Origin of the sequence: uncultured Mailhella sp., from assembly GCF_963931295.1 — a bacterium.
Classification (GTDB): Bacteria; Desulfobacterota; Desulfovibrionia; order Desulfovibrionales; family Desulfovibrionaceae; genus Mailhella.
The window spans coordinates 688554-746224 of sequence record NZ_OZ007001.1; the positions used below are offsets into that span (position 1 = coordinate 688554).

49 protein-coding genes (2 of these 49 cut by a window edge) are annotated in these 57671 nt (G+C 59.8%); 33 read left to right on the plus strand and 16 right to left on the minus strand.

Annotated elements, in window-relative coordinates; all coding sequences use genetic code 11:
* The 4 genes from ABGT79_RS02685 to ABGT79_RS02700 form a co-directional block, all read left to right on the plus strand.
* A protein-coding gene (locus tag ABGT79_RS02685; protein ID WP_346664898.1) for an FAD-binding protein crosses the window boundary here: on the plus strand, nucleotides 1-1303 show its 3' portion. It extends 359 nt beyond the left edge of the window; 1303 of the gene's 1662 nt are visible here — the last part of the coding sequence; its start codon lies off the left edge, out of view; it ends in the stop codon at nucleotides 1301-1303.
* Between the two features lie 117 nt (nucleotides 1304-1420).
* Complete coding sequence (locus ABGT79_RS02690) at nucleotides 1421-1633, plus strand: 4Fe-4S binding protein (RefSeq protein WP_294488241.1); 213 nt, start codon at nucleotides 1421-1423, stop codon at nucleotides 1631-1633.
* Nucleotides 1634-1646: 13 nt separating this feature from the next.
* The gene (locus tag ABGT79_RS02695) at nucleotides 1647-2723 is read left to right on the plus strand and encodes a TRAP transporter substrate-binding protein (protein WP_346664899.1); all 1077 of its coding nucleotides are present in this window, start codon (nucleotides 1647-1649) and stop codon (nucleotides 2721-2723) included.
* Nucleotides 2724-2927: 204 nt separating this feature from the next.
* Nucleotides 2928-4853, plus strand: a complete 1926-nt coding sequence (locus ABGT79_RS02700) for a TRAP transporter large permease subunit (protein WP_346664900.1) — start codon at nucleotides 2928-2930, stop codon at nucleotides 4851-4853.
* Between the two features lie 898 nt (nucleotides 4854-5751).
* Here the strand turns inward: ABGT79_RS02700 and ABGT79_RS02705 are convergent.
* From ABGT79_RS02705 to ABGT79_RS02745, 9 genes are all read right to left on the minus strand, one after another.
* Entirely contained in the window at nucleotides 5752-7287 is a 1536-nt protein-coding gene (locus ABGT79_RS02705) for a Na+/H+ antiporter NhaC family protein (protein WP_346664901.1), read from the minus strand.
* 890 nt (nucleotides 7288-8177) lie between these two features.
* Nucleotides 8178-8948 (minus strand): creatininase family protein, encoded by a 771-nt coding sequence (locus tag ABGT79_RS02710; RefSeq protein ID WP_346664902.1) that lies wholly within the window; start codon nucleotides 8946-8948, stop codon nucleotides 8178-8180.
* Between the two features lie 583 nt (nucleotides 8949-9531).
* The gene (locus ABGT79_RS02715) at nucleotides 9532-10041 is read right to left on the minus strand and encodes a 3-isopropylmalate dehydratase small subunit (RefSeq protein WP_346664903.1); all 510 of its coding nucleotides are present in this window, start codon (nucleotides 10039-10041) and stop codon (nucleotides 9532-9534) included.
* A 118-nt stretch (nucleotides 10042-10159) separates the two neighbouring features.
* Nucleotides 10160-11419, minus strand: coding sequence for a 3-isopropylmalate dehydratase large subunit (leuC, locus tag ABGT79_RS02720; protein ID WP_346664904.1), 1260 nt, complete (start codon nucleotides 11417-11419; stop codon nucleotides 10160-10162).
* Between the two features lie 218 nt (nucleotides 11420-11637).
* A complete protein-coding gene (locus tag ABGT79_RS02725) occupies nucleotides 11638-13194 on the minus strand; it encodes a 2-isopropylmalate synthase (RefSeq protein ID WP_346664905.1) in 1557 nt (518 codons plus the stop codon).
* 126 nt (nucleotides 13195-13320) lie between these two features.
* On the minus strand, nucleotides 13321-13599 hold the full coding sequence (locus ABGT79_RS02730; RefSeq protein WP_346664906.1) for a hypothetical protein: 279 nt from the start codon (nucleotides 13597-13599) through the stop codon (nucleotides 13321-13323).
* On the minus strand, nucleotides 13587-14615 hold the full coding sequence (locus tag ABGT79_RS02735; RefSeq protein ID WP_346664907.1) for an SEL1-like repeat protein: 1029 nt from the start codon (nucleotides 14613-14615) through the stop codon (nucleotides 13587-13589). Before ABGT79_RS02735 ends, ABGT79_RS02730 begins: the two co-directional genes overlap by 13 nt.
* A 3-nt stretch (nucleotides 14616-14618) precedes the next feature.
* Complete coding sequence (locus ABGT79_RS02740) at nucleotides 14619-15053, minus strand: hypothetical protein (protein ID WP_346664908.1); 435 nt, start codon at nucleotides 15051-15053, stop codon at nucleotides 14619-14621.
* A gap of 218 nt (nucleotides 15054-15271) precedes the next feature.
* Nucleotides 15272-17452 carry an AMP-binding protein gene (locus ABGT79_RS02745; RefSeq protein WP_346664909.1) on the minus strand — a complete coding sequence of 727 codons (2181 nt, stop codon included), beginning with the start codon at nucleotides 17450-17452 and terminating at the stop codon, nucleotides 15272-15274.
* A 158-nt stretch (nucleotides 17453-17610) separates the two neighbouring features.
* Between ABGT79_RS02745 and ABGT79_RS02750 the strand changes: the two genes are divergently transcribed.
* The 6 genes from ABGT79_RS02750 (at nucleotide 17611) to ABGT79_RS02775 (ending at nucleotide 23670) form a co-directional block, all read left to right on the plus strand.
* Nucleotides 17611-18291 carry a site-2 protease family protein gene (locus tag ABGT79_RS02750; RefSeq protein ID WP_346664910.1) on the plus strand — a complete coding sequence of 227 codons (681 nt, stop codon included), beginning with the start codon at nucleotides 17611-17613 and terminating at the stop codon, nucleotides 18289-18291.
* Between the two features lie 46 nt (nucleotides 18292-18337).
* Nucleotides 18338-19330, plus strand: a complete 993-nt coding sequence (gene trpS / locus ABGT79_RS02755; protein WP_294488272.1) for a tryptophan--tRNA ligase — start codon at nucleotides 18338-18340, stop codon at nucleotides 19328-19330.
* A gap of 845 nt (nucleotides 19331-20175) precedes the next feature.
* A complete protein-coding gene (locus ABGT79_RS02760; RefSeq protein WP_346664911.1) occupies nucleotides 20176-21306 on the plus strand; it encodes an ABC transporter permease in 1131 nt (376 codons plus the stop codon).
* Complete coding sequence (locus tag ABGT79_RS02765; RefSeq protein ID WP_346664912.1) at nucleotides 21303-22085, plus strand: ATP-binding cassette domain-containing protein; 783 nt, start codon at nucleotides 21303-21305, stop codon at nucleotides 22083-22085. Before ABGT79_RS02760 ends, ABGT79_RS02765 begins: the two co-directional genes overlap by 4 nt.
* Entirely contained in the window at nucleotides 22082-23104 is a 1023-nt protein-coding gene (locus ABGT79_RS02770; protein ID WP_346664913.1) for an MlaD family protein, read from the plus strand. The genes ABGT79_RS02765 and ABGT79_RS02770 overlap by 4 nt, the downstream gene beginning before the upstream one ends.
* Entirely contained in the window at nucleotides 23104-23670 is a 567-nt protein-coding gene (locus ABGT79_RS02775) for a PqiC family protein (RefSeq protein WP_346664914.1), read from the plus strand. The genes ABGT79_RS02770 and ABGT79_RS02775 overlap by 1 nt, the downstream gene beginning before the upstream one ends.
* A gap of 548 nt (nucleotides 23671-24218) precedes the next feature.
* Here the strand turns inward: ABGT79_RS02775 and ABGT79_RS02780 are convergent.
* Nucleotides 24219-25007: an amidohydrolase family protein gene (locus tag ABGT79_RS02780; RefSeq protein ID WP_346664915.1), complete on the minus strand. Its 789-nt coding sequence runs from the start codon at nucleotides 25005-25007 to the stop codon at nucleotides 24219-24221.
* Nucleotides 25008-25009: 2 nt separating this feature from the next.
* On the opposite strand from ABGT79_RS02780, the gene ABGT79_RS02785 reads away from it, so the two are divergent.
* From ABGT79_RS02785 to ABGT79_RS02860, 16 genes are all read left to right on the plus strand, one after another.
* A complete protein-coding gene (locus ABGT79_RS02785) occupies nucleotides 25010-25399 on the plus strand; it encodes a hypothetical protein (RefSeq protein WP_346664916.1) in 390 nt (129 codons plus the stop codon).
* Nucleotides 25400-25417: 18 nt separating this feature from the next.
* A complete protein-coding gene (gene ftsH, locus ABGT79_RS02790; RefSeq protein WP_294488291.1) occupies nucleotides 25418-27412 on the plus strand; it encodes an ATP-dependent zinc metalloprotease FtsH in 1995 nt (664 codons plus the stop codon).
* A 2-nt stretch (nucleotides 27413-27414) separates the two neighbouring features.
* Nucleotides 27415-28317, plus strand: a complete 903-nt coding sequence (gene folP, locus ABGT79_RS02795) for a dihydropteroate synthase (RefSeq protein WP_346664917.1) — start codon at nucleotides 27415-27417, stop codon at nucleotides 28315-28317.
* 1 nt (nucleotide 28318) lies between these two features.
* Nucleotides 28319-29068 (plus strand): diadenylate cyclase CdaA, encoded by a 750-nt coding sequence (cdaA, locus tag ABGT79_RS02800; protein WP_346664918.1) that lies wholly within the window; start codon nucleotides 28319-28321, stop codon nucleotides 29066-29068.
* Complete coding sequence (locus tag ABGT79_RS02805) at nucleotides 29052-30404, plus strand: hypothetical protein (RefSeq protein ID WP_346664919.1); 1353 nt, start codon at nucleotides 29052-29054, stop codon at nucleotides 30402-30404. Before cdaA ends, ABGT79_RS02805 begins: the two co-directional genes overlap by 17 nt.
* Nucleotides 30405-30406: 2 nt before the next feature.
* Nucleotides 30407-31759 carry a phosphoglucosamine mutase gene (gene glmM, locus ABGT79_RS02810; RefSeq protein ID WP_346664920.1) on the plus strand — a complete coding sequence of 451 codons (1353 nt, stop codon included), beginning with the start codon at nucleotides 30407-30409 and terminating at the stop codon, nucleotides 31757-31759.
* Nucleotides 31760-31842: 83 nt separating this feature from the next.
* A complete protein-coding gene (rpoN, locus tag ABGT79_RS02815; RefSeq protein ID WP_346664921.1) occupies nucleotides 31843-33285 on the plus strand; it encodes an RNA polymerase factor sigma-54 in 1443 nt (480 codons plus the stop codon).
* A gap of 393 nt (nucleotides 33286-33678) precedes the next feature.
* On the plus strand, nucleotides 33679-34128 hold the full coding sequence (locus ABGT79_RS02820; RefSeq protein WP_346664922.1) for a DUF262 domain-containing protein: 450 nt from the start codon (nucleotides 33679-33681) through the stop codon (nucleotides 34126-34128).
* Nucleotides 34110-35528 (plus strand): hypothetical protein, encoded by a 1419-nt coding sequence (locus tag ABGT79_RS02825; protein ID WP_346664923.1) that lies wholly within the window; start codon nucleotides 34110-34112, stop codon nucleotides 35526-35528. The genes ABGT79_RS02820 and ABGT79_RS02825 overlap by 19 nt, the downstream gene beginning before the upstream one ends.
* The gene (locus ABGT79_RS02830; protein ID WP_346664924.1) at nucleotides 35525-37126 is read left to right on the plus strand and encodes a DUF262 domain-containing protein; all 1602 of its coding nucleotides are present in this window, start codon (nucleotides 35525-35527) and stop codon (nucleotides 37124-37126) included. Before ABGT79_RS02825 ends, ABGT79_RS02830 begins: the two co-directional genes overlap by 4 nt.
* Nucleotides 37105-37923, plus strand: coding sequence for a hypothetical protein (locus ABGT79_RS02835; protein ID WP_346664925.1), 819 nt, complete (start codon nucleotides 37105-37107; stop codon nucleotides 37921-37923). The genes ABGT79_RS02830 and ABGT79_RS02835 overlap by 22 nt, the downstream gene beginning before the upstream one ends.
* A 466-nt stretch (nucleotides 37924-38389) precedes the next feature.
* On the plus strand, nucleotides 38390-39529 hold the full coding sequence (locus ABGT79_RS02840; RefSeq protein ID WP_346664926.1) for an ABC transporter substrate-binding protein: 1140 nt from the start codon (nucleotides 38390-38392) through the stop codon (nucleotides 39527-39529).
* A gap of 182 nt (nucleotides 39530-39711) precedes the next feature.
* Entirely contained in the window at nucleotides 39712-40605 is an 894-nt protein-coding gene (locus tag ABGT79_RS02845; RefSeq protein WP_294488308.1) for a branched-chain amino acid ABC transporter permease, read from the plus strand.
* A complete protein-coding gene (locus tag ABGT79_RS02850) occupies nucleotides 40605-41720 on the plus strand; it encodes a branched-chain amino acid ABC transporter permease (RefSeq protein ID WP_346664927.1) in 1116 nt (371 codons plus the stop codon). The genes ABGT79_RS02845 and ABGT79_RS02850 overlap by 1 nt, the downstream gene beginning before the upstream one ends.
* Nucleotides 41717-42505 carry an ABC transporter ATP-binding protein gene (locus ABGT79_RS02855; protein WP_346664928.1) on the plus strand — a complete coding sequence of 263 codons (789 nt, stop codon included), beginning with the start codon at nucleotides 41717-41719 and terminating at the stop codon, nucleotides 42503-42505. Before ABGT79_RS02850 ends, ABGT79_RS02855 begins: the two co-directional genes overlap by 4 nt.
* On the plus strand, nucleotides 42492-43214 hold the full coding sequence (locus ABGT79_RS02860; RefSeq protein WP_294488317.1) for an ABC transporter ATP-binding protein: 723 nt from the start codon (nucleotides 42492-42494) through the stop codon (nucleotides 43212-43214). Before ABGT79_RS02855 ends, ABGT79_RS02860 begins: the two co-directional genes overlap by 14 nt.
* Before the next feature lie 341 nt (nucleotides 43215-43555).
* On the opposite strand, the gene ABGT79_RS02865 is transcribed toward ABGT79_RS02860, so the two are convergent.
* A complete protein-coding gene (locus tag ABGT79_RS02865; protein WP_346664929.1) occupies nucleotides 43556-44041 on the minus strand; it encodes a YfbM family protein in 486 nt (161 codons plus the stop codon).
* Nucleotides 44042-44852: 811 nt separating this feature from the next.
* On the opposite strand from ABGT79_RS02865, the gene ABGT79_RS02870 reads away from it, so the two are divergent.
* The 4 genes from ABGT79_RS02870 to ABGT79_RS02885 all read left to right on the plus strand — a co-directional run bounded on the left by ABGT79_RS02870 (nucleotide 44853) and on the right by ABGT79_RS02885 (nucleotide 49127).
* Nucleotides 44853-45755 (plus strand): metal ABC transporter substrate-binding protein, encoded by a 903-nt coding sequence (locus ABGT79_RS02870; protein WP_346664930.1) that lies wholly within the window; start codon nucleotides 44853-44855, stop codon nucleotides 45753-45755.
* Nucleotides 45742-46545, plus strand: coding sequence for a metal ABC transporter ATP-binding protein (locus ABGT79_RS02875; protein WP_346664931.1), 804 nt, complete (start codon nucleotides 45742-45744; stop codon nucleotides 46543-46545). Before ABGT79_RS02870 ends, ABGT79_RS02875 begins: the two co-directional genes overlap by 14 nt.
* Nucleotides 46538-47401 (plus strand): metal ABC transporter permease, encoded by an 864-nt coding sequence (locus ABGT79_RS02880; protein WP_346664932.1) that lies wholly within the window; start codon nucleotides 46538-46540, stop codon nucleotides 47399-47401. The genes ABGT79_RS02875 and ABGT79_RS02880 overlap by 8 nt, the downstream gene beginning before the upstream one ends.
* Before the next feature lie 457 nt (nucleotides 47402-47858).
* On the plus strand, nucleotides 47859-49127 hold the full coding sequence (locus ABGT79_RS02885; RefSeq protein ID WP_346664933.1) for a 4Fe-4S dicluster domain-containing protein: 1269 nt from the start codon (nucleotides 47859-47861) through the stop codon (nucleotides 49125-49127).
* Nucleotides 49128-49395: 268 nt separating this feature from the next.
* On the opposite strand, the gene ABGT79_RS02890 is transcribed toward ABGT79_RS02885, so the two are convergent.
* Together ABGT79_RS02890 and hxsC are read right to left on the minus strand one after the other, a co-directional pair.
* Complete coding sequence (locus tag ABGT79_RS02890) at nucleotides 49396-49830, minus strand: hypothetical protein (protein ID WP_346664934.1); 435 nt, start codon at nucleotides 49828-49830, stop codon at nucleotides 49396-49398.
* A gap of 1085 nt (nucleotides 49831-50915) precedes the next feature.
* On the minus strand, nucleotides 50916-52061 hold the full coding sequence (gene hxsC, locus ABGT79_RS02895) for a His-Xaa-Ser system radical SAM maturase HxsC (protein WP_346664935.1): 1146 nt from the start codon (nucleotides 52059-52061) through the stop codon (nucleotides 50916-50918).
* A gap of 178 nt (nucleotides 52062-52239) precedes the next feature.
* Here hxsC and ABGT79_RS02900 point away from each other — a divergent pair.
* Nucleotides 52240-52994 (plus strand): IS5 family transposase gene (locus ABGT79_RS02900; protein WP_239446686.1). Its coding sequence is split into 2 segments (ribosomal slippage): nucleotides 52240-52573 and nucleotides 52573-52994, totalling 756 coding nucleotides; the frame shifts between segments, so codons are not numbered across the junction.
* Here the strand turns inward: ABGT79_RS02900 and hxsB are convergent.
* The 3 genes from hxsB to ABGT79_RS02915 form a co-directional block, all read right to left on the minus strand.
* The gene (hxsB, locus tag ABGT79_RS02905) at nucleotides 52991-54337 is read right to left on the minus strand and encodes a His-Xaa-Ser system radical SAM maturase HxsB (RefSeq protein ID WP_346664936.1); all 1347 of its coding nucleotides are present in this window, start codon (nucleotides 54335-54337) and stop codon (nucleotides 52991-52993) included. The two genes, ABGT79_RS02900 and hxsB, sit on opposite strands and share 4 nt — an antisense overlap.
* A gap of 3 nt (nucleotides 54338-54340) precedes the next feature.
* Nucleotides 54341-54652, minus strand: coding sequence for a hypothetical protein (locus tag ABGT79_RS02910; RefSeq protein ID WP_346664937.1), 312 nt, complete (start codon nucleotides 54650-54652; stop codon nucleotides 54341-54343).
* Nucleotides 54653-55152: 500 nt separating this feature from the next.
* On the minus strand, nucleotides 55153-56409 hold the full coding sequence (locus ABGT79_RS02915) for a TolC family protein (protein WP_346664938.1): 1257 nt from the start codon (nucleotides 56407-56409) through the stop codon (nucleotides 55153-55155).
* Between the two features lie 271 nt (nucleotides 56410-56680).
* Here ABGT79_RS02915 and tolQ point away from each other — a divergent pair, with 271 nt between their 5' ends.
* The gene (gene tolQ / locus ABGT79_RS02920; RefSeq protein ID WP_346664939.1) at nucleotides 56681-57364 is read left to right on the plus strand and encodes a protein TolQ; all 684 of its coding nucleotides are present in this window, start codon (nucleotides 56681-56683) and stop codon (nucleotides 57362-57364) included.
* 9 nt (nucleotides 57365-57373) lie between these two features.
* A protein-coding gene (locus tag ABGT79_RS02925; protein WP_294484806.1) for an ExbD/TolR family protein crosses the window boundary here: on the plus strand, nucleotides 57374-57671 show its 5' portion. Its footprint extends 146 nt past the window's final position; only the first 298 of its 444 coding nucleotides appear in the window; it begins with the start codon at nucleotides 57374-57376; its stop codon lies off the right edge, out of view.

Genomic DNA, 57671 nt, shown 5'->3' on the forward strand with positions numbered 1-57671 from the left:
CTACTTCCGCTCCGTGGGCTTCGGTCAGCCCGGCGCCTGGTGGCTGCACATTCCCAACGGCAGAAAGATCAAGCGCGGACTCGCCAAGCGCGTGCGCTCCCTCGGCGTCACCGTGCTCGACAACTTCCAGATCACCAAGCTGTTCAAGAAAAACGGCAAAATCGCCGGCTGCATGGGCTTCAACGTGCTCACCGGCGAAGTTTCCGCCATCCGCTGCCGCGCCGCCGTCAACAGCCTCGGCTGGCACGCCCAGCGCTGCACCAACAACTCTTCCCACAACCCCTACAACTGCTGGTTCACCCCCTTCACCACCGGCAGCTACTTCACCCTCGCCTACGACATCGGCGCGCCCATCGTCAACGCCGACATCTCCTGCCGCGGCACCATTCTCCCCAAGGGCTGGGGCGCGCCCGGCATGAACGGCATCAACAACATGGGCGGCCACGAACTCAACGCCCTCGGCGAACGCTTCATGTTCAAGTATGATCCCATGGGCGAAAACGGCATACGCCGCAATCAGATGATGGGCACCAATCAGCAGCAGGTCGAAGGCTACGGCCCGCCCTTCTACATGGACATGCGTCACCTCAACGAACACGACGTGCATCATCTGCAGTACGTGCTCATGCCCGCCGACAAGGCCACCTATCTCGATTACTGCAAGGCCCGCGGCATTGAATTCAGCAAGTATCCGCTGGAAGTCGAAGTGGGCGAACTCAGCCTCTCCGGCATGCTGCTTGCCGACGACAATCTGGAAACCCCCGTGCGCGGCCTCTACGCCGGCTGCAACTTCACGAGCTTCTCCGGCGCCATGTGCGGCGGCTTCGTGGCCGGCGGTCACGCCGCCGAAAACGCTCCCTCCCTCGACATGGCCGGCCCCTCCGACGAGGAAATCCTCGCCGAACGCGACCGCATTCTCGCGCCCCTCAACAACACCTCCGGCACCATGACCCACAGCGATTTTGAAGATCCCATCCGCCAGGTCATGGACTATTACGCCAAGTTCCGCCGCAACATGCCCGGCATGGCCGTGGCCCTCGATCGCCTCAACTTCATCAACGGCTACAGAGACCGCGTGCGCGCCGACAACCTCCACGATCTCATGCGCATTCACGAAGCCTTTGAAATCCTCGAACTGTGCCGCATTCACCTCGACGCCTGCCTCCAGCGCAAGGAAAGCGGCCGAGGCATGTACGTGCTCACCGACTATCCCGAAAAGGATCCCGCCCTCGCCAAGGGGCTCGTGGTCGTCAAGGGAGACGAAGGCCCCGTCTTTTCCTGGCTTGAACCCGCCGGCAAATAATTCCTCTGCGCCCGGCTCCCCCTTCGCGCCGGAGCCGGGCCCGGACGCGCCGCTCATGCGCTTCCGCCTTTCCCGGGTTCCTTTTCCCCGCCAAACGTCAACATCAGGAGATCACTCATGCCTCCCGTATTCCATGAAGAGAAATGCATCCGCTGCGGCATGTGCGTCAGAGACTGCCCCGCCTATATCCTGGCCCTCGACAAGGAACACGACAAAACGCCCCACGTCATCGAAGAATACAAACACGAATGCTGGCACTGCGGCAACTGCCGCATAAGCTGCCCCAAGGACGCCATCAGTTTCGAGTTTCCGCTCTACACCCTTGTCTGACCGGAGGAAACGCATGAACAGACTCTCTTCCCTTCTGCTCGGCGCCGCCATGATTCTGGCCGCCGCCATCCCCGCGAAGGCCGCGGACTATGTGCTTTCCCTCAACCTTGCCGTTCCCCCGGTTCACAACCGCTGGACCATGGCCATCAAGCCCTGGGCCGACGAAATCACCAAGCGCAGCGGCGGCCGCATCGTCATTGAACCCTACTTCGCCCAGGCTCTCAGCAAGCAGGCCGAAGTGGTGGAATCCGTGCGCACCGGCGTGGCCGATCTCGGCGAAGCCACGTTCACCGTGGGCGGCCTCGGCCGCTATCCCTTCCATGAACAGCTCCTCAACCTCGTGCGCCCCAGCCTCTGCACCGTGGACGCCGCCAACCTCGTGCGCTCCCTGCACGAAGCCTTCCCCAAGGAAGCCATGGAAGACGTGAAGGGCACCCGCCTGCTCTTCGTGGAAGGTCACACCATGGGCATGCTCATCGGCACCCGCGACAAGCCCGTCAAGAGCCTTGAAGACCTCAAGGGCATGAAGATAGGCGTGTCGGGCGGCGGCATCCGTCTCGACCGCGTGCGCGCCCTCGGCGCCACCGTGGTGGGCGTCACCCTGCCCGACATGTACATGTCCCTGGAAAAGGGCGTCATCGACGGCGCCGTCGTGGACTGCGAAGTGCTCGTTTCCCGCAAGCTCGGCGACATCATCAAGAACCTCACCCTCGTGAACATCGGCGGCTCCGTGTTCTACTGCGTCATGAACCAGGACACCTACGACAGCATGCCCCCCGATCTGCAGAAGGTCATCGACGACGTGTCGCGCGAATACGCGCCCAAGATCTTCAGCGACTTCTGGAACGACATGCAGTACAACAGCCTTGAACGCTGGCAGAAGGAACAGGGCGGCAAGCTCCACATGCTCTCCGACGCCGACTACGCCAAGGCCGACGCCCTCGCCGAACCCACCTACGCCGAATGGATCCAGTTCACCAAGGACAAGGGTCTGCCCGCCGAAGCCATTCTTGCCAAGTTCCGCGAACTCGAAAAGCGCGACATGACCCCCTGGGCTCAGTCCCGCGCCGCCCAGTACGTGGAAAAGTAATCCTATCACCTCAGCCGGGGGAATTCTTCCCCCGGCCTTTTCCCTCTTTCCGGGCCGAAACATCCCGGCTCGTTCTCCCACAATACTCCCGCGTACTGCGGAAAAACGCGGTTTTTCCTTGTACCCGGATGCGGCCTCGCCGCATCCTCCAGAGCGTCATGCCGAAACACACCACGCTCATTGCATAACGTCCAGGAGTCTGTCATGGCATCATCAGCAACCAACCTCTCCCCCCGGCCCGCCGGTCTGGCGCCTCTGCGCGCATGCGTCGACATTCTGAAGCATCTGGAAACCGTGTGCCAGAAAGCCAGCGCCCTCGGCATGTTCTTCTTCCTGCTCATGGTGCTCATCACCACGCTGGACGTTCTTCTCCGCTATTTCCTTTCCAGTCCTCTCAGCGGCACCATGGAACTCACCGAGTTCTTCATGGTCATCGTTTTCTTCACTTCCGTGGCCTACGCCCAGTGGACCGGCGGTCACATCGTCATGGACGTGGTCACCGCCAAGCTCAGCGAAAAAACGCAGACCCTGCTCGCCGTGGTCACCACCTTCTGGTCCGTCACCACCGTGGCCGTGTGCCTCGCCGCCATGATGCGCTACGCGAGCACCTGCGAACTCTATTCCCCCACCCTCAACCTCCCCGTGGCTCCCTTCGTGTGGTTCGCCTCCGCAGGATGCCTGCTTCTGCTGCTCACCCTCGTTCACGACTTCCTCGCCGCCATCCTCAAGGCTCACGACAACTACGGCACCGCTTCCACCGTGCTCGCCGTCATCGTGGCCTTCGCCTCCACCGCCGCCTTCGTCTGGTTCGCCATGCACAGAATGCGCGGCGTCTCCAGCGTGGTGCTCGGCGTGTGGGGCTGCGCGTTCATGTTCTTCCTCTTCTTCTCCGGCATGCCCGTGGCCTACGCCCTCATGGCTTCGGCCGCCGTGTTCATCTCCAACATGCGCGGCACCATGGCCGCCTGGAACATGCTCGGGCAGTTCTGGTACAACACCGTGGCCAGCTACGACTGGTCGCCCCTCATGTTCTTCCTGCTCATGGGCTACGTCTGCTTTGAAGGGCAGTTCGGTCAGGATCTCTACCGCGCCGCACGCTCCTGGATGGGACACTGGCGCGGCGGCCTCGCCACCGGCAGCGTGTGCGCCTGCACCGCCTTCGGCGCCGTGGTCGGCGACTCCCTCGCCGGCAGCGTGGCCATGTCGGCCATAGCCCTGCCCGAAATGCGCAAGAGCCACTACGACGACGCCCTCGCCATCGGCTGCCTCGCCTGCTCCGGCACCATCGGCAGCCTCATTCCGCCTTCCACCACCTTCATCCTCTACGGCGTGCTCGCCGAACAGTCCATCGGCGAACTCTTCATCGCCGGCGTCATTCCCGGACTTCTGTGCATGTTCTGCTTCATCGGCGTCATCGTGGTGTGGGCCCGCATCAATCCTGCGGCCGCGCCCGCCTCGCCCCGCGTCTCCCGCCTCGAAGCCGTCACCTCCCTGCGCTCCGCCCTGCCCATCATGGCCATCTTCATTCTGGTCATCGGCGGCATCTACGGCGGCATCTTCACCGCCACCGAAGGCGGCGGCGTAGGCGTGTTCGGCATGCTGGCCCTGGCCTACGCCCTGCGCCGCATGACCACCAAGAAGCTCTCCTCCGCCCTCAACGACGCCGGAAAGTTCACCGCCATGTGCTTCGCCCTGCTCGCCGGCGCCAACCTGCTCGGCAACTTCATGACCCTGAGCCGCATCCCCATGGTGCTCGCCAACTCCATCGCCGCCCTCGACCTCGCTCCCATGCTCGTCATGGTGGCCATCATCCTCGTGCTCTGCTTCCTCGGATGCTTCATCCCCGCCATTCCGCTCGTGCTCATCTGCGTGCCCATCTTCGTGCCCATCGCCAAGGTGTTCGGCTGGAACCTCGTGTGGTTCGGCGTCATTTCCACGCTGATCAAGAACATGGCCTGCATCACCCCGCCTTTCGGCATCAACCTCTTCGTCATGAAGGGCATTGCCGACGTGCCCATCGGCCTCATGTACAAGGCTTCGCTGCCCTACGTGGTGGGCCTGTTCGTGTGCGTCGGCCTCATCGTGGCCTTCCCGCAGCTCAGTTTGTGGCTGCCTTCCATGATGCACTGATCGCCTCACAACGCTCCTTGAAGCAACCACTCCCCCGGTTCGCGCACGAAAAACCGCTGCGCGAACCGCCCCCAGGCCCTCCCTCACCGGAGGGCCTTCCTGCTTCCGGGCAATGGAAAAACGCCGCCGATTTTCCCCCGCGGAACGCCGTTCCGGTTCCGGGAAGGCTGCTCCAGAGGCGGGAACGCCGAGTCCTGTGCCAACGCGCGGAACCTGATGCCGGAAACGCCGCCCGGCGCCGATGAGGCCGGAGCCGACACGGGAGACTTCGCGCCTGAGTCCGGGAGATGCCCGACGCCGAAGACCCGGAGCCCGGTTCCCAAAGACGCTGAGACAGACGCAAAAAAACTGCGTCCACCTTCTCCGGGACATGCCACGCCTGATTCCACGGCTCCGCAACGCGCCGGGGCTCATGCGCTGCGCGCATTCTTTCCGCGGCGCACGAAAAACGACGGGCAAAATCGGGGAGTTGCCCGGAATCTTCGGCAACGCCCGACTGCGCCCGGCAAAACGCCGATCACTCCGCCGCGCTTCCGCCGCGTCTCCCCCCTCTTCCGCCGTCTTCCCCCCCTCTTCCGCACGCCTCATTTGCCGCTCCCCGGTCGCCGCTCTCCAGACCGCTGAGCCCCCTGCCGCCGCTCCCCGGGCCCCTATTTCCGGCAGACGATTCAGCGTGCCGCGCCCCCTTTTCCTGCCGACAGAGGGAAGGCGGACAGTCCCGCCCCCCGGACAGCGTTCTCCGCCCGGCAAAGAACCGCTGCCGGAAAACTCTTCCGGCCATTCCCCCGGACACGAAAAATCCCCGCGCGGAGTAGCCTCCGGCGGGGATGATTTCAGCGTTTATCGACGTTCGCACCGACCGCACGCACGGCCCGGCGCAAACGCCGTCGCGTCAGGATCAGGCAGAAGCCTCTCTTCTGTTGTGCAGCACGTTGAGCAGCAGAAGGAAGATCACCAGCAGCGCGCCGCTCACGAGCAGGCAGATCCAGGGGCTCGAGCTCACGAAGCCCGCCACCAGATAGCCCACCGCGCTGCATCCTGCGGCGAGAAGCGCGTAGGGAAGCTGCGTGGACACGTGTTCAATGTGGCTGCACCCCGCGCCGGCGCTGGACAGAATGGTGGTGTCGGAAATGGGCGAACAGTGATCGCCGAACACGCTGCCCGCCAGCGTGGCGGAAAGCGCCACCACGAGCAGATCGGGGCAGATGGCCTGCGCCACGGGAACCACCAGCGGAATGAGAATGCCGAAGGAGCCCCAGGCCGTGCCGGTGGAAAAGCTGAGGAAACCGGCAATCACGAAGATGAGGAAGGGAAGCATGCCGCCCACCATGTTGCCGCTCGTGACCAGCGATTCCACGAACTTGTTGGTCTGAAGCATGTCCTGGCAGACGCCGCTGATGCCCCAGGCGAGCACGAGAATGAGGTTGGCGGTAAGCATGGCCTTCATGCCTTCCACCGCGCCGTGCATGAATTCGGAAAGGCTCATCAGGCGACGGGGCACGTAAAGCAGCAGCGCCACCACCAGACCGCCGAAGGAAGCCCACACCAGCGCAGGCGACGCGTTGCAGTTGCCGAGCGCGGCGCGGAATTCATGATAGGCCGGATCGGAACCCCAGTAGCCGCCGCTGTACATCATGGCGAGCACGGCGAACACGATAAGGCTGCCTATGGGAATGAGCATGTCGAACACATGGCCGTTCTTGGTTTCGAGGCCTATTTCGGACTTCTGCGCCATGACGCCGAGATCGCCGTGTTCGGCGCGCTTTTCCGCCGCGCGCATGGGACCGAAATCCCACTTGAAGAGGCAGAGCAGCACCACGAGCGTGAGGGAAAGCAGCGAGTAGAAATTATACGGAATGGCCGCAATGAAGGCTGCAATTTCACTCTCGAACGCGCCGGTTGACTTCAGATTGCTGCCCACGGCCGCGGCCCAGCTGGAAATGGGCGCAATGATGCACACGGGCGCGGCCGTGGCGTCGATGATGTAGGCCAGCTTGGCGCGGGAAATCTTGTAGGTGTCGGTGACGGGCTTCATCACGGTGCCCACGGTGAGGCAGTTGAAATAGTCGTCGATGAAGATGAGACCGCCGAGGCCGCAGGTGGAAAGCATGGCCGTGCGGCGGCTCTTGATGCGCGACGTGGCCCAGCGACCGTAGGCGCGGGAGCCGCCCGCCATGGAAATGACGTACACCAGCGCGCCGAGCGCGGAGCAGAACATCACGATGTCGAAGTTGAGCCGCTTGCCCATGATGGCAAAGGCCGACTCAATGGTGTTCATGATCACGAAATCGGCTCCGGTGCCCACGGAATAAATGAACGTGCCGGTCAAGATGCCGATGAGCAGAGAAGAAATAACTTCCTTGGTAATAAGCGCAAGCACGATGGCCGTGACGGGAGGCAGAAGCGACATCCAGCCAGCATAATAAGGTTCCATAAATCCCCCACAGAAAGCTAGGCGCTCCCCGAAGGAAGCGCAACACATACCGCGCGCCCGCGTCACGCTCCATGACAGGGCCGCGCCTCGGGCCGCGAACGCACAACGCTCGCGCTCCCGCAAGACACTCTTCACATTCTGACGAGACTACCAGATTATACAACGCTCTTCAACAGTTTTTCCGGACGAGTCCGAACCCGAGAAACATCGCCGTGCGCCGAGTCCTGCGCCTTCCGCAGAGCTTCAACATTGTTGCCGAATTTCACGATGCACAGCTTGTTTCAGCACTGTCCGCCGCGCGGAAAACGGCGCAGGTTGCCGCGCCCCGTCGCAGCTCCGCCGCCGGAAGGGATGGCCGCATCGTCGAACCCTTCCCCGCCCGCGCGGAGGGAGCCCGCAGGCTGCGAAGGCGTGGCGGCGCAGCCGCTTCCTTGTCCGCGCGCAGAAAGAACGCAACACGTCTCTGCCTGCGTGCGGGGTTCAGTCCTTCTCCGCCAAAGCATGGAGGAAAAAGGCTCCCGAGCTTCTTTCCCCTGTCCGCGCAAAAGAACGCACAGCCGGGAACCGCCTGAAAGCAAACTTTGGCGGCTTTCCCCTGTGCGCGAGGAAGAAGATCGGCACTGAGTCCGGTCTCATTCGCCCGCGCCGCCTGTGTCCCGGCCACTCCCCTCGAGCGGGGACATCCGGCGTCCGAGGAGCAACACGCTGCCGGAAAACAACGCCGTCCGGCGCTCTCTAAGGCTGCCCGACATCGCCCCGCATCAACGCCGTGGCCGAGCCCCGTCCCCTTCGGCAGCATTCCGCGCCGCAGCGCATAAAAAAGGGAAGAAGCAGCCTTCCGCCCTTCTTCCCCCGTTTGTTCGTGCCTTCCGAGCCGCGGACGGGCCGCTCTACGCCTTCTGCGCGCGGTCTTTCAAAATGGCGTCCACCACGTGATCGGCATAGCGTTCGTACACCTTTTCTCCGGTTTCCGCCGTGGCCGCCCGCGGATCGCCGAGATAGGCCAGCACCGCCCCGCAGCCGATGAAATCGTTGCCCGCGGCCAGCCTTTCGGCAAAAAATTCGCCTTCCCAGTTGGGTTCCAGCGTCTGAAGCATGTCCATGTCCACAAGGTCGGGACGACGATTGAGCATGAGCGCGGTTTCGCTCTCCCCGGCGTGAATGTCCCATTCCGGATGTTCGCAGTGCAGGAGCTCTCCGATGCCCGAGCCGAGCAGCCAGTCGGAAACCTCAACGCGCATGGAAGGATTGCGCTTCACGGCGTTTTCCGCCGCCTCCTTCAGCGCCTCGATGTTGCGCGGCTCCGCATGACCGCACATGAGAATCACATGCGTGAAGCCCCATTTGCCGAGTCCCACGCACACATCCTCCACCACGGCCACCACGGTTTCGTAGCGCAGCGTGATGTTCCCGACAAAACAGTTCACCGCGTCGGCCAGGGCATAGTTCACGGGCGGCGCAATCAGGGTTTCCACGCCGCGTTCGGCAAGCTTCCGGGCCGCGCGTTCGCACACGTCGATGGCGCTTTCGATGTCGGTTCCCACGGGAAGGTGCTGGGAATGCACTTCCGTGGGCCCCACAGGCAGAAAGGCGATATCCGTTTTCCGGGCAAGTTCCTGAATCTGCCGGGTGTTCATCTCATACATATAATTCAGCTTCATGTTTCCTCCGCGCGGCGCGTACTGTTCGGCAGGAAAAACATCCCCGTTCTGACGCCTTTTCCTGCCCTTTCTTCATGTTTCAACATCCTTGTTATGGCTCGAGACCGCAAAAGTCTCCAGAATCTACAATGCTTCAACGGTAGTCGAGTCCGCAGGTTGCGTCAAGAATCCACCGAAAACAACATCAGCGCCCGACAAACGCCGTCCCCCAAAACACCGCTCTCACGCATCCATCCTTTTCTCTTCCCACCGTCCAACGACAAAAAAAGAACCACGACCAGCGCGGCCGCGGTTCTTCCTTCGCCCTCCGGCTGGCGGCAGGCGAAGCCTGACGACAGAATCGAGGGGGCGCGGGGGAAATCATTTCCCCCGCTGCCTTTTCTGCCTTTCTGCCTTTTCTGCCTTTCCTCTCTTCTCTCTTTCCCCCCTCCAGCGACACAAAAAAAAGAACCACGACCGGCGCGGCCGCGGTTCTTCCTTCGCCCTCCGACCGACGGCAGGCAAAGCCTGACGACAGAATCGAGGGGGCGCGGGGGAAATCATTTCCCCCGCTGCATTTCCTGCCTTTCTGCCTTTCCTGCCTTTACTCCGCTTCGCCGCGGGCTTTGAGCTGTTCTTTGACGTAGTTGACCATGCCGCCCTTGTCGATGAGGGTCTGCATCATGGGCGAGAGGGGGGGGATACGGATTTCCGCGCCGTTGTCGAGGTCGCGGATGGTGCCGTGTTCGGGGCTGATTTCGAGGGTATCGCCGTCGTTGATCTTATCGACCTCGTCGCCGACTTCGAGGAGCATGAGGCCCATGTTGAAGGCGTTGCGGTAGAAGATGCGGGCGAAGCTGTGGCCGACCACGGCGCGGATGCCTGCGCCGATGATGGCGAGGGGCGCGTGTTCACGGGAGGAACCGCAGCCGAAGTTGCGGCCCGCCACGATGATGTCGCCTTCGTGGACGCGCTTGACCCAGCCGGGTTCGAGGCCTTCCATGCAGGCTTCGCCGAGCTTGCGGGTATCGGTGGTGACGAGGAAACGGGCCGGGATGATGGCGTCGGTATCAATATGCGCGCCGACCTTGTGAACTTTTCCGGTAAAGGACATGGATGACTCCTGTATTTCCCTTCTGCGCAGGGCGCAAAAGGCGCGGGGCACGCCCGCAGATATGCATGCAGAGCGGCTTTTTCCGAACGCGCCGGAAAGAGCCGCCGCGGGGCGCGGATTACAGCGCGTCGGGCCCGGTAATGACGCCGGTCACGGCGGAAGCGGCCGCCACGACGGGACTTGCGAGGTAGAGTTCCGACTCAAGGCTGCCCATGCGGCCGCGGAAATTGCGGTTCGAGGTGGAAATGCAGCGTTCGCCGTCGCCGAGCACGCCCATGTAGCCGCCGAGGCACGGGCCGCAGGTGGGAGTGCTGATCACGCAGCCTGCGTCCGAGAACACGTCGAAGAGACCTTCGTCCATGGCCTGACGCCACACGGCGGGCGTGGCGGGAATCACGATGCAGCGCACGCCCTTAGCCACCTTGCGGCCGCGCAGAATCTCGGCCGCGTCGCGCATGTCGGAGATGCGGCCGTTGGTGCAGGAACCGATGACCACCTGATCCACGGTCACGTCGGAAAGTTCGGAGACCGGACGCGTGTTTTCCGGCAGATGCGGGCAGGCCACCACGGGTTCCATGCCGGTGACGTCCATGGTCACCGTGCGCTCGTATTCGGCGCCCTCGTCGGCGGCAAGACGCATGGGATCGGGCGTGCCGTGGGCGCGGCAGTATTCGGCGGTGAGATCGTCGGAGGGGAAGAGGCCGCATTTGCCGCCCGCTTCAATGGCCATGTTGGCCATGCACAGACGCCCTTCAATATCCACGTCCTTGAGCGCGGAGCCGCCGAATTCCAGCGCGCGGTAGAGCGCGCCGTCCACGCCGATTTCCCCGATGAGGCGCAGAATGAGATCCTTGCCGCGAATCCAGCGGGGCATCGAACCTTCAATGTTCACCCGGATGGTGGCAGGCACCTTGAACCACAGCTTGCCGAGCACCATGCCGCAGGCGATGTCCGTGGAGCCGAGGCCCGTGGAAAACGCGCCGATGCCGCCGTAGGTGCAGGTATGGCTGTCCGCCCCGATGACGAGATCGCCGGGCTTGACGAGGCCCTTTTCGGGCAGGAGCGCGTGTTCCACGCCCGCGCAGCCGCCTTCGTAGTAATGGGTGATGCCCATTTCCCCGGCAAAGCGACGGGACACGATCACCTGATTGGCCGAGGCGATATCCTTCTGGGGGGTGTAGTGATCCATCACCAGAAACACGCGATCCTTGTCGAACACCTTCTTTGCGCCCATGGCGCGGAAGGATTTAATGGCCAGAGGGCCGGTGATGTCGTTGGCGAGCACGCCGGAAAGCGAACATTCCACGATCTGACCCGGTTCGCGGATCTCTTCGTCGGTGTGCATCTGAAGTATTTTCTGGGCAAGCGTCATTGCCATGATTCCATCTCCAGGAAAAAATACGATTTGCGTTTCGCCCCTGCGGGGAAACGGGCGCTCTCCCTGCGCGGCGGCGGGGGCGCAATGTTGTGTGCGCTCTACGCCGAGGCTTCGCGCGGCAGGGCGCGAGGCAGCCTTCGTCAGAACGCGGGCTCTGCAAACCCGCGCCCCGCTCCGAATCATCGTTGCGGGGCGCTCCGGAATGACCGGCCGCGAGCTTAGTCGACGGGGTTCTGCTTGTAGCTGATGACGTCCTTTTCCTTGTGTTCCAGGCGGTTCAGGGCGTCCACGTAGGCCTTGGCGCTCGCCACGATGATGTCGAGGTCGGAGCCGCGGCCCGTGGCGGAATACTTGCCGTCACGCAGATGCACGGACACTTCGCCCTGGGCGTCGGTGCCGCCGGTGATGGCGTTCACGGAGAACTTTTCGAGTTCGGCCTTGGTGCCGCAGATCTGGGAAATCACGTTGAAGGCCGCGTCGATGGGGCCGACGCCGAAGCCCGCCAGACGCACTTCGTTGTCGCGATCCTGCATGACCACGGCCGCGGTGGTGGGCATGGTGGAACCCATGGTGGTCTGCACGCAGATGTTGCTCAGGCGGAAGCGATCCGGAATGCGCATGCGGTACACTTCGGAAAAGACGAGGGCTTCGAGGTCTTCGTCGTGAATGCGGGCCTTCTTGTCGGCGAGTTCCTTCATGGCGGCGAACACGGCGTTGACCTGATCGTTGTCGAGCGTGTATCCGAGCTCCTCAAGACGGGTGCGCACGGCGTTGCGGCCGGAATGCTTGCCGATGACGATGTCGGTGGATTTGCGGCCCACGGCCTGCGGTGTCATGATTTCGTAGGTGTTGCGGTTCTTGAGCATGCCGTCCTGATGGATGCCGGATTCATGGGCAAAGGCGTTGCTGCCGATGATGGCCTTGTTGGCCGGAATGGGACGGCCGATGATGAGCGAAAGCAGATGGCAGGACGGATAAAGCTGTTCGGTGACGATGGAGCATTCCACGCCGTAGTATTCGGGACGGAGCTTGAGCGCCATGACGAATTCTTCGAGGGAGGCGTTGCCCGCGCGTTCGCCGATGCCGCTGAGGCACAGTTCGGCCTGACGCGCGCCGTTCTTGACGGCGGCAAGGCTGTTGGCCACGGCCAGACCGAGGTCGTCGTGGCAGTGAACGCTGAAGATGGCCTTGTCGGAATTGGGCACGTTGTCGATGACGTAGCGGATGAGCGCGCCGAATTCGTCGGGCTGGGCGAAGCCCACGGTGTCGGGAATGTTGATGGTGGTGGCGCCGGCGTCGATGGCGGCGGTGACGATGCGCACGAGGAAGTCGCGATCGGTGCGGGAAGCGTCTTCAGCGGAAAATTCCACGTTGGGAGTGTAGGAGGCGGCGCGCTTCACGGCGGCGACGGCGAGTTCCACGACTTCGTCGGGAGTCTTGCGCAGCTTGTATTCCATGTGGATGGGGGAAGTGGCGATGAAGGTGTGGATGCGCGGATTGCGGGCGAACTTCACGGCTTCCCAGGCGCGGTCGATATCCTTGGCGTTGGCGCGGGCAAGGCCGGCGACCTGCGCGTTCTCCACGCTCTGGGCAATGGCCTTCACGGCCTCGAAGTCACCTTCGCTGGCCGCGGGGAAGCCCGCCTCAATGACGTCGACGCCCAGCATTTCCAGCTGACGGGCGATGCGGATCTTTTCACTGAGGTCCATGGTGGCGCCGGGGGACTGTTCCCCGTCGCGGAGCGTGGTATCGAAAATAATGACGCGGTCGGACATGGTTTTCTCCTTGCGTTTTCAGGCCGTTATCCCGCGGCCTGAGGCGTTTCATCCCTGGGCCCCCGCCACTCGGCGGAGGCTATAAAAAAGGCTGCTCCGACTTCCGACGGAACAGCCTTTTGCCTGTCATTCGTCAGAAATCACGATATATCCGGGCGCAGAAGCAGACCGGACAGTCGTCCGCAAAGAAGAGCGCACAGCAGCAGGGAAGAAGCGAAGCGAACTTCGTTCTTCGGAAGAGCAGCGGCGGCATTGCGGACGTTCATCATGATTTCCTTTTCGCCTTTTCGGCGTCTTTTTTGGAAGAGTACGAAATGCGGATGCTTTTTTCAAGAAAAAATGTGAAGGAAGAGAAAAAAATTTAAAACTTCCCGTCAATACCACTGTCGGCACTACTGAAGCCATTCAAGATTTTTTTTCGCATCCTGATGGCCCTGATCCGCAGCCTTCCTGTACCATTCCACAGCCTTGGGAATATTCTGCTCTACTCCCCAGCCGTTCTCATAACAGCGCCCGACATTGTATTGCCCATAGGAGTAATTTCCTTCGGCCGCCTTCCAAAACAACTCAAACGCCTTTTGGTAATTCCTTCGAGTACCTTCGCCGTTCAAATAGCACACACCAAGATTATTCAGAGCCCACAAATTGCCCTGTTTTGCCGATTTCTCATACCATAAAACTGCCTTTTTCAAATCCTGGGGAACACCTCTTCCATTCTTGAATTGTAGTCCCAAATTATACTCTCCCCAGGAGTATCCTTGAACGGCAGCTTTATAATACCAGTTCACTGCATTTTTATAATCCTTTTTTACTCCATCACCGCGAGCATACGCAAATCCGACAGAATTTTGAGCGCGAAAGTGATTTTGTTCCGCAGACTTCATAAACCAATAAAAGGCAGTCTTTAAATTTTTTTCTACACCAGATCCATTGTCATACCGACAAGCCAAAAAATACTGCCCATCAGCATCGCCTTGTTCCGCTGCTTTTTTATACCAGGTATAAGCAATTTTAATATCTTTCTTTTCCCCTGCTCCATATCCATATACGAGTCCCATGACTACTTGATATCGCGATTTGCCGGCAGCAGCTTCCTTTTGCAGTATATTTTTTACAGAAGTATAAAGCCGAACTGCTTCTTCATGTTGCTTTTGACGCTGCATGAGAACGGCAAGCAATCCAGTGGCAAGAACATGCTTTTGATCCGAAGCCTTACGCAACCAGAATTCTGCCTTTTTATAATAATTTTTATGTACTGTATGATCATAATATAATTTTCCCAGATTATATTGAGCCTCGGCATTTCCGTTCAATGCCTGCTCTTCCACTTCAGGAAGAACACTAAAGGGGGCAGCCTCAGACTGGTCAACCCCACATAACAATACCGCCAAAAAGCTTAATATGACAATTATCTTATTCATACATCAATGATAATATCTTACATTGAAATTAAAAGTCAGAGCATTAAAATCTTTATCTGTCTCGAATTCTTTGGAAAAATCAATTTTTTCTCCCAAAGCTACACTTCGAGAATTCATACGTACAGCTTCAACAACATCGCCTCTTTTAAGAAGAAGCAAATAAATATTTATATCAGCATAGCTATCGACTCTGGTCGACATATCCATGGTACCATTAATAACATATTTATTATTTCCAACAGGATCAAGTTTATAATTAAAAGTTACAGAAGCACCGTTTGTGCTTCCCATGGTAATAGTTTCCATAAGCGGCAAACCATTGTAAACACTATGAGGATACGAACGGGAAAAATGCTTTCCTTCATAGGGGTGAACACATGCCGTTAATGCGGAAGCAAGCAAAAACAGTAAGCCAAGTAAAAAAGTTTTTCTTTTCATAGGATTACACCTTTAATAAAAATTATTTATTAGTATATGTTATTTTTACAGCAAACGTCAATGTAAAACATACTTACATGACAATAATCTATTTATATTTCATTATCTAAAATAATATTCAACACTAAGCTCACAATGCCATAATTAAAGAGGTGCACTGTTGGTGAGTAGCATACATGGCGGAAATGCCAGCATACACCTGTACAAGTATCTTATTTTTATCCCTTTTCCGCGAGCTCTCTTGCCTTGCGGTAGTCGAACTTGCCCGAGCCCAGAAGCGGAGCCTGCTTCACGCTCACGATGCGCTTCGGCGTCCACAGGGGCGAGAGGCCGCGGCTGGCAAAGTGCGCCGCAATGCGGCTCGTGGTCACGTCTTCGGCGTCGATGACGAGCGCGAGCTGCTCGCCCTTGCGCGGATCGGGGATGGCCACCACCCCGAGCACCGATTCGGGCCAGATTTCCTTGAGCGCGTCCTCCACGGCCGCAAGCGACACCATTTCGCCGCCGATCTTGGCAAAGCGCTTGGCGCGGCCCCGGATGAAGATGAAGCCGTCCTCGTCCATGTGAACGATGTCGCCGGTTTCGTTCCAGCCCGAGCCGTCGTCGCCCTCGCCGGTGAGCGCAAAGCGTTCGGCAAGCGCTTCGTCCACGGGCGGTTCCAGCACGCCCGGCGCGGCAGAGCGCATGTAGCCGAGCATGACGTTGTCGCCCTTCACCCACAGAACGCCGGTATTCTCTTCCGTAATGCCGGGCACGGGCGAAAGACGGCAGGCAAGGCCGGGAATGGGCCGCCCCACGCTGCCCTCCCTGCGGTAGGCGGGCGTGTTCACGGAAATGAGCGGCGCGGTTTCCGTGGCTCCGTAGCCCTCGAAAAGATCCACGCCGAACTTCTCAAGCCACACGCGGCGCGTGCTCTCGCGCATTTTTTCCGCGCCTATGATGACAAGCCGCGCGTGACAGAAGTCGTAGGGGCGGCCGTAGCGCGCGTAGCCCGCGCAGAAGGTGTCCGTGCCGCAGATGATGGTGGACTGGCTCTCGTAAAAGAGCCGGGGCACGATGCGGTAGTGAAGCGGTGAAGGATAGAGGAACACCCGCACGCCGGCGAGCACGGGCAGCAGCGTGCAGATGCCGAGCCCGAAGGCGTGGAACATGGGCAGGCAGTTGAACAGCTTGTCGCCGGAGCCGATGGTGAGCATGCTGAGCGCCTGATAGCGGTTGGCGATGATGTTCACGTGACTGAGCAGCACGGCCTTGGGCACGCCTTCGGTGCCCGAGGTGAACATGACCGCGGCCGGATCGTCGGCCGGGGTGGACGGCGCCACGCGCAGCCACGCAAAAAGCGCGCCGAGCGCCTTGTCGCCGAGGGTGAGCCTTTTGGCCACGTCCTCAAGGTACACGATGCGCAGCCCCGCATCCTTGAGCGCCTGTTCCATGGCCGTGAGATCGGCAAGGGCCAGAAAGCGGCGCGAAGTGAGCACGGAAGAGAGCCTGACCGTGCGGCAGCAGGACACCACCGAGGATATGCCCGACGTGAAGTTGAGCATGGCCGGAACGAGCCCCGCCGAATGCAGACCGAAGAAGGCCACGAGTCCGGGCAAGGACGTGGGCAGCAGAAAGCCCACGGTGCTCTCGCCCCGGAACAGACGCCGGAAGGCGCGGCCGAGCACCGAGAGCTTGAGCAGGAGCGAGCCGTAGGTGAGCACGTGCCTGTCCTGATCTTCGGCAATGGGGAAGCGGCGGCCCGAAAGCCGGACGGCCTCCACGAGCCCCTGCATGAGATTGCAGTGTTCCATGCTTGAGCGGTACTCAAGTTCGGTCATGATGTCGTAAAGGCGCTCGCCCATGCGGCGGCGACGCTCCCGCGGCGTCACGCCTTCCGCGGAACGGAACTTCTGCACTTCGAGCACGCTCACGGTGACGCGCGGAAACCAGCGGCGGCGTCCCTTGTGGCGCAGATAGGAAAACACGGTGCTCGACGCCCCGTCGATGCGCACGGGCAGGAGGGTGGCGTCGGCCTTTTCGGCAATGACGCCCGCGGCCTCAAGAATGCGGATGTAGCGCGGATCGTTGCCGAGACTGCCGCTGTGAAACACCATGCAGCGGCCGTTTCTGGCCAGCGCGTGAACCAGCGACACCGTGGCCGCGGGACTGGAAAAATCAAAGAACTGCGTGTCGGCGAGCGCGCAGACCGGGCGCATCCACCACTTGTGTTCGAGCGCCCTGTCGGCGAGCAGCGTGACGCGATGCGGCAGCACGGCGGCCAGAATCAGCGGATCGAGAATGGACCCGGGGTTGTAGATGATGAGCGTGCGCGGACCGGCGGCATCGTAGTGCTCGCGGCCGCGCAGCTCCACGCGGTAGATGATTCTGAGAAGAAATCGGACTAAGGCTCCAAGCATGCGGGCTCCTGGATTCTTCGGCACGTTCGTTCCGCCGGACGTCGCTCCGGCACATTCTTGTCATCATGCCCAAAGGCGCGGCCTTTGTCGAGAGCGGTCATCGTCCGGCCGGGGAATCCGGAGCCGTCCGTTCTTGCGGATCGTGCATAAATATGGTAATGAATCCCCCCATGTTCGACTCAAGCATTGCAGCAAAGATATCGTATCTGGCCGTGGCGTTCGTGCCCGTGCTTCTGGGCATCATTCTGCACGAAGTGGCCCACGGCTGGGCCGCCCTGCGCTGCGGCGATCCTACGGCGCGCATGCTCGGCCGTCTCACGCTCAATCCCATCCCGCACATCGATCCCGCAGGCACGGGCATGTTCGTGTTCACGGCCCTGTTCTGCCCCTTCGTGTTCGGATGGGCCAAGCCCGTGCCCGTGAATCCGCGCTACTTCCGCGACTACCGCAAGGGCATGCTGCTTGTTTCCGCCGCAGGCCCCCTCGCCAACATGGTGCTCGCCATGGTCTTTGCCGTGTGCCTGCGCCTTCTGCTCTTCGCTCCTTCAGAATTTCTCATCGGCACCTCCGCGGGCAAGTTCCTGCTCCAGATGTTCCAGACGGGCATCGCCGCCAACTTCGCCCTTGCGTGGATCAATCTTCTGCCCATCCCTCCGCTCGACGGAGGACACATTCTGGAAACCCTGCTCCCCGGGCAGATCGCTCTTCAGTTCCAGCGCGTGGAGCGCTACGGTTTTCTCCTGCTCGTGCTGCTGCTTGCCAGCGGCGTATTGAGCTCCCTTCTCATGACTCTCGTCCGATGGTCGTGGAACCTCGCGCTTACGGCCGTGGGTCTTTGAGTTCTTCACCTTCACTTTTCTCATTTATCTCATCAGGAGACACGCCATGACGGCGAACGATCGCACAGTTTCAGGCATGCGGCCCACCGGGCCTCTTCACATCGGTCACTATTTCGGAGCCCTCAAGAACTGGGTCGAAATGCAGAAGACCCACGAGGCCTTCTTCTTTGTGGCCGACTGGCATGCACTGACCAGCAACTACGCCGATACTTCCAAACTTCCGCAGTTCGTCAACGACATGGTCGTCGACTGGCTCTCCGCCGGTCTCGACCCCGAACACTGCGCCATTTATCGCCAGTCCGACATCAAGGAAACCGCGGAACTGCATCTGCTGCTTTCCATGATCACTCCGCTCGGCTGGCTCGAACGCTGCCCCACCTACAAGGAACAGCAGCAGCAGATCACCGACAAGGATCTCGGCAACTACGGCTTCCTCGGCTATCCCGTGCTCATGACCGCGGACATCATTCAGCATCGTCCTCGCTGGGTTCCCGTGGGACAGGATCAGCAGCCGCACCTCGAACTCGCCCGCGAAATCGTGCGCCGGTTCAACACCATGTACAACACGGAAGTCTTCCCCGAACCCGAAGCCAAGCTCACCCCGGCCGCCAAGTGCCCCGGCCTCGACGGCCGCAAGATGTCCAAGAGCTACGGCAACGGCATCTTCCTGAAGGACACGCTCGCCGACCTTGAACCCAAGATCAAGGGCATGTTCACCGACCCGGCCCGCCTGCGCAAGAGCGATCCCGGCAACCCCGACGTGTGCAACCTCTTCCCCTACCACGTGCTGCTCGCCGACAAGGACACGCAGAACGAAGTGCGCGAAGCCTGCACCCACGCCACCATGGGCTGCGTGGCCTGCAAGAAGATCTTCATGAAGAATCTGCAGAACTTCCTCGAACCGCTGCATGAACGCCGCGAAGCCATTCTCGCCAAGCCCGGCCTCGTGCAGGAAATACTTGCAGACGGCGGAAAAAAGGCCAGAATGTCCATCAACGCCACCATGGAACTGGTGCGCGCCGCCATGCACATGGACTGATCCGCACGAAGGCCGACGCCTTCGCATAGATATCCGGAGTGCGGAAGACCGGGTCTTCCGCACTCCGCCCGTTTCCGCGACCGGGCAAGGGATGGCTTTCGTTCGCCGCATGACGTTTCCGCCATCTCTCCGGAAAGACAGGAAAATTCAGTGAGCGTTCCGCGTCGGGAAGGGCACGCCCCAAGTCGCCGGAACATCGCCGGGAGAGCATTTCCCTTCGCCTCCCGCAGTCGGACGCCCGCCGGTGCGCACGAGTCTGCCGCGCGGCAAGAAGGACGCGACGCCCCGGCCTCCGGCAGTGCTCCGAAGGCGAACGCCGCACAGGCAAAGCCTCCGCCCGGAGAATGCGTCCGGGCAGCGCGGCAAACAAATGCGCAGAAGGGCATGCCCGAAGCGCGCAGGGCAAGCCGCCGACGAAGCCGGATCCTGCAAGGCGTCCGGTGCTGATGCGCTTTCGGAGCGGACGTCGGAACTTGCGGCGTCGGGAATGCTCGAACGCTCCCCGGATGTTCGCCCAAAAGCGCGCAGAGCGCCCGGCCAGAGCGCAAGGGTCGGAGCCGACGCCAAAAATCCGCCGCGCAGGGGCCCCGCAGAATTTCGGCCGCGGCGCAGGGGCAACATGTGTCATCCGCAGAAGCCGGGCGTCCGTCCCGCTCGAACCGGGCGTGCGTCCCGCGCAGGATGGCAAACATTTCTCAGGGCGCTTTTCCGCGCCGCCCGCGCGGCTCTGCGGAAAACGCCCGTTGCCGGAACGCCGCCGACGGGAAGCGCCGACGAAAGACCGGCCCCCGGACTGCGTTCCCCTTCGGGAGCTGCCGTGCGGGACAAGCCTTCAGTGAGGAACCATGCAGCCTGCCTTCGAGATTCAAAAAACGCAGCGCACGATTGTTGTCCGGGCCTCGGGCTCCTGGTCGAGGCAGGACGTGGCCGCCGCTCCCCGAACGCCCGAAGCCATGATTGCCGCGGCCCTCGACGCCTTCGACGACGCCGACGCCGTGCGTTTTCTTGCCGACGTTTCCGCCTGGGACAGCATGCTGCTTGCCGCCTTCAACGCCGTTGCGCAGAAGGCCCGCGCCCGCGGCCTCGCCGTGGACGCCTCGGCTCTGCCGGACGGCATGGGCCCCATGCTCGACATGGCCCTCGCCGTGCCCCCCAGAGACGGCGGCGCAAGGCAGCAGGAACCGGGGCTTCTGGAAATCATCGGCGAAAAAACTCTCGCCTGGCCCGGCATCACGCGCAGCGTGGTGGAATTCGTGGGCGAAGTTTCGCTCAGCATGGCGCGCTTCTTTTCCGGCCGCGCCTCGTGCAGTTCCCGCGATCTGTGGAACGTGCTGCGCGAATGCGGCGTGGACGCCCTGCCCATCGTCACGCTCACCAGCCTGCTGCTCGGCCTCATTCTCGCCTTCGTGAGCTCCATGCAGCTCAAGCTCTTCGGCGCGGAAATCTACGTGGCCTCGCTTGTGGGCGTTTCCATGGTGCGCGTCATGGGGCCGGTGCTCACGGGCATCGTGCTCTCGGGCCGCACGGGCGCGTCGTTCGCCGCCGTCATCGGCAGCATGCAGGTCAACGAAGAAGTGGACGCCCTCACCGGCTTCGGCATTTCCCCCGTCGATTTTCTCGTGCTGCCCCGCGTGCTCGGGCTGGCCGTCATGACGCCCCTGCTCACCCTCTACGCCGACATCGCAGGCATCGCAGGCGGATTCCTCGTGGGCGCGCTCATGCTCGACATCTCCCCCGCCGCCTACATCAGCAACACCCTCCAGTTCATGACCCTGGGCTACGTCTGGACAGGTCTTCTTCACGCCTTCGTGTTCGGCTTCATCATTTCCCTGTGCGGCTGCTATCAGGGCATGCGCTGCGGCCGCAACGCCTCCGCCGTGGGCCGCGCCACCACCGCCGCCGTGGTCAATTCCATCGTGGGCATCATCGTGGCCACGTCCGTCATCACCATCATCCTCACGGTGCTCGACATATGAACTTCGTTCCGGACAACAACGCCGCCGTCACCGCACACAACGTCACCGTGGCCTACGGTTCCCGCGTCATCCAGAGCGGGCTCTCCTTCACCGTAAAAAAGGGCGACATCTTCATCATCATGGGCGGCTCGGGCTGCGGCAAAAGCTCCCTGCTGCGCGTGCTCATGGGCCTCACCCCTCCGGCCGAAGGCTCCGTGTTCTACGGCAAAACCGATTTCTGGGGCGCTCCCGCCGCCGAACGCGAAGCCGTCATGCGCCGCACCGGCGTCATGTTCCAGAGCGGCGCGCTCTGGACTTCCCGCACCCTCGCCGAAAACGTCGCCCTCCCCCTCGAATATTACACCAGCCTCTCCCCCCGCGACATCCGCGCCCTCGCCTCGTTCAAGCTCTCCCTCGTGGGCCTCGCGGGCTTTGAAGACTTCTACCCCTCGGAAATAAGCGGCGGCATGAAAAAAAGAGCCGGTCTCGCCCGCGCCCTCGCCCTTGATCCCGACGTGGTCTATTTCGACGAACCTTCCGCCGGTCTTGATCCCGTAAGCGCGGCAAGACTCGACGAACTCATCCTGCAGCTTCGGGACACCCTGGGCATGACCGTCATCGTGGTCACCCACGAACTGGCAAGCATCTTCGCCATCGCCAACAATTCCGTGTTCCTGGACGCCAAAACCAAAACCATGACCGCAAGCGGCGATCCGCACGAACTGCTCAAAAGCGGCCCCGACGAAGTGGTGGAATTTCTTACGCGCGGCAAGGGCCGCGTCCGCGGAGGAAATCAATGACGGAACGCAGCACTAAAACTTTCATCGGCGCCTTCGTGCTCGGCGCGCTGGCCCTGCTTGTAGGCTTCATCCTGCTCCTCGGCTCGGGCTCCTTCGGCAACAAGAATCCCACCTTCGTGCTCTACTTCAACACCTCGCTCAAAGGCCTCATCCAGGGCTCGCCCGTGTACTTCAAGGGCATACGCATCGGCAAGGTGAACTCCATCCAGATCCGCCCCGAAATCGGCACCGCCAAGTTCTATACCCCCGTCATCATCGAAATCGAACGCGACAAGGCCATGGCCCTGCTCGAAGACGGCAGCGAAAAGGATCTCTTCGACGATCCCGACATCATGAACCGCCTCATCAAGGCCGGTCTGCGCGGCAAGCTCGGCATCACCAGCATTCTCACCGGGCAGCTCTGCGTCGAGCTCGACATCCTGAGCAACGCCGCTCCCGTGGATCTCGCCTCCCTCGCTCCCTACAAGGGCTCGCCCCAGATTCCCACGCAGCTCTCCTCCCTCGACGCCGCCCTCAGCACCCTCGAAAACATTCCCATTCAGGAAATTCTCTACGACGTGGTGAGCAGCGTGAAAAGCATGAGCGAACAGCTCCGCGACATCGACGCCTCCGGCCTCGTGGCCAGCATGCGCGAAACCAGCGATACCATCCGCGAGGAAGTGCGCTCCTTCGGCGCGCTCAGACAAAGCGCCGACTCCACCATGACCGCCTACGCCTCCCTCGCCGGTTCCCTGAAAAAGGATATCCACAACACCCTCGCCGGCGTCAACGCCGCCCTCAGAAGCATCGACAGCCTCGCGTCTTCCTCCGAAGGCGTGGTCCTCGAAGCCCAGAACGCCATGAAAGGCCTGCGCCGCACCGCCGATACCGCCAACAGCCTCTTCAGCGAAGACTCCGCCCCCGTGCTCGAATTCAGCCAGACCATGCTCACCCTCCGACGCGCCGCCCAGGCACTCTCGGAACTCGCCACCCTGCTGGAAATCAAGCCCAACGCCCTCATCTTCGGGAGAAACAACTGATGAAACCCGTCCTCTGCTCCCTCGTCCTCGCACTCGCACTCACCGGATGCTCGCTCCCCGCACAGCTCAAATCCTCCCCGACCGTGCGCTACTACGTGCTCTCTTCTCCCCTGCCCGCATCCTCGGCTTCCGACACCGCCAGCATCGGCGTGCTCCCCGTCACCCTGCCAGGATACCTCATCAGACAACAAATCGTCCTGCGCGAGGCCGACGGCGTGAACATCACCATCCATGAATTCGACCGCTGGGGCGAAAGCCTCGGTCAGGGCGTCTCCCGCGTCCTCTGCGACGCCCTCGCCGTCCGCGGCGTCTCCGCCCTCCCCCTCCGCACCGGCGCCAAAGTCGACGATAAACTCATGCTCGATATCCGCAGACTCGACGGCCCCCTCGAAGGCAACGTCACCCTCGACGTCGTCTGGAGACTCCAGAGAGACGGCTCCGTCCTCAACTCCGGCCACCTCGTCAAATCCAGACCCGCCGGCGACTCCATCCAGTCCATGGTCGAAGCCCAGTCCCTCCTCGTCCAGGACCTCGCTTCCCATATCGCCAACGCCCTCAAAAGATAGGAAAGAAGACAAGAAGGCAGAAAAGGCATCGGGGGAGATAATCTCCCCCGAACCCCCATAATTTGCGGGACGACCCCTTGCGGGGCCGTCCCGCAGCATTTTGGGTATACGTGAAGATTCCCCGCCCGCCTGTCGAATTCCGCACCGTCGGTCTGCGTCCCCCCAGAGCGGAGAAAGAATACTTTCCGGTCCGCGTTAGCGACTCTCGACGTCTGCTCCCTCATCCTCAATATCTGGAAATTCCTTCCTTACTCACGACTGTCCGGCGCAGGCCGGACAGGAGTCGGCCACCGCAGGTGGGTCCGTGAGGACACACCTGCACTGGGTGCGCAGCCCGAACAGCGCCCGCCGAGCACACTACCCCTCGCAGTCCCAGCCTTTCCGACCTCCCGCCCTCGCCCTTTGCCTCGGGCATAATCATCCCGTTCACCCTGTCCTGCCGAAGCAGCGTCAGCTGCGAGGCAGAAACAGGGGGGCGCGGGGGGAATTATTTCCCCCGCATGCCTTTCCTGTCTTCTCTGCCTTTTCTGCCTTTCCTGCCTTTGCGGTTATCCGAAGAGGAGGTGGGTGCCGTTGGCGAGGATTTCGTCGATTTCGTTGTCGGAGAAGCGGGTGCGTTTCTGGAGGGCGTCGATTTCGTCCTGGGGGTCCATGATGGGGTAGTCGGTGCCGAAGACGAGGCGATCGCGGGGGTGTTTTTTCAGGATGGCCTTGAGGGTATCGTCGGAGATTTCCTTCATGCAGGAGGAGGTATCCATCCAGACGTCGCGGCCGGCGAGGGCGTCGAGGGCGTAGGACCACTGTCGGAAGCCGCCGAGGTGGGCGGCGACGACGTTGAGGTGGGGGAAGTCGTCGAGGATGGCGGCCATTTTATAGGGACAGGAGGGGTTTTTCTCCGGGGGGAGGCTGTCGCCTATGTGTATCATAAAAATAAAATCCCTCTGTGCTTCCTCGAAGATGGGGTAGAGGCGGGGATCATTGAGCCAGAAGTGCTGGAAATCCGGGTGGAGCTTGATGCCGTGGACGCCCGTGGAGCGGAGCCAGTCGAGCTGCTGTTTCCAGTCCGTGCAGTCGGGGTGGATGGAGCCGAAGGCGGTGATGCGCGGATAATTGTGCTGGAGGTAGCCTGCGTAGGCGTTGCAGGGGCGCACCTGGAGGGCGCTCGTGGCGGCGCAGAGGGCCACGCAGTGATCGATGCCCGCGCGGCCTGCGCGCAGGAGCAGGTCGTCCGGGGTGCCTTTGCAGTGACAGAAGAGCTTGTAGTGTTCCGCGAGCTTCATTTTCGCCTTTTCGGCGATGCGCGGATGAAAAACATGAGTATGGCAGTCAACGAACATGAATGAACCCCATCGGCCGGGCGGGCCAAAAATGCGGCGGGAAAAGGCGTTCGTCCGCGTTTTGTGAGGGCGCGCAGAAGCGCGGACGGGCCGCGGGCGGACGTGATTTTCCGCATCGGCGGATGCTAGCCCAAGGCGGGAAGTCTGGCAAGTTCGGACGGTTCCGAAAGAAAAAAGCGGGGCGCAACTCATTTCAATTCGGCACGATTCTTGCAGAAAAAAGTTCCCGGAGCGGAAAAACCGGCCTGCACATCATTGTCAAAGTCGGCAAGTGGCATTACAAATATAAAAAACGACAGGGGCGACGCATCGTCGCCTGCGGAGCCTGCCGTTTCACCTGTGGCAGCCCGGCAAGCCGGGCCCTCTCCGTCACTTTGAGTGCGTCATCATAAGCAGCCATGGAGGCAGCTTTGAACCAGTTTTCCCGCAATATCCTGCTGTGGAGCATCATAGCCGTTGCCATGATCTCCCTGTTCAGCCTGTTCAACGAAAACGGCGGAACCCCGCAGAACTCCGCCGCCTACAGCACTTTCCTCTCGCAGGTCGACAACGGGGAAGTCAGTCAGGTGGTGATCGAAGACAGAAACATCACCGTCGTCACCAACGACGGCCGCACCTACAGCACCTATGCCCCCAACGATCCGAACCTCGTTCAGGAACTCAAGAACAAGAACGTGGTCATCGACGTCAAGAAGCCCGAAGAAACGCCGCTTGCCATGTCGGTGTTCATTTCGTGGTTCCCCATGCTGCTGCTCATCGGCGTGTGGATCTTCTTTGCCCGTCAGATGCAGGGCGGCGGCGGAAAGGCCATGTCGTTCGGCCGTTCCCGCGCGCGCATGCAGGATCAGAATCAGGTGGGCAAGGTCACGTTCGCCGATGTGGCCGGCGTGGACGAAGCCAAGGAAGAGCTTGCCGAAGTTGTGGAATTTCTTTCCAATCCGCGCAAGTTTACGCGTCTTGGCGGCCGCATTCCCAAGGGCGTGCTGCTCGTAGGCCCTCCCGGAACCGGCAAGACTCTGCTGGCCCGCGCCGTGGCCGGTGAAGCCGGCGTGCCGTTCTTCTCCATTTCCGGTTCCGACTTCGTGGAAATGTTCGTGGGCGTGGGCGCCTCCCGCGTGCGCGACCTCTTCGCCCAGGGCAAGAAGAACGCCCCCTGCCTCATCTTCATCGACGAAATCGACGCCGTGGGTCGTCAGCGCGGCGCAGGTCTCGGCGGCGGTCACGACGAACGCGAGCAGACCCTCAACCAGCTGCTCGTGGAAATGGACGGCTTTGAATCCAACGAAGGCGTCATTCTCATTGCGGCCACCAACCGCCCCGACGTGCTGGATCCCGCGCTGCTGCGTCCCGGCCGCTTCGACCGTCAGGTCGTGGTTTCCACGCCCGATCTGCGCGGCCGCGAACGGATTCTCGAAGTCCACACCCGCCGCACGCCCCTCGCCAGGGACGTGGATCTCACCACCATCGCCAAGGGCACGCCCGGCTTCTCCGGCGCCGACCTTGAAAACCTCGTGAACGAAGCCGCGCTTCAGGCCGCCAAGCTCAACAAGGACCGCCTGAACATGTCCGACTTTGAATACGCCAAGGACAAGGTCCTCATGGGCAAGGAACGCCGCAGCCTCATCCTGAGCGACGAAGAAAAGAAGATCACCGCCTATCACGAAGGCGGACACGCCCTCGCCGCCAAGCTCCTGCCCGGCACCGATCCGGTTCACAAGGTGTCCATCATACCCCGCGGCCGCGCCATGGGCGTGACCATGCAGCTGCCCAATGAAGACCGTCACGGCTACTCCCGCGACTTTCTGCGCAACAACCTCGTGGTGCTGCTCGGCGGCCGCGTGGCCGAAGAAATCATCATGGGCGACATCACCACCGGCGCGGGCAACGACATCGATCGCGCCACCAAGATGGCCCGCAAGATGGTGTGCGAATGGGGCATGAGCGACAAGATCGGTCCGCAGACCGTGGGCGAACATGAAGAGGAAGTCTTCCTCGGCCGCGAATGGGGCCACACCCGCTCCGTGAGCGACGACATGGCCCGCCTCGTGGACAGCGAAGTCAAGGCCCTCATCGACGAGGCCCGCGAACGCTGCCGCACCCTGCTCACCGAACACATCGACATGCTGCACGCCATCGCGCACGCCCTGCTGGAACGCGAAACCATTTCCGGCGAGGACATCGACATCCTCATGCGGGGCGAAAAGCTGCCCCCCTTTCAGATCAACGGGCAGAACGCGGGCGAATTCCATCTTGAGGAAGAACACTCCGCAGACGAAAAGAACAACGCCGGGAACAGCCAGTCCAACGCGACGCCCCCTGCGGAGACCGCGGCCCCTCAGCCTGAGGAAAAGGCCGCAAGCGACTCTTCCGCCTCCGGCGAAGGAGCCGACAGGGGAGACAAATAACGATGAATAAGGACACGGTCTGGATGCTTCGCAACGGGGCATTCAGCCCTGTTTCCACCGAAAAACAGGGCGGTACGCCGTCGCGCTTCACACTGTGGGGCGTGGTGAACGTAACGCCCGACTCCTTTTTCGACGGAGGCAGGCACCCTTCTTTTGAAAGCGCGTTTTCCCACGCCAGACGCCTCGCCGCAGACGGAGCCAGAGTGCTTGATCTCGGCGGGGCTTCGTCGCGTCCGGGCGCGCAGGACGTCCCCCCCGACGACGAAATGCGCCGCGTGCTGCCTCTCGTGCGCGCCCTCTCCGAAGGTCGCGGCAGACGCACCCCGCCCGACACCCTGCTCTCCGTGGACACCTGGCGCACGTCCGTTGCCGCCGCCGTGCTCGAAGCCGGCGCCGACATCATCAACGACATCTCCGCCGGCGTGTGGGAGCCCGAAATCACCGACGTGCTCGCTCAGTATCGCCCCGGCTACGTGCTCATGCACTGCCGCCCCGGCATGACCCCCGGCACCATGCAGAACGATCCGCGCTACGAAAACGTGCTCGACGAGGTCATCGCCTTCCTCGAAGCGCGCATGACCGCCCTCGTCAAGGCCGGTCTGCCCGAAGAAAACATCATGCTCGATCCGGGCATAGGCTTCGGCAAAACCGCGGAACACAACTGTCAGATACTCGCCGGCATCGAAAGACTCCTCGCCCTGGGGCGTCCCGTGCTGCTCGGCGTTTCCAACAAGAGCATCTTCGGCGACCTGCTCGGCCTCGACGTGACAAGACGCATAGAAGCCACCAGCGTCTGCACGGCGCTGCTCGCCGCGCGCGGCGTCTTCCATCACCGCGTTCACGACGTGGCCTCCGCCCGGCGAGCCCTCACCCTCGCGGAACACTTCACCCCCTGGAAAGACTGACATGTTCGCACTGGGACAGTTGACATTCGGCTGGCGAGACCTGCTGGACATTCTCATAGTAGCCATTCTCTGCTACTACGGCATCCGCTTCGTGCGGGGCACGCGCGCCATGGCCGCCCTGAACGGCCTGCTCCTGCTGCTCGCCCTGTTCGCGGCCGCCCAGTTCCTCGGCCTGTTCACCCTCGTGTGGCTGCTCCAGAACGTGTTCAGCTCCCTGTTCCTCGTGGTGGTCATCCTGTTCCATCAGGACATCCGCCAGGCTCTCTCCAACATGAACTTCCGACATCTTTTCCGGCGCAAGGCCAACGTGCGCACGGAAATGATAAGCACCGTGAGCCGCACCGCCTGCGCTCTCGCCGCCCGCCGCATCGGAGCCATCATCGTCATCGAACGCAACGTCGCCCTCGGCGACATGACCGAAAAGGGCGTCACCATCGACGCCGTGGTTTCGCAGGATCTGCTCGCCACCATCTTCTTTCCCAACACGGCGCTCCACGACGGCGCCGTCATCATAGGCCACAACGACCGCATTACCGCGGCAGGCTGCGTGCTGCCGCTCGCCAACGTCGCCCGTCAGCACTTCGGCACCCGTCACCGGGCCGCCATCGGCATCACCGAAGTGAGCGACGCCATCTCCATCGTGGTATCGGAAGAACGCGGAGAAGTGACCCTAGCCCAGGACGGCCACCTCTCCAATCCCCTGAATCAAGAACGCCTGGAACGGATACTGGCCAATGTCCTCAATCAATAACAGCCGGTTGCAGACCGTTCTTTCCGTACTGCTCTCCCTCGTCATCGCCACGGGGCTGTGGTATCTCGTCGTCGGTCGCGATCACGTGGAAACGCAGGTCGAACTGCGCGTGGAATACCGCGGCCTGCCCGACGGACTCATCATCCGCGAGGGCATGGTCAATCACATTTCCGTGCGCCTGCGCGGTTCCGCCGAACTTCTGCGCAATCTGCATTCGCGCGACCTCGTCTATACCGTGGATCTTTCCGGCGTGCAGCGCGGCGCCACCGCCCTGCCCCTGGCCGTGGATTCCATGCCCGACTTCAAGGCCTTTGAAATACTCGAAATCATGCCGAGCAGACTCGTGCTTGAGGCCGACGCCCTCACCGAACGCGTAGTGCCGCTCGAAAACAAGATGCTGCCCCTGCCGGCGGATTCGCCCTACCTTATTTCCCACGCCATTCTTGAGCCGTCCTTCGTCACGGTGAAGGGCCCGGAAACTCAGGTCAACTCCCTCGACCGGCTCATCGTGGTGTACGATCCCACCAAGAACGCCAGCGAAGGCCCCCATGAGGCCAACGTGGCCATCGTGGCCCCGCCGCAGGTGGAAATCACCCCGCCCGTGACCACACTGCGCTACTCGCTCGACCTCAAGACCCAGAACGTCACCCTCTCGCGGGAAATCCAGCTCGACAACGACGACGAAGGCTACAGCGTGCGTCCCGATCAGGCCAGCGTGGAAATCTCCGTGCCCGAAGCCCTCGTGGAAGACCGCGACTACCTCGACGCCGTGCGCGTCATCGTGCGCCAGCCCGCCGACTTCACTCCCGGCGACAGCGCGGAAGTCACCCCCATAGTCATGCTTCCCTCGGGCGCGGGCCTCATTTCCATCGAACCGCCCACCGTCATGCTCTTCAGCCGCACCGACATCGGCGCGGAAAGCCACAACTGGGCCCCGGCCGAAAGCATATTCACCCTGCCGACCAACACCTTCGGCATGAAACTGCCCGATCAGCGGGTGTCCGGAAACTTTTCGCTGAGCGACGTCGTGCTGCCTTCGGCCTCCATGCCTCAGCCCAACGACCTCAAAGTGCCGCCCGCCCTCTCCGGCGACGACAAGCCCGCCGATCAGCCCCCCGCGTCCGGAACAGACTCCGCTCCCGCCAAGGTGACCGTGCCCGCCAAGGTCGCCGCTCCGGCAAGCATCGCCGTACCGGCAAAAGTCGCTCCGACAAAAGTCGCCGCGCCCGCCGCTTCCGCCTCCACGGCCGGAACCGCGAACGCCGCGACCTCCGTCAGCGTCGGCGGCCACGGCGGAACAACTGCTCCCAAAGCACCCATCGAAACACAGGATTAGCCATGTCTGAACGTCTTTTTGGCACCGACGGCCTGCGCGGCCGGGTCAACACCTATCCTCTCACGGCCGAAATGGCCCTGCGCCTCGGCCTCGCCGCCGGCACCGTGTTCCGCTCCGACGAATGCCGCCGCAAGGTCATCATCGGCAAGGACACCCGTCTCTCCGGCTACATGTTTGAATCCGCGCTCACCGCGGGCCTGTGCGCCTCCGGCATGGACGTGTATCAGGTGGGCCCCCTGCCCACTCCCGCCATCGCCTTCCTCACCCGCAACATGCGCGCCGACTTCGGCGTGGTCATTTCCGCCTCGCACAATCCCTATCACGACAACGGCATCAAGTTCTTCGACCGCGAAGGCTTCAAGCTTCCCGACGAGGTCGAAGACAAGATGTCCGAGCTCATCCTCGACAAGGACTACGAATGGGACTACCCCGCCTCCAACAAGGTGGGCCGCGCCTACCGCATCGTGGACGCCTCGGGCCGCTACATCGTGTATCTCAAGAGCAGCTTTCCCCAGCAGCTCACCCTCGACGGCCTGCGCGTGGTCATCGACTGCGCCAACGGCGCCAACTACAAGGTCGCACCCCTCGCCCTTGAGGAACTCGGCGCCGAAGTCTTCCGCCTCGGCACCTCGCCCGACGGTTTGAACATCAACTATCAGTGCGGCTCGCTCCATCCCGAAAACCTTCAGGCCAAGGTGCGCGAAGTGCGCGCCGACGTCGGTCTCGCCCTCGACGGCGACGCCGACCGCCTCCTCGTGGTCGATGAAAAGGGACGTCTGCTCGACGGCGATCAGATCATGGCCATCTGCGCCGACGACCTCATGAAAAAGGGCAAGCTCAACAAGAACATTCTCGTGGGCACTGTCATGAGCAACATGGCCCTCGAAGTGTTCATGAAGGAACGCGGCGGCCAGCTCCTGCGCACCAAGGTGGGCGACCGCTACGTCATCGAAGCCATGCGTCAGCACAACGCCATGCTCGGCGGCGAACAGTCGGGACACCTCATTTTCCGCGAATACGGCACCACCGGCGACGGTCTGCTCGCCGCTCTCCAGATTCTGCGCATCATGCGCGAAACCGGACGTCCCCTCTCCGAACTGGCCGACCGTCTCAAGCTCTATCCGCAAAAGCTCATCAACGTGAGCATTTCCCGCAAGATTCCCTTTGAAAAGTGCGAAAAGCTCATGGCCGCCCAGAAGGACATCGAAGAAAAGCTCGGCACTCACGGCCGCGTGCTGCTGCGCTACTCCGGCACCGAAAACCTCTGCCGCGTCATGGTGGAAGGCGAAGACGAAGACTTCGTGCGTCGCGCCGTCCGCCGTCTGGCCGACGTGGCTTCCGAAGAACTCCGCTGAAACCTGTCGCGGCACGGAATTACCGCTCCGTGCCGCGTTTTTGTCGACCGTGCCTCCCCTTTCAACCGTCACCAGGAGAAATTATGGCCTTTGAAATCAAACAGCAGTTCAAACTGAGCCAGCAGCTCCACATGACGCCCATGCTCAAGCAGGCCATTTCCCTGCTTCTGTTCTCCCGTCAGGAACTGGTGGAAGCGGTGCAGCGGGAACTGCTGGAAAATCCCTTCCTTGAGGAGCGCGAAACCGACAACGCCGCCTCCTCCGCTCCCGACGCCGCGGCCGATTCCCGCAAAAGCGCCGAACAGGACAGCCCCTGGCCTCAGGAAGAAGTGGCCCGCAGCGCCGAATGGGAAGAATATCTCGGCGAATTTTCCAGTCAGTCGCGCGTGGCTCAGCAGGAATTCGAGGCCGCCGAAGAGGACGGCAATCCCCTCGAAGCCTGCCACTCCGCCGAACCCAACCTCGAAGCCCATCTCATGGGACAGCTTCTGCTCTCCCCCCTCACCGAAAAACAGAAGTCCATCGGCGAGTGCATCATCGGCAACCTCGACGAAACCGGCTACCTCACCGCCACCGACGAAGAAATCGCCTCCCTCGCCGGCGCGGATCCCTCCGAAGTGCCGCCCGTGCTCTCCGCCATCCAGAATTTCGATCCCGTCGGCGTGGCCGCGCGTTCCCTTTCCGAATGTCTGCTCATCCAGCTGCACGCCCGACGCGACGATCGTGACCCCATCCTCGTCGATCTCGTTCAAAATCACCTCGAAGACCTTGAAAAACAGCGCTATAAGCCGCTGTTGCGCCATTTTCACATCGACCTCGACACCCTCAAGGAATACATAGGCATCATCCAGAGCCTGGAACCCCGCCCCGGCGGCAGCCTCGGCAGCAGCACGCCCTGCTACGTCAGCCCCGACATCTTCGTGCGCAAGGTGAACGGAGAATTCGTCATCCTCATGAACGACGAAGACCTGCCCCACCTCCAGCTTTCCCCCCTCTCCGAAGAGCTCGCCGAGAAAAACCGCTCCAGCGAGGAAAAGGACTACATGAACGACCGACTGCGCTCGGCCGTGTGGATCATCCGCAGCCTCGAAGAGCGGCAGCGCACCCTCTATCAGGTGATGGAAAGCATCGTGAAGCATCAGCACGACTTCTTTGAATACGGCGTGTACAAGCTCAAGCCTCTGGTGCTCAAGGACATCGCCGAAGACATCGGCCGCAGCGAATCCAGCATAAGCCGCATCACCACCAACAAGTATGTGGGCACCCCCCACGGCATCTTCGAGCTCAAATACTTTTTCAACAGCGCCCTCTCCTCCAGCGACGGCAGTCAGGTGGGCTCCGAAAGCGTCAAGGCCCGCATCCGCGCCCTCATCGACGGCGAAGACCAGTCCCATCCCCTGTCCGATGAAGACATCAGCTCCCGCCTCAACGAGGGCCTCGGCGTCAAAATCGCCCGCCGCACCGTGGCCAAGTACCGCGAAGAACTCGGCATTCCGTCATCGTCGCGCAGAAAGAAGCATCTGTAAAAGTCGCCCGCGAACGTCACCAGCGTCGCCCCATCCCGTCCGGTGCGGAACAATCGCGGCACGATTTCCGTTTTCAACTTTCGCCCTCCAGGGGCCGTCGCTTCTACGGCTCAAAAAGGCAGAAGGCATGGCGCGCCCCGTGTTTCCGACACGAGGGCGCGTTTTTTTTCACGCTTCCGGCAGCACTTGGCGCACGCAGAGCCGCGAAACATGAAAACGCCCCTTTCTCTGATTCACGGCCGCTTTTTGCCTCTTGCCGACACGAAAAAACTCTCGTTGCGCCCAGGGGCCCTTGAACCTGCAAGTCCCAGGTGCTAGCATCGTTCAAAAATTCCGTCCCTTCCTCCTTTCCGCAAATCGTAATCTTGCCCGCCCGCCTCTGGGAACGTACACATGGATGACGCCGTCCTTTCCCTGGAAGAAGCCCTGAAAAACAAAACCTTCCTCGTCAAAAGCTATCAGCGCGGCTACCGCTGGACGGACACGCATGTGGACGCGCTTTTACAGGACATTGCGGACTTTGCCAAAAGCGGCAAAGAACACGAGTCCTATTTTCTGCAGCCCGTCATCGTCAAAAGCCTGAAACAAAAAGACGGTTCCGAGAGCTGGGAGCTCATCGACGGTCAGCAGAGGCTCACCACCATTTTTCTCATGGACGCCGTCCTTTGCCGCGCCCTGAACAGGAGCAGCGCCTTTCCTTCAGGATACGCTACGAAAACCGGGAAAAAAGCGGTGAATTTCTGCGTCGTCTTGCCCGGGAACCAGAGTGGGCGGAAAGTGCGGAGGGGCAGAAGGAATCTGGAAAAAATCCCGACTTCCATTACATGGCCCGGGCATGCCTGAGCGTGACGGCGTTCTTCCGCGAACACGCGCCCGGCGAAGCGCTGTACGAAGCGTTTTCCCGGCGCGTACGCGTGCTCTGGTACGACGTGACGGGAGAGGAAGGAAGCACGGAGCAGCGCTTCGCCCGCCTGAACATGGGCCGCATTCCCCTGACCGGCGCGGAACTCTGCCGGGCGCTTCTCATCAGTCGCGCGGGGCGAGAGGACGGGCATCCGGGAGCCGACAAACCTCATGCGTCCGGACTTTTTGCCGGCAGGTCTCAAATTCTGCTCGGCAGTCTTTGGGACGACATGGAACGCTCGCTGCACGAACCGTCGTTCCGGGACTTTCTCGGCCTCGACGGCGACGATTCCGGCGCTCCCCGCATGGGCTTTCTTTTGGATATCGTCACCGGGCGGCCGCACGGCGATCCCGACGATCAGTTTTCCTTCCGGCGCATGAGCGAGAGACTGAAACAGGGAGAGCGCGCCCGCAGCGTATGGCACGACGTGGTGCTGAGCTGGCAGCTTCTGCGCTTCTGGCATGAAGACAACGACCTCTATCACTGGACGGGCTGCCTCATCAGTAAAGCGGTCAGGCACGGCAGCGCCGTCCCCTGTCTGCAACACCTGCTTGCCCTGGCGCGGGAAAACAGAAAGTCGATCTTCCGCAAAAAGCTGCTGGAAGAAATACGGACGGTCATGTTCGGCGGCAACGCCCTGCCCGATCTGCACGCGCTGCGCTACGACAGTGATTACGACCTCATTCGACGGCTGCTCTTTCTCTTCAACGTCGAACTCTCGCGCGAAAAGGGCCGCCGCTTCCCCTTCGGAGAGCATCGACGGCAGAGCTGGAGTCTGGAACACATTCAGGCGCAGAACGTCGAGAGCCTGACGAATGTACGCGATCAGACCAACTGGGTGAGGGATCACCTCGACGAGCTGCGTCAGATGTCTCCAGACGCGCTGACGAAAGAAGAAAAGCACATGAGCGACGACGAATTCCAGGAGAAAAAAAGCGCGCTTGCGGCATCCTGTTCGGCCTTTCTGAAAAAAGACGACGAAAAGAAAAACATGGAGGACTTCGATGCGCTGTACAACGCCGTTATGCAGTTCCTGCGCCGCGTTTCGGGAGACAGCGACGAGCGAACGCACACGCTGGGGAATCTCGCCCTTCTGGACGGCGGAAGCAATTCCCGCCTGAACAACGCCATTTTCGCCGTCAAAAGGACAAGGCTGCTCAACATGATGCGGCAGGGAATCTATGTGCCTCCCGGCACCGTCGCCGTGTTCCTGCGCGCCTTCACGCAGGAACATTCCGTCTCTCCCTGCTGGACCGTCCGGGACATGGACGACTATGAACGGGAAATAGAGAAAACTCTCAGCGCCTTCTGCGAGTCTCAGGGAGGAATTCCGTCATGAACGGCATGACTTTTCACCAGCTGCTTCAAGATCATGACATCGTCATTCCCGTCATTCAGCGCGACTATGCCCAAGGCAGGAGCGATGAGCGCCGCGTTCGGGAGGGCTTCGTGGCGGAGCTGAAAGAGGCGCTGACCGAAAACAAGAGGCTCATGCTCGACTTCATTTACGGAGAAGTGGAAGACGGCGTTTTTCTGCCCTTCGACGGGCAGCAGCGCCTGACCACGCTGTTTCTGCTGCACTGGTACGCCGCGGCCCGGGAAGAGTCACGCGACTCGCGGCGCGACGAGCTCAGCGCGCTGCTCCGACGCTTCCGGTACGAGGTGCGGGAAAGCTCGCAGAACTTCTGCCGGGAACTGGCAGAACACGCCGACATTTTCCGGCAAAACGGATCCGGAAAGCCGTCTTTTCTCATCACGGATGCATGCTGGTTCAGCCCGGCATGGAATCACGACGCCACCGTCGCGGGCATGCTGACCATGCTCGACGCCATTCATGTGAGCTTTTCTGACGTGCCTTGTCTTATGGAGCGTCTCGAGGCGGAAGACTGCCCCATCCGCTTTCATTTTGCACGTCTGAGCAAGCTCGGCAACAGCGCCGACGACATTTTCATCACGATGAACGCCCGGGGAAAACAGCTCACGGAATGGGAACACTTCAAGGCGCAGTTTCTGCCGTGGCTCAGGGAAGCATACCCGGACCGCGCCGACGACATCGCCCGCAAGCTGGACAACGACTGGCTCGACGTGTTCTGGAGCGGCTTTCCCGCCCGGAATAACGACGAACATCCGGCAGAGGCCGCCGACAAGCGCATGGCCCGCTTTTTCGACTTTGTCGCGCGCATGCTCCTGCCCGGCCCGGAAATCACAAAAGGCGACCTGTTCTCCCGTGTGAGCGCCGCCCTTTCCCCGGGCAGACAAAGACTCTGCGCGGCATGCGACAATCTCGAACTTGTGGTGCGGATGCTGGATACGCTGCACGAGCTCATTCTCCCGAAAGGGAAAGGCATCGCTCCTTTCTTTGTCGAGCTCTTTTCCGGCGCTTCCGGCGACGCGCTGCCCGTTCCGGGAAAAATTTCCCTGTTCAATCACGGCACTGCCGACACGAATCTGCTCCGCCTCTGCTGCGAAGGGACGCTCTCTTCTTCCGACGAGCTCATGCTTTTCGGTCGCCTCATGGCCGCCGCCCTGCACATCCCCCCGGACAAGGAAAAAAGACGGCTGCGCATTCTGCGCAATCTGCTGGAATATCCTTTTCAGGACGACGGCGAGAACCCTCGTCTCCGACGGCTCCTTGCCCTGCATGATCTTCTCGCCTGCGAAACCGTGAGAGACGAAAACGGATTCAACCCCTGGCAGGTACAGGAAGAGAAGGCAAAGCTTGCCCTCCGGCAAGCCCACGAAGACGACGCCGCGCTTCAGGACGCGCTGGACTATCTGGAGGATCATCCAGAATCGCCGTGTTTTCCCGCGCAGAGCAGGAAGAGAACGCCCCCCTTGTGTTTGAGAGGGAAAGCGTCGTGCGGGGGGCGCATTTTCTTCGTCTGGCCTTCGGGAGTCGGCGCATTTCCTACGATATGCTGCTGCGCTGTCTGCTGAGCTTCGGCGAATACGAGCCTCCCCGGAGCGACTTCAGACCGGGATGCGACGGGAGCCTCCTGAACCTGCGGCAGTTTCTCTGCCCCTCTCCGGAGTCCCCTGCGGGAAAGGAACATTTCCTGCTGCTGCAACGCGCCCTGGAGAGCCTGAGCCAAGAAGGCCGGAACGCGGCCACGACGGAAGAGCTGGAGAACCTCCTTTCCCATGCTGCAAAACGCTGGCTGAACGATCGCGAAGAGCGGCACGAACTGACCTGGCGCTGGTACTTTGCCAGATACGCTGCCATGCGCCCGGACTTCTGCGCCGCCGAACTGCCCAGGAGCGAGCAGGGAAAATATGCCTACGTCCGGGGCGTGAATCCGTACAAGACCTTTGAATGGATGCAGCTGGAGAAAAAGACGTGCGGAGGCAGGCACTGGAATCCCTTTCTCCGCACCGTGTGCGTCCGGGCGTGGGAGGAAGGAGCGGCAGAGCCGGTATGGGACGAAACGGCCTCGCCGTGCAGGCTTCTTCTGCCCGGCGGCCTCTGCCTGACCATGAACGAATGCGCCTGGATTCTGTCCCCTGCCGACGACGGTAAAAAGACTTCGGCCGAAGATGGACGGGCGATTCTTGAACGCCTGTGCGCCCTGCATTCCGAGCTCGACAAGGAAGGGTATCTTCCCGTGCCCGGCAAGGATTCCGAGGAAGGCGTGGACTATCGCCGCATTCAGGGACATCAGTCCCGAAGGTACGACACCACGGACCGGATAGCGCTCATTCTTCCCGTGGTGAAGGCCCTCTCCGACATGGAATGATGTTTCCCGCGCGCATTTTCGGAAAACGCCGCAGCGCGCGGGCAGAGCCGCCCCAAAAACAACGGAGCCCCGCCCCCCAATTAAAAAGTTTTGGAGATGGGGATGGGGGCGCGGGGGAAGGGGAAGGCCCTTTTTCAAAAGGGCCTTCCCCTTCCCCCGCATGCTCTCTTTCTCCCCCTCGTTCCCCACAACGGAAAAAGGCACAAATATTTTCCACATTTTTGCGCTTTTGTAAACACAAAATTGGCAAAAGCTCTTTTTCTTTTACAGAAGAGAAGAAAAATCATTTTTGTCGACGCAGCTACAACTTATTGTATTCAATTGATATACCTTTTAAAAACACTGTATTTACCCTGCATTTCGCGGCATTTTCCCATCGCTTCATGATTGCACACAATCGTAAGATTCTATAAGATTCCCTCCATATCTCTTACACGAACCTGAGTTTCTTAATCGGAGGATCGTTATGAAGCTTTCCCGTGTGTTCGCCTCTGTGGCCATGGCCGCTCTGGCCTGTGGCCTCGCCTTCCCGGCTGCCGCTGCCGAGCCCGTCAAAATCGGCGTGTATCTGCCCCTCACCGGACAGAACGCCTTCGGCGGTCAGCTCGAGCTCGACGGCATCAAACTGGCCCAGCAGGCCAACCCCAAAGTGCTCGGCCGCGACGTTGAACTCGTCGTCGTGGACAACAAGTCCGACAAGGTCGAAGCCGCCAACGCCGTGAAGCGCCTCGTGGAACGCGACAAGGTTTCCGCCTACATCGGCACCTACGGCTCCTCCCTGGCCATGGCCGGCGGCGAAGTCGGCGAAAAGGCCGGCGTGCCCGGCGTGGGCACCTCCTGCACCAGCCCCCTCGTCACCCAGGGCAAGAAGTACTACTTCCGCGCCTGCTTCATCGATCCCTATCAGGGCGCTGCCGCCGCTTCCTACGCCTACAAGACCCTCGGCATGAAAAAGGCCGCCATCCTCATGGACGTCGCCAACGACTACTCCGTGGGCCTGTGCAGCTTCTTCAAGCGCTCCTACAAGAAGCTCGGCGGTCAGATCGTGGCCGACATGAAGTACAATTCCGGCGACCAGGACTTCACCGCCCAGCTCACCGAAATCATCAATCAGAAGCCCGACATCGTGTTCATGCCCGCCTACTTCGCTGAAGGCGCCATCATCATGAAGCAGGCCCGCGAACTCGGCGGCACCTTCGTCATGATGGGCGCGGACGCCATGGACAATCCCGACACCGTCAAGATCGGCGGCAAGGCCGTGGAAGGCTTCCTGCACACCACCTTCCCCTACGACGTCAACATGCCCAACATGAGCCCCGCCGCCAAGGCCTTCACCGACGCATGGAAGGCTGCCTATCCCGACAAGGATCCCAACGTGAACTCCGCCCTCGGCTACGTGTGCTACAACCTCATTCTCGACGCCATCACCCGCGCCGGCTCCGACAACCCCGAAGCCATCACCAAGGCCCTCGCCGAAACCAAGAACTTCGCCACTCCCCTCGGCACGCTTTCCATCAACGCCACGCATGACGCCGAACTGCCCGTCGGCATCATTCAGTACAAGAACGGCAAGCGCTCCTACATCGGCGAAGCCATCGCCGACTAATCTTCTCTGATCGAACGGCCGGAGCCTGGTCTCCGGCCGTTTCCGGCGCTCAGCGCCTCTTCCGCCCCACACGCATATTTCACCGCGCCCCGCTCCGTCTCCGACGGGCCGGCGTATTTTTATGAAGCCTCGCCGCACGGACACTCGTCCCTGCGCGGCGGCGCGGCCGGAAAGGGTTCCCTATGAGTCTGGAATTATTCCTCCAACACTTTTTCAACGCGCTGACGCTCGGTTCGCTGTACGGCCTCATCGCCATCGGCTACACCATGGTGTACGGCATCCTGCGCCTCATCAACTTCGCCCACGGCGACATCCTCATGCTCGGCGCGTACTTCGTCTTCTACGGCACCACGCTCTTCTGTCTGCCCTGGCCCGCGGCCGTGGTGGTGTCCATTCTGGGTTCCGCCGCCCTCGGCGTCCTCATGGACAAAATCGCCTACCGCCCCCTGCGCGACGCTCCGCGCATTTCCGCGCTCATCAGCGCCATCGCCGTTTCCTTCTTCCTCGAAAGTCTGGCCGTGGTGGTCTTCACCGGTCTGCCCAGACCCGTGCATCAGCCCGAGTGGCTCATCAGCATCATCACCATCGGCGGCGCGCGCCTCATGCCCCTCACCCTCCTCGTGCCCGGCGTGACCGCCATACTCGTGGCCGCCCTGCTCTACGTCGTCTATCACACCAAGCCCGGCCTCGCCATGCAGGCCATTTCCAAAGACATCGAAACCACGCGCATGCTCGGCGTGTCCGTGGATAAAATCATAGCCCTCACCTTTGCCATCGGCTCCGCGCTTGCCGCGGCTTCCGGCATCATGTGGGCGCTGCGCTATCCGCAGATCAACCCCTACATGGGCGTGTTCCCCGGCTTCAAGGCCTTCATCGCCGCCGTGTTCGGCGGCATCGGCTCCATTCAGGGCGCAGTGATCGGCGGCCTCATGCTCGGCTTCATTGAAATCATGGCCGTCGCCTTCTTCCCGGAACTCTCCGGCTACCGCGACGCCTTCGCCTTCATTCTGCTGGTCGTTGTCCTTCTGGTGAAGCCCACCGGCCTGTTCGGTGAAAAACAGAAGGAGAAGATCTGATGTCGCTCTCGAAAGACTCTTCCTCCGCCGCGCGCAACAACACCCTGACCGTGCTGGCCATCGCCCTGCTGTTCCTCTTTCTCTGGTGGGCCGACGGCAGCATGGCCGAAGACACCGGCCTCACCTTTCTGCCTTCGCCCCTCAACGGCTATGAAGTGCAGATTCTGAACCTCGTGGCCGTGTACGGCATTCTCGCCATTTCGCTCAACATCATTTACGGATTCACCGGCATGTTCTCGCTCGGCCACGCCGGATTCATGGCCATCGGCGCCTATGTCTCCGCCCTGTGCGTGCTCACGCCCGATCAGAAGGAAATGATGTGGATCATCGACGAAATCCTGCCTTCACTCGCCGCCCTGCACACGCCCTTCTGGTTCTCCGTGATTCTCGGCGGTCTCGTGGCCACCGTGTTCGCCCTCGTCATCGGCATTCCCGTGCTCAGGCTCGGCGGCGACTATCTCGGCATCGCCACCCTGGGTTTCTCGGAAATCATCCGCGTGCTCATCGTGAACGCCACCCCCATCACCAACGGCTCGCTCGGCATCAAGGGCATTCCCTGCCACACAGACCTGTTCACAAGCTTCATCTGGCTGCTCGTGGTGGTGTTCTGCACCGTGCGCCTGCTCTCCAGCAACTTCGGCAACGTGCTCAAGGCCGTGCGCGACGATGAAATCGCCGCTCAGGTCATGGGCATCAACGTGTTCCACACCAAGCTCTTCTCCTTCTGCCTCGGCGCGTTTCTCGCCGGCGTGGGCGGAGCCCTGCTCGGCAACCTCCTCACCACCATCGACCCCAAGATGTTCACCTTCCTGCTCACCTACAACATCCTCATGATCGTGGTGGCGGGCGGTCTCGGTTCCATTACCGGCAGCATCATCGGCAGCGTCATCATCACCGTGCTGCTCGAATGGCTCCGCGTGGTGGAAGAACCCATCAACCTCGGATTCGTGGAAATTCCCGGAATTCCCGGCATGCGCATGGTGGTGTTCTCCGTATGTCTGCTGCTCATCATCCTCTACCGCCGCGAAGGCATCATGGGCATGCGAGAAATCACCTGGAACAGTCTGGCCGCCTTTTTTTCCCGCCTCGGCCGCAAGAAGGAGCGTAAGGCATGAGCCGGAAGAACATCATTGAAGTAAGAAACGTCACCATGCGCTTCGGCGGCGTCACCGCCGTGAGCGAACTTACCATGGACATCCCCGAAGGCAGCATCGTGGGCCTCATCGGTCCCAACGGCGCGGGCAAAACCACCGCCTTCAACGTGATTACCGGCTTTTACCGCCCCACCGAAGGCGAGGTGGTCTTCGCCGGACGCCGCATCACCGGCATGGATCCGCACCGCATCTGCGCCCTCGGCATGGCCCGAACATTTCAGAACATCCGGCTTTTCTACAACGAAACCGCGCTGGAAAACGTCATGATCGGCCGTCACGTGCGCCGCAGCGGCCACTGGTGGGGCGCAGTGCTCGGATTGCCGGGAGCACGCCGCGAAGAGCGCGACATCCGCGACAAGGCGCTGGAACTTCTGCGCCGCGTAGGCCTCTCCGCTCACGCCGACGAAACCGCCTCTTCCCTGCCCTACGGCGCACAGCGCCGCCTGGAAATCGCCCGAGCCCTGGCCACGGAACCAAAGTTCCTGCTGCTCGACGAACCCGCCGCAGGCATGAATCCGCAGGAAAGCCTCGAACTTATGAAGTTCATCCGGCAGATTCGGGACGAGTTCCACCTGACCATCCTGCTCATCGAGCACGACATGAAGGTGGTCATGGGCGTGTGCGAACATATCTGGGTGCTGGAATACGGCAAGCTCATCGCCGAAGGCGACGCCGACGCCATCCGTTCCAACCCACGCGTTATCGAAGCCTACCTCGGCGAGGATGTGAACAATGTTGCAGATTAATGATCTTCATGTGCATTACGGCGGCATTCACGCCGTCAAGGGTGTGTCGCTCTCCATTCCAAGGGGAAGCGTGGTCACGCTCATCGGCGCGAACGGCGCAGGCAAAAGCAGCATCATCCGTTCCATAGCCGGACTGGTCAAGGGCGCAAGCGGCGAAATTCTGCTCACCCGCCACGAAGGCGACAAGCCCGTGAACCTGCTGGGCATGCCCGCGGAAAACATGGTGCGCCACGGCATAGCCCTGAGCCCCGAAGGCCGCCGCATTCTGCCGCACCTCACCGTGGCCGAAAACCTCACACTCGGCGCATGGTGCCGCAAGGACGAAGACGGCATCGCCCGCGACATGGAACTGGTCTACAACCTCTTCCCCCGCCTGCGAGAGCGCAGCTGGCAGAAGGGCGGCACCCTCTCCGGCGGCGAACAGCAGATGCTCGCCGTGGGCCGCGCCCTCATGAGCAGACCCGACCTCATCATGCTCGATGAACCCTCCCTCGGCCTCGCCCCCATCCTCGTGAAGGAAATCTTCGACATCATCCGCCGTATCAACGAAGACGGTAAAACCGTGCTCCTCGTGGAACAGAACGCCTACGCCGCCCTCTCCATCGCCGACTACGCCTACATCCTCGAAGTCGGCTCCGTCGTCCTCGAAGGCCCCGGCAAAGACATGCTCAAAAACCCCAAAGTCCGCGCCGCCTACCTCGGCGGGTAGAGAGAAAGGCAGAAAAGACAGAAAAGGCAGGAAAGGCATGCGGGGGAAATAATTCCCCCCGCGCCCCCCTGTTTCTGCCTCCAGGCTTCGCCGGTTCGGCAGGACAGCGTGAACGGGACGATTATGCCCGGAGCCGGGGCGAGGGAGAGAGTGCAGGCAAAAGGAGCGCCTCCCAACGCTCTGGGGCCCCGGGCGACGTCAGGAGCCCGGCCGACGGGCATAAGCAGGCGGGATTCACTCCCGTCGTTAAACGCAATGCCCGTCGTGCAAGTGATGCAGGCCGTAAAGCGTGACTTGCGAAAACGAAACTGCGTGCTCTCCGGGAGTCTTTCGACAACCTGCTACGGCATGTAAAAGATGACTGCCTGACCCTCCGCCGCAGCGTCGTCAAAAAAGTCTTTCATGTCGGAAAGATAGCTCCACACGTAATCGAAGAACTCGTCCTCGTTCTCCTCTTCCGTCACGGGATAAATGTTCTGATCCAGCATGTCGCTGACGCTGAACCTGCCCCGAACGTCCTCCCAGGTGAGATCTTCCAGCGCGGCGGCCAGTTCCTTCACGTCGCCGGGAGCAATGAGTCGGGCGGCAAATTCGTCGTCATCGTCAAAAAGCGTGTTGCCGCTCAGCACCAGACGGCTGAACACATTGTCGGGATCGCCCCCGGACGCCGCGCCGTTGAGCGTAAACTGAATGGCGTGCCACGCTCTGTCCACGTCCAGCACATGATCCTCGTCGGCATCGACGACGTCCGCAAGATCAAGCACTCCGCGGCGTATCTCATCCACGGTGTACTCGTCCGTTCTGAAATAGTTTCCCGTCATGGCCATAGGATGCTCCTTTATCATCCGCTGTCGTCCGCGTCGAAAAGGCCGTTGCGCAGGGCCGAACGCCTCGAATGCCGCCGAAACCGCGCCCGACGCTTCGTCGGAGCGCATCGAAAAGCGCGCCCGAACGGCCCCGAAGAGAACCGAAACGTCGGAACCCGACCGTCTCGCCTGAGCCGCGGACTGCTCGAAGCCGAAGCGCTTCCCGCTCTCGCCCTGGATCCGAAACGACACCCGAAGCGCCGCCGGACTTTTGCCCTGAGCCTCAGCCGGCCCCTCGCACCTTTTCACGCGTGGCCCCGGACGCCCTGGCCTCGCACCTGCCCCGGAACCGCCTGCACAAAACGCGCGACTCCCTTACCGACTGTGGTAAAATCTCATGTATTTTCCGTCAATACCCGCCGCGCTTTTTGCCGGCTCTTTCCGCCACTCCGCGCAAGGCTCACCCGCCTCTGCAACGCCTGCCGAGTTCAACGTCGTGCGCCCATCCGCCCCGACGTATCCCCCGTCCGACCGGCTGCGCGCGATTTTCCCCGTCCGTCGCGCGGGGCCCTGCGCGACTCCCGCCCGCACAGTCTCCGCTCCGCCCCTCCGTGCAGTCGCTCCGGCTTCGCGCCCGCACAGCCCCGCAACTTTTCCGGTCACGCCGCTACTCCTCCCTTTTCCCGAAAATCGATGAAAACTTGACAGAAGCGCCCGTTAAAGCTCTTTTGTTCTCTGGCCGCACCAGCCTCCTCCGCCGAGCGCCCCGCAAACGGGTTCGCGCCGCGCGGCCACGCTCAACGGGGGCTGCCTTCCCCCATCAGGATTGCCTATGAAAATCTTTTTTTCTCTTCTGCTCTGCCTTGCGCTGAGTCTGCCTTCGTCCGCTTCCGCCGCCGCGCGTGAAGTTTCGGCTTCCGTGTTTCCCGTGTGGCTGCTGCTTCGGCAGGTCGCCAGGGACGTGCCCGACGTCACCGTTTCCCTGCTGCTTCCCGCCGGCACCGGCTGCCCTCACGACTACTCCATGACGCCGCAGGATCGGCGCGCCCTGGCCCGGGCCGACGTGCTCGTCGTCAACGGTCTCGGCCTCGAAAGCTTTCTCGGCGAACCGGGCCGCGTGTCTCAGCTCATGAAGCCGGGCTCGAGCGTCATCGACATTTCGAGCCGCGTGGGCGACCTGCTGGCCGACGATGAAGACGATCACGCCGATCACGGCAAGAACCCGCACACCTTCGCGAGCCCGTCCATGATGGCCCGCATGGCCGTTTCGCTGGCCGATCAGCTCGCCGAAGCCGACCCTGAACACTCGGCCCTCTACCGCGCCAACGCGGAGCGCGTCAAAACCTCGCTCGACGCCCTCGCCGCCGACTTCGCCGCTCTGGGACAAGCTTTCGCGGGCCGCGGCGTGGCGGTGCAGCACAACGTGTTCAGCTATCTTGCCCGCGACACGGGCCTGAACGTGGACGCCGTAATTCAGCCCCACGAAGGTCAGGAACCCTCCGCAAGGCAGATGCTTGATCTTGTGCGCACGCTGCGCGAAAAGCACTCGGCGGCCGTCATCACCGAACCGCAGTACCCCGCCCGCACCGGGCAGACGCTGGCCGCCGAAGCGGGCATTCCCTGCCTGTCGCTCGATCCCGTGGCGGGCGGCCCCGCCGACGCCCCCGCCGACTACTATGAACAAGTGATGCGCGACAATCTGCGCACGCTGGAGAACGCGCTTGGAAAACGATAACTCTCCCGCCATCGTCTTTGATCATGTCAGCGTGACGCGCAGCGGTCTCAACATTCTCGATGGGGTGAACGCCGCCGTGCCCCGCGGCAGCTGCACCGTGCTCATCGGGCCCAACGGCGCGGGCAAGACCACGCTGCTGCTCGCCCTGCTCGGCGAAGTGGGCTACCGCGGAAGCATCACGCTCGGCGGAGGCAAGGGCCTGCGCATAGGCTACGTGCCGCAAAAGCTTGTGCTCGACAGAGGCATGCCCTTCACCGTGGCCGAATTTCTTTCCATGGGCGTGCAGAAGCGCCCCCTGTGGCTGGGCATTTCCCGCGCGGCCAAAAAACAGGCCCTCGAACTGCTCGACGAAGTTCACGCCGCCCACCTCATCCGCCGCCGCGTGGGCACGCTCTCCGGCGGCGAAATGCAGCGCGTGCTGCTCGCCCTGGCACTGCAGCAGAATCCCGAACTGCTGGTGCTCGACGAACCTTCCGCCGGCGTGGACTTTGAAGGCGGAAGACTCTTCTGCGAACTGCTCGACGATCTGCGCAAAAGTCAGGGCTTCACGCAGATCATGGTCAGTCACGATCTCGGCATGGTGGCTCATCACGCCACCTGCGTGATCTGCCTCAAGCGCCGGGTCATCGCTCAGGGGCCGCCCGCCGAAGTGCTGAACGGTCGCGTGCTTCAGGAGCTGTTCGGCATGCACATGGGCCTCATCTGCGCGCAGGATCATCTGCACGCCATGCCCAAACCCGACGCCGCCCCCGCGGCGCAACCGCTCAGCGGAGAACCTCGCCATGACTGATCTTTCCTGGCTTTTCCATCTGGCCTCCCTCTTCCCCCTGGACGGCATGGACATGCGCTTCATGCAGCAGGCCCTCGTGGCCCTCGTGCTGCTCGCTCCCATGACCGCCGCCCTCGGCGTGCAGGTGGTCTATTACCGCATGGCCTTCTTCTCCGACGCCGTGGGGCATTCCGCCTTTGCAGGCGTGGCCATCGGTCTGGTGCTGGGCGTGAATCCGCACATTTCCATGCCGCTGTTCGGTCTGGCCGTGGGGCTTGTCATCATGTTCATGCAGCGCTTCAGCGCCCTGCCTTCCGACACCGTGATCGGCGTGGTCTTCTCCGCCGTGGTGGCCGGAGGTCTGGCCGTGGTGAGCCGCAACAACACCATTGCGCGCGATCTTCAGCAGTTCCTCTACGGCGACATCCTCACCATGACGGAAACCGACATCTGCTGGCTGCTTGCGCTCTTCGTCCTCTTCGTGATCTTCCAGGCATGCGCCTTCAACCGCCTGCTCTACGCAGGCACAAGCGGCATCATCGCCCGGGCGCACCGCGTGCCCGTGGCCCTCTTTGAATACCTCTTTGCCGCCCTGCTCGCCCTCGTGGTCATGTTCTCGGTGTGGGGCGTGGGCGTGCTGCTCGTCACGGCCATGCTCATCGTGCCCGCGGCCGCGGCACGCAACTTCGCCTCCAGCGCGGGCGGCATGTTCTGGTGGGCCATTCTCGTGAGCCTCACCTCCGCCGTGGCCGGGCTCTGTCTTTCCGTCCAGCCCTGGATGGGAACCGCCACCGGCGCCACCATCATTCTCGTCAGCTGCGCCTGGTTCGTCGTGAGCGTAGTGGTTTCCGCCGCGCGCAACGAACGACAGGTCTGACGCGCCAGACCGCCCGTCCGCGCATCGTTTTCGGATGTTCTGCAAAAGCGCCTTCGGCTGCGGTCGGAGGCGCTTTTTTTGCCGGACTTTGCGCCTTCCGTCCGAAACGAAGGCCGGACTAAAAAAATGTTCCTATTCGGGAAGACAGGACAAAATATTTCAAGAATGCCAGACAACGTTGAACAGCAAGGCCCCGCGCCTGTTGTCGCGACGCAACTTCACGGGAATCCTTTCCGCGCGCAGGGCGCGGACTTGATGTTTCCCTGCAACTCGTTACACTTGTTCTGCCGAAACGGGCACAACAGCACCGCCTCAACGGCGTTCCGCAACGTGAGCGTCGTCACATTTCATCATCCGCACGGGCGGCACGGCCGCATTTGCTTCCCGGCCGCGCCCCGACCTCCACGGAAGGCGCGTTGCCCGTTATCGCTCTGACACCATAAAAGGAGATTTGCCTGTGGGACATCACCTCATGCTTGAAAAGCAGTCCGCCTACGGACGAATGATCGACCGACTCAACCGCTTTCCTCAGGGTGCGCCGGAATCAAAGACGCTGTACTCCATCCTGAAGATGCTCTTCACGGAAAAGGAAGCCGACCTTGTGGCCCAGATGCCCATCAAGCCCTTCACCGCGGCCGATGCGGCGAAGCGCTGGAACATGTCGGAAACGGAAGCGCACAAGATTCTGGACAACCTCGCGAGCCGCGCCATGCTCGTGGACATGGACAATCACGGCGAACAGATGTACTGCCTGCCCCCGCCCATGGCCGGATTCTTTGAATTTTCCATGATGCGCGTGCGCCAGGACATTGATCAGAAAACCCTCGCCGAACTCTTCAATCAGTACATCAACGTGGAAGAGGACTTCATGCGCGAGCTCTTCGTCACCGGCGACACGGGCCTCGGCCGCGTGTTCGTGCAGGAGCCCACGGTGAAGGAACCCTACGCCATGGAAATTCTCGACTGGGAAAAGGCCACCCACGTCATTGAAACGGCTTCCCAGTGCGGCATAAGCATGTGCTACTGCCGCCACAAGAAACAGCACCTCGGCACGGCCTGCGACGCCCCCATGGACATCTGCATGACCTTCAACACCGCCGCGCATTCGCTCATCAAGCACGGCCACGCCCGCGAAGTGAGCAAAAGCGAGTGCATGGAACTGCTGCATCAGGCCTGGGAACACAACCTCGTGCAGTTCGGTGAAAACGTCCGCCAGGGCGTGAACTTCATCTGCAACTGCTGCGGCTGCTGCTGCGAAGCCCTCGGCGCGGTCAAGCGCTTCCAGATGACGCAGACCATCCATTCCAACTTCATCATGCAGAGAAACGAATCGGCCTGCGTGAACTGCGGACGCTGCGTCCAGCTCTGCCCCGTGAACGCCCTCACCATGGAGCGCGACGCCGAAGGTCATCGGCACATCGAGTTCAACGCCGAACTGTGCCTCGGCTGCGGCGTATGCACGCGCGGCTGCAACCACGGAGCCATTACCCTGGTGCCCCGTCCCGAACGCACGATCACGCCTCTGAACACCACCCATCGCGCCGTGGTCATGGCCACGGAACGCGGCAACCTGCAGGATCTCATCTTCGACAACCGCATGCTCTTCAGCCATCGCCTGCTCGCCGGCGTGCTCGGCGCGATTCTGAAGATGCCCGCCGTGAAGCGCTCGCTTGCCCAGAAGCAGCTCAAGTCCCGCTTCATCGAAAAGATCTGCGAAAGAATCTGACGGTCGCGCCGAAAGGCGCTTTTCTCCAGAATAAGGCGGATGCAGCGCATGTTGCATCCGCCTGTTTTATTTGACGAGAAAAAACGCCGATCCGGCGCTCAGGGAAGCCGAGGACGCGTATCGGGGAACAGGGAAAGTCAAAAGAAGAAACGCGCGTTGTCCGCGCCCGGTGCGACTTTGAAAAGAACAGCCTGCCTGCGTTCCGCCGACGCTGGATTTGGCCGCCTCCGACGCGGTCTCCCGAAGCTCGACGCCCGTCTGCGGACGCCTACCGCACGGCTCCGGCAATCATTTCATCCATCAGCCGGGAAAACCTCTCCCGGCTCACCATGCCTATGGCATCAATGCCGCTGTAAATATAAAGTTCTTTAATAATTCTTATTTTAGGAACGACCGCCATATAGTTTTCGTACATTTTATCCATGAATTTTTTATTGTTCCTGATAATTTTTAAAATATATCTTTCATTCTTTGTGCCGTATTCGCCGCCATCAACGGAGACAAAAACAGACACACACACAGATTTGATAAATGATTTTGCAGATAATATGGATATGAATTCAGGCTTTATATCTTTATCTATATCGTATCCATACGACGTCATAACTTTATTGTTTACCTGTTCAATATAAACTGACGTCAAAAAAACATCAAATTGCATCAGTGCTTTATTTACGGCAAGAACATACTTCTCATTTTTCATTCTTAAAAAGAAATATATGCAAAATGCAATACTCAGGAGCACCAACAGAATACAATATCTCATTTACATATACGCCCATCGTAAAAATACGCGGATGAACAAGCGCAAAAGGAAACTGTCAGAACAATACCGGCAAACAACAGTGCAGCATGATAACTCAGCAAAGGCTCAGGCCTCGTGCATGAACGACACCGCAGATTTGCGGAACCTGCTTGGCAGACCGGTGTCTGTCTTACCATGGAGTCGCTGAGCTTTATTTTCAACATCCTGAAAAAAAACGAAAAAGTCCGATTCAGGAACATCTCGCCGGCAAGACGGGCGTCGATTGCTTTTCTCCCCCGGCTGAAAGGCCGCCCTCATCGCCTGACGACATGGAAAAGACGCCCGGGACCCTTTCCGCCGGTTGCGCCTGTTCCGTCGGCGCGTCATGCTGCGGGACAGTACGCTGCAACGTCCCTCCCCTTTGCACTCTACGGAGCTTTTCCCGACGAAACAAGTATAAAACGCCTGCGCCGTATCTCTTTTTCGACGTTTTTCCCCGATAGCGCACGCCCCGCTTCCGGCATGATTCGTTCCGCGCTCTCTTCCATGTGTCGGACATGGTGCTTTCGCTGCAAAATTCAATACAGAAGGAAACAGAACAGCGCTCTTCTCTCAAAACGACGCGTTCCGGTAAAATTGTTCCGAACCTTCCGGGCAACAGGGAAAGACATTTCGGGCAGTTCGGCTCCATAATGTCATGAAGCGCTTACCCCAAAACACCGCCGCTTTTGAAGAGCGGCGGCACGTTTTATACCTTACCTTGTCCGTTTGGCATCATGGCAACAGCATTCACCATCTGCTGGAATAATGGCTTCTGTGACTATAGTGGCTTGAGTGACTCGAATGACTGGCATGACTGTAGTGATAGGCAATAACATTGCTCTGACTTTCATCAATAAGATCGGAAAAAACAATCGGACGTTCCTTTAATTGCTGTATTGACACTTCTCTGTCAGGCTCAGACGCCTCTGCTTTCTCACCAACAACGCCAACCATCGACAACACGATTCCCGTCAGAAAAAATAACCTGTAAATTAATGTTCTCATTCCTCAATCCTCTCTGTAAAAGGTTTTACAAGTTCTTCATGGATGCTTATTGAAGTACTGAAAAATCCGCAGCAATGTTCCTTTTCCATGCATACATTGCATTTATTTATCCATATATTTTTCCATGACGAAATAGACTTAGCAGAAAATTTTCTTATTTCTGGAGGACACATGCACAACGGAATATTATATACAGAAACACGCATGCCTCTACGGTGGAGCGTCAAAACGGCGTCCCGTAAATATGCACCGTATTCTGAAGGAACGACATCCAGTTCCGAGGCTCTATCTGCCGCATAACCGTGAAACTCCAATCCCATGAATGCACAATGAACGCAAAATGGAAAATAATTATAAATATGTTCAGCAAATTGAACAAGATATTTATAATTATATTGTGATATGACAATACGTATCTCCACTGCAAACCCAACAGAGGCAATGTTATATATGCCTTGTTGCGTTGCAGAACAACTTCCAACAGATCCCACCATGTCATCATGAATGATATCCACTTCAGAATGAAGTGAAATGCAAAACATGCATTTTCTCGGAGAAATGCCTGATAGTCTTCGTGTAAAATCCCTACTGGAAAAAAGTTTTCCATTGCTCAAAACAGTAATAAAGGCTTCAGGATGTTCTGACGTGCATCGGCGCAGCAAGGAAAAAAAACCATCTCCGACCAGTGTCGGCTCGCCTCCGGTCAGGCAGCAGTCCGAAATCTGCTTTCCTTTTAAAAGATCAAGTATTTCTTCTGCCTGCTTTAAAAAAATGGAGCTGTCACTGTTCTTCGGCGGCTGAGGACACATCTTACAACGGCAGTTGCATCTCTCCGTAAGAAACAAACAGTTTTGATGGGACTGATTCTCCCAAAGGACTTCTATATTTCCAGACTCATCCAGCCCCACAATATCTCCATCATGAAGATTCTCGGTGTTTTCAACATGATAAATATGATCTGGATGATAAAATCTTCCTTTGTGACCAGATGTAATGCATCCTCTGTAGCCAAGAGAATGACAATCCATATGATCAGTTACCAGAATATATGTTTTTCTGTCATAGAATGGTTGTCCATGTGTAGTGATTTCTCCAATAAAAGATGAAAATTTCCGTGATGAAGTCCCGTGAAGTGTCATCATTTTCTTTTCACCAACGCAGGATTATTTGTTATCCAGCTCCAGATGATATCCTTTGTCACGTCATCTGCATTTTTTATGATATCAAACAGGCCGGTAAAAATTCCCCTGTGTTTAGGTTCAGGACTCATTAATTGCCAAAAGGGTAAAAAGTTCTTATTGTCGGCATAGGGAGGATGCCATGAAGGAACTTTTTTATCTTTCTCATGAACAGATTGCTCGTATCAAACGCTACTTTCCTCGTTCCCATGGCATTCCGAGAGTCGATGACAGGCGTGTCGTCAGCGGCATTATCTATGTCATCAAGCACGGCCTGCAATGGAAAGATGCTCCGCGCGAGTATGGACCATACAAAACTCTCTACAATCGTTTTATCCGCTGGAGCCGATTGGGTGTCTTTAACAGGATTTTTGCGGAGCTTGTTGAGCAAAACGGCTCCACAACACGCTTGATGATTGATGCCACACATCTCAAGGCACACAGGACAGCAGCAAGTTTGCTGAAAAAAGGGGCCTTTCCCGATGTATCGGACGCACAAAAGGCGGCCTGAATTCAAAACTCCACGCTGTCTGCAATGCCTTCGGTCAACCGTTGGCCTTCCATTTGTCCGGCGGTCAGGTGAGCGACTACAAAGGCGCTGCTGTCCTGCTTGATACTCTGCCGCAGGCCGGGGAGCTTCTGGCGGATAGAGGCTATGATGCCGACTGGTTTCGTCATGCCTTGTCCCGTAAAGGAATCACGCCGTGTATTCCCGGCAGACACAGCCGGAAAACTCCGGTGGTCTATGACAAGGAGGTTTATAAGCAGCGGCACAAGATAGAAATCATGTTCGGCCGACTCAAGGATTGGCGCAGAATAGCCATGCGTTATGACCGTTGTGCTCACACGTTCTTTTCGGCCATTTGTCTCGCTGCCATTGTCATCTTTTATATTTAATGAGTCCTGAACCTAATGCAGAATGGAGAATCAACCATATTTCTGACTTCACTTTCAGTTTCAAGATAATTTCTGACAGGATCCGTTCCACAATATGCCTGGTAAACGCAGAAGGCGCAGGGAAATGTTGTTTCAAGGCAGGCTCCCGACGTTGTTTCCTTCAGCTTTTTCCCGGCAAAAATCTGTTGATAGGTGTCCGTCTTCACATTTCCCAGACAAAAATACCTGTTTCCCATTCTGGCGAGCATCCTTGCTTCATCGGCTGGAAAAACAGAACCGTCAAAGTCATAGACGGCTCCGCTGATTCCTGCTCCCGACGGCGACTGAAGATCAACAAAGCCCGTAGCAAAAGGGGAAAGAATGCGGGCAAAAAGAAGCGTTGCAAACTGTTCGGGGAAAAAGACCTTCCGATTCAGCTCCATAATATACTTCAACACGTCCAGATACTTTTCCACAAACGTCTTCATGTCATAACCGAGACGCGCCGCCTGCTGAGCTGCAAATCCGTAGGGATTGAGAGAACGAATGAAAATGCCGCCCAGGTCGAGGCGGACATACTCATCAACAATCTCTTTTAAGTGATTGAGCGAGTCGGCCGTCGTCGTCATCAACGCCCCAACCATGTCCTGCCCGAGCATTTCCCGGGCAAGATCAAATTTTTTCATGAACGCATCATACGTTCCCCGACCAGACTTATCCTTCCGGCAGGCGTCGTGAATATCCCGTCCGCCGTCCAGAGATGTTGAAAGCGCAATGTTGTGCTCTTTGCAGAATTCAAGCTGTTCATGCGTAATCGTTGTCAAATTCGTGCATATGACAAACGTCACCTGCCTGTTCTGTTGCCGTGCGAGCTCTTCAGCATACAACACCGATGCCACAACGACATCCCAGTTTAAAAGCGGTTCCCCTCCCTGAAACTCTATCTTTGGTCTTTTTGTCGGTGATTGAAAAATCATATCAATCACTTTCATGGCCGTATCCTTGCTCATGTCATAGTCATGCACATCCTTATCCGCACACGATACCTGGCAGTACTCACAGCGCTGATTGCAGCGCAGAGTAACAACCATCATATGAAGCGAAGTGAATTCTCTTAAAAAAGATTTTCTTGTTCGATATCTTGCCGCAGTTTTCCGCAAGGATATGTCAAAATCTTTTTCCGCACAAAAAAGATGCGATTTAAGCTTGTAAAATTCCTCGGAATATTCTGAAATCTCATGTCTTGCAAATGAATGAAACGCCTCTTCTGAAATAAATATGAAATCTCCACATTCATTGACCATCAAAATATTGTTTTCCGATATTTTCTTAAATTGAAAAGGAAGAATAGTATAATGAATCATATATTACTCGACTGGAGAAAAGGCATAGTCTACAATTTTCTTTCTTATCTCTCCAAACTCTTTTTGAAGATCAAGGCGAATCTGATAATCTATCAATTTATTTATAAATTCTTTTAATACTACTTCGCTGAAAGGAGTCTCATCTTTTCTTGACATAGTGATTCTCACATCACTTCCAGCGGGAACCATTGAAATATAATATTCTTTTTCATGGATACCGCACACCATCAGCATACATTCTCTGCTGAAAAAAGCCGTACTGGCCAGAATGCTGCCGGTGCGGTTGCTCTTCTCCATAAAGAACGACGTTCCCATATTGCTCTCCCCTCATGGATTACGGCGACCGTTAGGACGCCACATCACTCACAAGCGATTTGCAACGCCAGAGATTCCCGCGCCGCGCATGGACAGGCTTAACCTATCGCTTATTTTATAAGCTATAGGTTAATTTTTTTTTGAACGCAATGAACTAGCTGAAGGATATGAAAAAAAAGTCAGATGCCTTCGGGCCGGTTTTGCGTCAGATGCGTCAGGAAAGAGGGCTCACTCAGGAAAGACTGAGCGAAGTTCTTGGTGTGGCAGCCCCGTATGTCAGCATGCTTGAAAGCGGACATAAGTATCCGAATCTCGAAATGCTTTTCAAAATTTCCGAAGCTCTCGGAATACGTCCGGGGGCCATGCTGGACGCCATGGAAGAAAGACTCAGAAAATTCGCTTGAACCAGGGGGTTCTGACACGAATGAAAAAGATGCCGCCGTCAGGAACCGGTATTCCGGCCGCCGTCAGCAGAGCGCTTTTCGCGCGGCGCCGGCGCGTTACTTCTTCTTTGTCTCTTCGTCTTTCGGACTGTTGTCCTGATCCTGAAGATCGGGATGCAGCTCGCCCATGGTTTCATAGAGCTGGGAGAGCGCGATGAGGCAGTCGGCGCGGGAAGAGATTTCCGCAAGTTCCGCGTCGGAAAGCGCGGACTGCGCCGTCAGCAGATCGAGGTAGGAGCCGGACTGCAGTTCATAGCGCATTTTGGCGTCCGCATAGGACTCCCGGGCGCTGACGACGGCGCGCTGCGACACCTTCACCGAACGATACGCGTCCTGCGTGGACAGCAGACTTGAACGCACCGCATAGGCGCAGTTGTTGATCGAAGAGCGCACCGCCGCCTCCAGCGCGGAAATCTGCCGCTGCGCCTGCTGCGTGAGATACAAGCGCTTGCCGCTGGAAAACAGCGTCCAGTTCACGGACAGGCCTATTTCCCCGTAGGAATAATCCTTCTTGGTGTACCGGCTGCCCGCGGCGTCGAGATGACTGCCCGTGGTGGACCAGCCCACGATCGCCGACACCTGCGGCCAGAAAAGACTCCTGGTCATGCCGAGATCCTTGAAGGCCATCTCCACCGACTTTCTGGCCATGAGCAGATCGGGGCGGCATTCCAGCGCCTGACGCAGGCACGCTTCCAGCGTGCGTTTGAAGGGCGTCAGTTCAAGATCGCCGCGATAGTCCACGGGCGCGTCCGGGGGCAGATCCAGCAGCGTGTTCAGTCTGGTGAGCCACACGTTGCGATCGTTTTCATACTTGATGAGCAGCGCTTCGGTCTGCGCGAGATCGGTTTCGGCCTGAAGCACGTCAAGCCGCGGACGAAGTCCGATGTTCCACGCGGTCTTTGCCATGTTAAGCTGCGCCTGCGCCCTTTCCAGCGAACGCCGCGTGCTGCTGATGCTCGCTTCCGCCTTAAGATAGGAAATGAACGCCTCCTGCACGTCGGCGACGACGGCAAGCCGCTGCGCCTGCAGCTGAAGCTCCTGTCGCTCCTCTTCCAGCGCGGCCTTCTGATAGGCGTTGAGCAGATTGAATCCGGTAAACAGCGGCTGACTGGCCTGCACCGTCATGGTGGTCACGTTGGGCTCGTAGCGCGAAGGCCTGTCCTTGTTGTAGCGCGAATAGCTGTAGTTGACGTCCAGCGTGGGACCGAAGTCGCTGCGGGCCGCCTTGCGGGCGGATTCCGCCGCCTGAAGCGTGAAGCGGGCGCTCTCCACGTCGGGATTTTTCCGCAGCGCCCGCTCGACGGCGCTCTCCATGGAATAGCTCTCTCCGGCTTTGACGGACGGAGGCAAAAACAGTATACAGGCAAGAGCCGCACAACAGACAGAGCGCCAGAACATAGGGAATCTCCTTCGGATTTCCGAACACTAGCGCAAAAGGCGGCCGTCTGTCACGCCCTCCGCATTGCGGCGGGCGCGCGATTTTTTCGTTGCATCCGGCTCCGCTCAAGCATATGAACAGAGCGGACCCCTTCCGCGCCGGCGCGGCTTCTACGTCGGCAATCTATCGGATATCTTCGGAGCACCCATGGACTACAACATCTTTTCCGTCTTTGCCAGCGCAAGTCTCGTCGCCCAGCTCATCATGGTCATACTCATTGCGCTCTCCATCCTCAGCTGGACCGTCATCATAAGCAAGATCTTCACGCTTTCCGCGGCCGAACGCAAGGCTACGGCGGGCATCCTCCGCTTCACCGACGCTCCCGATCTGCGTCAGGCCGTGCAGAGCCTCGGCGGCGATCCCTCCTCTCCGCTCTACGGCGTGGCACAGCACGGCGTGCGCGAATTCAACAACGGCAAGGAAGTCGGCGCCGACGAAAGCGTCGTGGTCGAAACCGTGCGCCGCGCGCTCAATCAGGGCGTCGGTCTGGAAATCGACCGCCTGCACAAGCATCTTTCCATCCTCGCCACGGCCGCCAACACCGCGCCGTTCATCGGTCTGTTCGGCACGGTCTGGGGCATCATGACCTCGTTCCACGCCATCGGCCAGATGAAGTCCGCCTCCCTCGCCACCGTGGCTCCCGGCATTTCCGAAGCCCTCATCGCCACGGCCATCGGCCTCGGCGTGGCCGTGCCCGCCACCATCGCCTACAACATGTTTCTCGGCAAGCTCGACAGCATCGAAACCCGCCTCATCAACTTCGCGGGCATCTTTCTGAACCGCGTGCAGCGCGAAGTCAACGTTCACCACTTCCGCGGCAACGACAGGTAGGGCGCAGTCATGGCCAGAAAAAAAGGCTTCGTTTCGGAAATCAACGTGACGCCCTTCGTGGACGTCATGATGGTTCTGCTCATCATTTTCATGGTCACGGCGCCCATGATGGATTCGGGACTCGACGTCGATCTTCCCCAGGCCAAACAGGTGGACACCCTGCCGTCCGATTCCGAACATCTGGTGCTCACCGTTCGTGAAGACGGCTCCCTCTATCTCGACACCTACGAAGTGCCCCTCGAAGAGCTGGAAGAACGTCTCGTCACCCTCGTGAAGGACAAGGATCGCGCGCTCTTCCTGCAGGCCG

Bases quoted from the DNA above. Each gene is read 5' to 3' on its own strand.
- cdaA (WP_346664918.1), top strand. From the start codon at position 28,319: ATGTTCGCACTGGGACAGTTGACATTCGGCTGGCGAGACCTGCTGGAC.
- ABGT79_RS02840 (WP_346664926.1), top strand. From the start codon at position 38,390: ATGAAGCTTTCCCGTGTGTTCGCCTCTGTGGCCATGGCCGCTCTGGCC.
- ABGT79_RS02820 (WP_346664922.1), top strand. From the start codon at position 33,679: ATGGATGACGCCGTCCTTTCCCTGGAAGAAGCCCTGAAAAACAAAACC.
- ABGT79_RS02745 (WP_346664909.1), bottom strand. From the start codon at position 17,452: ATGCTTGGAGCCTTAGTCCGATTTCTTCTCAGAATCATCTACCGCGTG.
- hxsC (WP_346664935.1), bottom strand. From the start codon at position 52,061: ATGATGACACTTCACGGGACTTCATCACGGAAATTTTCATCTTTTATT.
- ABGT79_RS02765 (WP_346664912.1), top strand. From the start codon at position 21,303: ATGAACTTCGTTCCGGACAACAACGCCGCCGTCACCGCACACAACGTC.
- tolQ (WP_346664939.1), top strand. From the start codon at position 56,681: ATGGACTACAACATCTTTTCCGTCTTTGCCAGCGCAAGTCTCGTCGCC.
- ABGT79_RS02865 (WP_346664929.1), bottom strand. From the start codon at position 44,041: ATGGCCATGACGGGAAACTATTTCAGAACGGACGAGTACACCGTGGAT.
- ABGT79_RS02705 (WP_346664901.1), bottom strand. From the start codon at position 7,287: ATGGAACCTTATTATGCTGGCTGGATGTCGCTTCTGCCTCCCGTCACG.
- ABGT79_RS02860 (WP_294488317.1), top strand. From the start codon at position 42,492: ATGTTGCAGATTAATGATCTTCATGTGCATTACGGCGGCATTCACGCC.
- ABGT79_RS02825 (WP_346664923.1), top strand. From the start codon at position 34,110: ATGGCCCGGGCATGCCTGAGCGTGACGGCGTTCTTCCGCGAACACGCG.
- ABGT79_RS02715 (WP_346664903.1), bottom strand. From the start codon at position 10,041: ATGTCCTTTACCGGAAAAGTTCACAAGGTCGGCGCGCATATTGATACC.
- ABGT79_RS02855 (WP_346664928.1), top strand. From the start codon at position 41,717: ATGAGCCGGAAGAACATCATTGAAGTAAGAAACGTCACCATGCGCTTC.
- ABGT79_RS02910 (WP_346664937.1), bottom strand. From the start codon at position 54,652: ATGGGAACGTCGTTCTTTATGGAGAAGAGCAACCGCACCGGCAGCATT.
- ABGT79_RS02770 (WP_346664913.1), top strand. From the start codon at position 22,082: ATGACGGAACGCAGCACTAAAACTTTCATCGGCGCCTTCGTGCTCGGC.
- ABGT79_RS02890 (WP_346664934.1), bottom strand. From the start codon at position 49,830: ATGAAAAATGAGAAGTATGTTCTTGCCGTAAATAAAGCACTGATGCAA.
- leuC (WP_346664904.1), bottom strand. From the start codon at position 11,419: ATGGCAATGACGCTTGCCCAGAAAATACTTCAGATGCACACCGACGAA.
- ABGT79_RS02870 (WP_346664930.1), top strand. From the start codon at position 44,853: ATGAAAATCTTTTTTTCTCTTCTGCTCTGCCTTGCGCTGAGTCTGCCT.
- ABGT79_RS02695 (WP_346664899.1), top strand. From the start codon at position 1,647: ATGAACAGACTCTCTTCCCTTCTGCTCGGCGCCGCCATGATTCTGGCC.
- rpoN (WP_346664921.1), top strand. From the start codon at position 31,843: ATGGCCTTTGAAATCAAACAGCAGTTCAAACTGAGCCAGCAGCTCCAC.
- ABGT79_RS02835 (WP_346664925.1), top strand. From the start codon at position 37,105: ATGCTGCTGCGCTGTCTGCTGAGCTTCGGCGAATACGAGCCTCCCCGG.
- hxsB (WP_346664936.1), bottom strand. From the start codon at position 54,337: ATGATTCATTATACTATTCTTCCTTTTCAATTTAAGAAAATATCGGAA.
- ABGT79_RS02750 (WP_346664910.1), top strand. From the start codon at position 17,611: ATGAATCCCCCCATGTTCGACTCAAGCATTGCAGCAAAGATATCGTAT.
- ABGT79_RS02700 (WP_346664900.1), top strand. From the start codon at position 2,928: ATGGCATCATCAGCAACCAACCTCTCCCCCCGGCCCGCCGGTCTGGCG.
- ABGT79_RS02775 (WP_346664914.1), top strand. From the start codon at position 23,104: ATGAAACCCGTCCTCTGCTCCCTCGTCCTCGCACTCGCACTCACCGGA.
- folP (WP_346664917.1), top strand. From the start codon at position 27,415: ATGAATAAGGACACGGTCTGGATGCTTCGCAACGGGGCATTCAGCCCT.
- trpS (WP_294488272.1), top strand. From the start codon at position 18,338: ATGACGGCGAACGATCGCACAGTTTCAGGCATGCGGCCCACCGGGCCT.
- ABGT79_RS02725 (WP_346664905.1), bottom strand. From the start codon at position 13,194: ATGTCCGACCGCGTCATTATTTTCGATACCACGCTCCGCGACGGGGAA.
- ABGT79_RS02690 (WP_294488241.1), top strand. From the start codon at position 1,421: ATGCCTCCCGTATTCCATGAAGAGAAATGCATCCGCTGCGGCATGTGC.
- ABGT79_RS02850 (WP_346664927.1), top strand. From the start codon at position 40,605: ATGTCGCTCTCGAAAGACTCTTCCTCCGCCGCGCGCAACAACACCCTG.
- ABGT79_RS02830 (WP_346664924.1), top strand. From the start codon at position 35,525: ATGAACGGCATGACTTTTCACCAGCTGCTTCAAGATCATGACATCGTC.
- ABGT79_RS02730 (WP_346664906.1), bottom strand. From the start codon at position 13,599: ATGGCTTCAGTAGTGCCGACAGTGGTATTGACGGGAAGTTTTAAATTT.
- glmM (WP_346664920.1), top strand. From the start codon at position 30,407: ATGTCTGAACGTCTTTTTGGCACCGACGGCCTGCGCGGCCGGGTCAAC.
- ABGT79_RS02915 (WP_346664938.1), bottom strand. From the start codon at position 56,409: ATGGAGAGCGCCGTCGAGCGGGCGCTGCGGAAAAATCCCGACGTGGAG.
- ABGT79_RS02710 (WP_346664902.1), bottom strand. From the start codon at position 8,948: ATGAAGCTGAATTATATGTATGAGATGAACACCCGGCAGATTCAGGAA.
- ABGT79_RS02805 (WP_346664919.1), top strand. From the start codon at position 29,052: ATGTCCTCAATCAATAACAGCCGGTTGCAGACCGTTCTTTCCGTACTG.
- ABGT79_RS02880 (WP_346664932.1), top strand. From the start codon at position 46,538: ATGACTGATCTTTCCTGGCTTTTCCATCTGGCCTCCCTCTTCCCCCTG.
- ABGT79_RS02845 (WP_294488308.1), top strand. From the start codon at position 39,712: ATGAGTCTGGAATTATTCCTCCAACACTTTTTCAACGCGCTGACGCTC.
- ABGT79_RS02735 (WP_346664907.1), bottom strand. From the start codon at position 14,615: ATGAATAAGATAATTGTCATATTAAGCTTTTTGGCGGTATTGTTATGT.
- ABGT79_RS02760 (WP_346664911.1), top strand. From the start codon at position 20,176: ATGCAGCCTGCCTTCGAGATTCAAAAAACGCAGCGCACGATTGTTGTC.
- ABGT79_RS02780 (WP_346664915.1), bottom strand. From the start codon at position 25,007: ATGTTCGTTGACTGCCATACTCATGTTTTTCATCCGCGCATCGCCGAA.
- ABGT79_RS02785 (WP_346664916.1), top strand. From the start codon at position 25,010: ATGAACCCCATCGGCCGGGCGGGCCAAAAATGCGGCGGGAAAAGGCGT.
- ABGT79_RS02740 (WP_346664908.1), bottom strand. From the start codon at position 15,053: ATGAAAAGAAAAACTTTTTTACTTGGCTTACTGTTTTTGCTTGCTTCC.